Here is a 56,611-nt window from a genome sequence, read left to right as displayed (position 1 = left end):
CCTACTTCTGCTCGACCACCTACAACCCGACCGGGGAGCACGGGGTGCATCCCCTCGACCCCGAGCTGGGCATCGAGTGGCCGGTCGAGACGCCGCAGCTGTCCGCCCGGGACGCGGCGGCCCCGTCGTTCGCGCAGGCCCGCGCGGCCGGTCTGCTGCCGGACTACGCGTCCTGCCAGTCCTTCGTGGCCGGGTTGGGGCCGACCGGAATGTCGTACTCGGACGGGATCTGACCGGCCGGACCGCACCAGCTGTGCTGTGACAGTGACGAACCGACCCTCCGGGCGGCTAGTGTCACACCATGGAGCGGCGAATCTTCGGCCTCGAGACCGAGTACGGCGTCACCTGTACCTACCGCGGGCAGCGCAGGCTGTCCCCTGACGAAGTAGCCCGGTACCTCTTCCGCCGGGTGGTGTCCTGGGGCCGGTCGAGCAACGTGTTCCTGCGCAACGGTGCCCGGCTCTACCTGGACGTCGGGTCGCACCCGGAGTACGCCACTCCGGAGTGCGACTCGGTCACCGACCTGGTCGCCCACGACCGGGCCGGGGAGCGGATCCTGGAGGGCCTGCTCGTCGACGCGGAGAAGCGGCTGCACGACGAGGGCATCGCGGGTGAGATCTACCTGTTCAAGAACAACACCGACTCGGCCGGCAACTCGTACGGCTGCCACGAGAACTACCTGGTGTCCCGGCACGGTGAGTTCGGCCGGCTCGCCGACGTGCTCATCCCGTTCCTGGTCACCAGGCAGTTGATCTGCGGGGCGGGCAAGGTGTTGCAGACCCCGCGCGGGGCGGTCTACTGCCTGTCTCAGCGGGCCGAGCACATCTGGGAGGGCGTCTCCTCGGCGACCACCCGCAGCCGGCCGATCATCAACACCCGCGACGAGCCGCACGCCGACGCCGAGCGGTACCGCCGGCTGCACGTCATCGTCGGCGACTCCAACATGAACGAGGTCACCACCCTGCTCAAGGTGGGCTCGGCCGACATCGTGCTGCGCATGATCGAGGCCGGGGTGGTGATGCGTGACCTGTCGCTGGAGAACCCGATCCGGGCGATCCGCGAGGTGTCGCACGACATCACCGGCCGGCGTAAGGTGCGGCTCACCTCCGGCAAGGAGGTCAGCGCGCTGGAGATCCAGCAGGAGTACCTGGCCCGCGCCACCGAGTTCGTCGAGCGCCGGGGCGGCGACCAGACCGCCAAGCGGGTGGTCGAGCTGTGGGGTCGGGTGCTGAACGCGGTGGAGAGCGGCAACCTCGACCCGGTGGCCCGGGAGGTCGACTGGGTGAGCAAGCTCCGGCTGATCGAGCGGTACCAGCGCAAGCACGACCTGCCGCTGTCGCACCCCCGGGTCGCGCAGATGGACCTGGCCTACCACGACCTGCGCCGCGGTCGCGGCCTGTACGGGCTGCTCGAACGGCGCGGTCAGGTGGACCGGGTGGCGACCGACCCGGAGATCTTCGAGGCCAAGGAGACCCCGCCGCAGACCACCCGGGCCCGGCTGCGCGGCGAGTTCATCCGGCACGCCCAGGAGAAGCGGCGCGACTTCACCGTCGACTGGGTGCACCTGAAGCTCAACGACCAGGCGCAGCGCACGGTGCTCTGCAAGGACCCGTTCCGGGCGTACGACGAGCGGGTGGAGCGGTTGATCGCCAGCATGTGACCCGGTGGGCCGGCGGCGGCACCGTCCCGCCGGCCCACCGGTACGCTGGCGGGGCGATGAACACTTCCGAACCCGCCGACGGTGAGCGCGGCGACACCGAGCGGCTCACCTGGATCGAGCGCCGCCGGGCGAAGATCCGGGACGAGATCGCCCGCAACCGCCGGGGCGAGTACACGGTGCCGACCTGGGTGCTGGCGGCGGCGCTGGTCGCCATCGTGGGCGGCTGGCTCGCGTTGATCTTCCTGGTCGGCTGAGCCGCGGCCCACGCCGTGCGGTCCCCACCGGGCCGCCCCGGAGCGCTGACCGCCCGGGTCAGCCGGCCAGGCCGGCGGCGTGCCGGCCGGCCGCCGCCGCCGCGAGGAAGTAGGCGTGGTCGGCGTCCAGACCACGGCCCATCGTGGACAGTCGCACCGGCAGGGCGCGCAGCGCGGCGTCCAGCCCGTCGGTGTCGACCCGGACCACGGTGTGCCGGTCGGCCAGCGGGGTCAGCGCGGCGTCCACCCGGGCCGAAAGCTCCGGCGGCAGGCCGTCCGGCACCACCAGCTCCGCCGGGGCCAGCGCCACCCGGCCGTACGCGGTGAGGCTGTGGTGCGACACCCCCCGGTGCCGGGGGCGGGCGTCGGCGTCGGAGATCCGCAGCGACCCGACCGGCCGGCCGCCCAGCACCGCCACCGCGTTGACCGCCTCACCGACGGCGACGCCGGAGAACCCCCACCGGGTGCCGGTACCCAGGTTGCCCGGCCCCTGCGCGACGATCGCCACGTCGGCGCGGAGCACGTGCCGGGCGGCCAGCAGACCGGTGTGCAGGGTGGCCGCCTCCAGGTCCCCGCCGAAGGCCTGCCCGACGCTGACCGTGCCGACCAACGCGTCCCTTAGCCCGTCGAGGGTGCGGGAGAACCAGGCGGGCAGCGCGCCGCCGTCGGTGAGCAGGTAGGCCACCCGGGCCCGGGTGGAGTCGGCGTGGATGCCGGCGAGGATGGCCGGCAGGGCGGAGTGCAGGTCGGCGGTGACCACCGGCAACCCGTCCAGGTCGTCGACGGCGGCAAGCAGCGCGTGGTGCGGCGACGCCTCCTCGTCGACCCCGAGCATGATCGGCTGGAGCGGGGTGTAGCGGGCCTTGACCAGGTGCCCGGCGTCGCGGGTGTCGCCGGCCTGCGGCGGGTCGGCGGGCAGCCGGTCGGGCAGGGCGACCACCAGGGCGTACCCGCCGGTGCCGAGGCCCATCAGCAGCGCGCCGGCGTTGAGCAGCACCCGGTCGCCGGGGACGGGGTCGCCGACCAGCTCCGGGTAGGCCAGCGCGCGCATGGGGGCCCCGTCGGGCAGGGCGACGTCGATCTCCACCGCGCCGGCCCACCGTCGCCGTACCGTCGTGACCGTCCCGGACCGCCATCGCACCATGCCCGGCACGCTATCGCCGGCCGCCCGGCCGGCCGCGTGCGGGGCCGCCTGCGGTCAGCGCCGGCCGTCGGCCTCCTGATCGGACGGCCCGTCGGTCGCTCGCGCGTCGGCGGCCGGGCCGGGCTCCTGCTGGGTACGTCGGGCGTGGCGCCCGGCGCCGGGCAGTGACCGGGTGGGGTCGAGGAAGACGTACCCGATCTCCGGGTAGCGGTCGGTGAGCCGCCGTTCAGCCTCGTCGGCGTCGGCCTCGATGTCGGCCCCGGTCGCCCCGTCCCGGAAGTCGACCTTGGCGGCCACCAGGATGTCGTCCGGGCCGAGCTGCATGGTCAGCAGCGTGTCGACCCGGTCCACCGTCGGTAGGCCGGCCAGCTCGCGTTCGATCTCGCGGTGCAGCCGTTCGGGGACCGCCCGGCCGACCAGCAGCGAGATGTTGCTCCTGGCCAGAATGGCGGCGACGACGAGCAGCAGCAGGCCGATCAGGATCGAGGCGACGCCGTCGAACAGCTCGTCGCCGGTCCACTGCGACAGGCCCAGCCCGACCCCCGCGATGAGCAGGCCGATCAGGGCGGCGCTGTCCTCCAGGAACACCGCCTTGACGGTGGTGTCGGCGGTCAGCCGCAGGAACCGGCGCGGGGTGGTCCCCCAGCGGCGGGACTCGCCGCGCACCTGGCGTACCGCGCGGGCCAGCGACACCGACTCGATGACGAACGAGACCGCCAGCACCACGTACGAGATCAGGTAGTCGCCGCTGTGCTCGTGCACCAGGATGGTGGTCACACCGTGGGTGATTGCGAAGCCGGCACCGGCCACGAAGGTGAACAGCGCGGCCAGGAACGCCCAGACGTAGCTCTCCTTGCCGTACCCGAACGGGTGCCGGACGTCGGCGGGCCGGGCACCCCGGCGCAACGCCAGGTAGAGCAGCACCTCGGTGGTGGTGTCGGCGACCGAGTGGGCCGCCTCGGAGAGCATCGCCGCCGAGCCGGACACGATCCCGGCGACCAGCTTCGCCACCGCGATGGCGAGGTTCGCCGCCCCGGCCACCACCACCGTGCCGACGCTCTCGCTGTTGCCTTCGGCCTCCGCCATGCGGTCACCGTAAGTCCGCCGGGCCGCCCGCGCTGGGCGGTGGGGTGTCCGTCACGCCACACCCCGTGTGGATGCACGGGTATCCCGCCCGGGCTGCTAGCGTTCACCCCGTGTCGCGGAGTCGTACCGAACGCCTGGTCAACCTGGTGATCTGTCTGCTGTCCACCCGGCGGTTCCTGACCGCCGCGCAGATCGCCGCGACCGTGCCCGGCTACGAGCACGATCCGGAGGACGCCCGGGAACACGAGGCCTTCCAGCGCAAGTTCGAGCGGGACAAGGCGGAGCTGCGCGAGCTGGGCGTGCCGCTGGAGACCGGCACGGCCAGCGTCTTCGACACCGAGCCCGGTTACCGGATCGCCCACCGGGAGTACGCCCTGCCCGACATCCCGCTCGAACCGGACGAGGCCGCCGCGGTGGGTATCGCCGCCCGGTTGTGGCAGCACGCCGGGCTGGCCGCCGCCGCCTCGTCCGGGCTGGCCAAGCTGCGGGCGGCCGGGGTGGACGTCGACCCGCAGGCCACCCTGGGGCTGGAGCCGATGGTCACCGTCGACCCGTCCTTCGCGCCGCTGACCGCCGCCGCCCGGGACCGTCGGGAGGTCACCTTCGACTACCGGGTGCCGGACGGGGACGCCCCGACCCGCCGCCGGTTGCAGCCGTGGGGCGTGGTCTGCTGGCGGGGCCGCTGGTACGTCGTCGGTCACGACCGGGACCGGGCGGCGACCCGCTGCTTCCGGCTCTCCCGGGTGGTGGGCGCGGTCCGGCTCACCGGTGCGCCGGGGGCCTACGAACCGCCCCACGGGATCGACCTGATCAGCCACGTGGCCCGCTGGTCCGGGCCGGTCGAGCGGACCGGCCGGGCCACCGTGCTGGCCGCCGCCGGTCGGGCCGCCGGCCTGCGCCGGTGGGCCGTGCAGAGCGTGCCCGGCCCGGACGGCGACCGGCTGGTGCTGCCCTACGCCGATCCGGAGTCCCTGGCCGGTCAGCTCGTCGGCTACGGCCCCGACGTGCGGGTCCTGGAGCCACCCGAGGTGCGCGACGCGGTGATCCAACGGCTCAAGGAGATCGCCGCCCGGCACGACGAGCTGGCCGTGACCGGGGGTGCCCGGTGACCCGCCCCGCCGCCCGGGGCGGCTCCCGCACCTCCGCCGACCGGCTGGCCCGGCTGCTCAACCTGGTGCCCTACCTGTTGGCCCGGCCGGGTATCGAGGTGGCCGAGGCCGCCGGTGACCTGGGCGTGACCGAACGGCAGCTCCGCGAGGACCTGGAGCTGCTCTGGGTCTGCGGGCTGCCCGGCTACGGCCCGGGTGACCTGATCGACATGGCCTTCGACGGCGACCGGGTGACGATCACCTACGACGCCGGCATCGACCGGCCCTTGCGGCTCACCCCGGACGAGGCGCTCGCTCTGGTGGTGGCGTTGCGGATGCTCGCCGAGACACCGGGGGTGGCCAACCGGGAGGCCATCGAACGCGCCCTTGCCAAGATCGAGAACGCGGCCGGTGACCTGGTGGGCGCCCCGGTGGAGGTCCGGCTGCCCGGCGAGAGCCCGCGGGTGCAGGAGCTGCGGGCCGCGGTGGAGCGCCGTCGGGCGCTGCGGATCACCTACTACACCGTGGCCCGGGACGAGAGCACCGAGCGCACCATCGACCCGCTGCGGATGCTGATGGTCGACGGCCGGGCGTACGTCGAGGCGTGGTGCCGCCGGGCCGAGGCGGTCCGGTTGTTCCGGGCCGACCGGATCGACGCGGTGGTCGAGCTGGACGAGCCGGCCGTGGTGCCGCCGCAGGCCCGACCGCACGACCTGCGGCAGGGGGTGTTCCGCCCGGCGCCGGACCTGCCGCTGATCACCCTGCGGATCGGCCGGGGGGAGCGCTGGATCACCGAGTACTACCCGTGTGAGCGGATCGAGGTCGACGGCGACCGGTGGGTGGTGTCGCTGCGGGTGACCGACCTGGGCTGGGCCCGCCGCTTCGTGCTCGGGCTCGGGCCGGACGTCACCGTGGTCGCCCCAGCCGAGCTGGCCGTCCAGGTCCGCGCCCAGGCCGCCGCCGCGCTGGAGGCGTACGCCACCCCGGTGCTCCCGGCGGGCGCGGGGACCGCCCGGTAGGCTGACCGCCGTGGTGAAGTGGATCGTTCTCGCGGTGCTGCTGTTCGCGCTGGTCGTGTTGGCCCTGGCGGTCCGTCCGGTGCTGGTGCGGCTGCCCCGGTTGCGCCGCGCGGCGGTGGCGTTGCAGCGCCGCCAGGCCGACGCGGAGGCGCTGCGGCTCAGCGCCGAGGCGTTGCAGGAACGGGCCGAGGCGCTGCAGCGGCAGACCGACACGACCCAGCAGCGCCTGGAACTCATCAGGGCCAAGCGCGGGCAGTGATCGACACCGGTCGGTGCGCGGTGCGTCCGCAGCGCGTCCGGCGTCCGGTTTCCGCAGCTCCGCACCCGTCCAGGTGGTTGACGGGACAGTCAGCGGTGGTCGAGACTTCACCGGCCGGGCCGCATCAGCGGTGGCCCGGCGGGTGGCGGCAGCCCGTCGCGCACGTACGATGGGCTGCGACACACCCTTCGACACAGAGCGACTGGAGCTTCCCATGGGTGCCCTCAAGCCGTGGCACATCGCCGTACTCGTGGTCGTGCTGATCCTGCTCTTCGGCGCGAAGCGGCTTCCCGACGCGGCCCGTTCGCTCGGCCGTTCGCTGCGGATCATCAAGGCGGAGACCAAGAGCCTGGCCGACGACGACCGCGACCTGGCCGAGAAGGCCGACGCGCAGGCCGGCTACCAGCCGCTGCCGCCCCAGCAGCAGCCTGTGCAGCAGCAGCCGTACGCGCCGCAGCCCCAGCAGCAGTACGCCGCCCCGCAGCCGCAGCAGCAGTACGCCCCGCAGCAGGCTCCGCAGCAGCCGGTCGCCCCGCCGGTCGACCCGGTGCAGCGCGTCCGCGACAACTGACCGAAGGGCCCGATCACCGTGGCCTTCGCGCTCCGCAAACGCGGCCCCAGCACCTTCGAACGGGCCGCCGACGGCTCTATGACCCTCATGGAGCACATCCGCGAACTGCGCAACCGTCTGTTCCGCGCCTCGCTGGCGATCGTGGTGGGTTTCGGGGTGGGCATCTGGCTCGCGGGCCCGGTGCTGCACCTCCTCCAGCAGCCCTACTGCGACCTGCCCAAGGCCCGGCTGGCCAACGGGACGTGCAACTTCGTCCAGCTCGGTCCGGCGGACCTGTTCCTGCTCCAGCTCAAGGTGGGGCTCTGGGTCGGCCTGATCGTGGCCGCCCCGGTCTGGCTCTACCAGCTCTGGGCGTTCATCGCCCCGGGCCTGCACCGGCACGAGCGGCGGTACGCGTACGTCTTCACCGGGCTGGCGGCGCCGTTGTTCGCCGCGGGCGCGGTGCTGGCCTACTTCGTCACCTCCAAGGGCCTGGAGTTCCTGCTCAACGTCTCCGGTGGTGGTGACATCACCACCACCCTGGACATCACCCGCTACATCTCGTTCATCACCAACCTGATCCTGCTGTTCGGGGTGGCGTTCGAGTTCCCGCTGCTGGTGCTGATGCTCAACTTCGTCGGGCTGGCCAGTGCCCGGAAGCTGCTGGGCTGGTGGCGGGTGGCGATCTTCGTGTTCTTCGCCTTCTCCGCCGTGGTGACGCCCACCCCGGATCCGTTCGGGATGACCGCGTTGGCGCTCTGCCTCTCCGCGCTCTACTTCGCCGCGGTCGGGGTGGCGTTCCTCAACGACCGGCGCAAGGGTCGGGGCAGGAAGGCCTACGCGGGGTTGAGCGACGACGAGGTGTCGCCGCTGGAGCTGGACGACGACCCGGTGGTGGCCACCCCGGAGCTGGAGCTGTCCGGTCCGGTGGGCGGCGTCGAGCCGGTGGCCCCGCCCCGGCCGGTCGACCGCCGCTACGACGACATGACCTGACCGTCCCGGTTCCGCGTCACCCGACGCCGCTCCCGCCTGCCGGGAGCGGCGTCGGCCGTTGTGCCCCGCTCGGGTGGGTACGGGTCGGTCGTTGACCGCGCGGGCGCGCCGGAGGCCACCGGTTCCCACCTCTTCGCTCTCTATTGGTGTGTTGCAAGCTACAAGATGTCTGCTCTCTCTCGGGAAGTATTGCCATCCCGACCCGCGTTGCCCGGTACGACAGCAGTACCGAGCCGAAGGAGTGTGAGATGTCCGTCGTCGTCACCGGGGCCACCGGCCACCTGGGCCGCCTGATCGTGGAGTCGCTGCTGCGTCGGGACGTGCCCGCCGCGCAGATCGTGGCCCTCGGGCGGGACGTGGGCCGGCTCACCGATCTCGCCGACCGGGGCGTCCGGGTGCGGGCGGCCGACTACCACGATCCGGACTCGCTGCGGGACGCCTTCACCGACGCCGAGAAGCTGATGTTCGTCTCCGGCAGCGAGGTCGGCCAGCGGGTTCCCCAGCACCGCAACGTCGTCGCCGCCGCCCGGCAGGCCGGTGTCGGTCTGGTCGCCTACACCAGCATCACCCGGGCCGACACCTCGGACATGGTGCTGGCCGGCGAGCACCGGGTCACCGAGGAGGACCTGCGCGACTCCGGTCTGCCCCTCGTGCTGCTGCGCAACAGCTGGTACCTGGAGAACTACACCGGTCAACTGGCCACCTACCTGGCCCACGGGGTCGCCGGGTCGGCCGGCGACGGTCGGGTCAGCGCCGCCACCCGGGCGGACTACGCCGAGGCCGCCGCCGAGGTGCTCACCACCGAGGGGCACGCCGGCCGGGTCTACGAGCTGGGCGGTGCGGCGTTCACCCTGACCGAGTTGGCCGCCGAGGTGTCCCGCCAGAGTGGACGGGAGGTCCGCTACACCGACCTGCCGGAGCCGGCGTACACCGAGCTGCTGGTCTCGGCCGGGGTGCCCGAGGCGTACGCCGCCGTCCTCGCCGACGCCGACCGTGGCCTGGCCCGGGGTGAGCTGTACGCGCCCGTCGAGGACCTGGAGAAGCTGCTCGGCCGCCGCCCGACCAGCCTCGCCGAGGCGATCCGCGCCGCCCTCTGACGATCCTCGCCGGCCCGTCGCGCGACGGGCCGGAGCGCGGGCGCGTCGCCGCCGGCCCGGCCCACGACGGGTGGGCCGGCCGGTCGGCTCAGCGGGGCGGGGGTGCCCCGGTGAAGGACGTGGCGTGGTCGACGGCCCACTGGCGGAAGGTCCGCGCCGGTCGGCCGAGGAGGTCGGCGACCGTCGAGGTGACGTACGCGGGGCGGCCCGTCGCGGCGTTCCAGGCGGCCAGGAGCATGTCCACGGCCGGCCGGGCGTCTTCCGGGGCCTGCCGCCGGAACTCGTCGGGCGGCAGCTCCTCGAACGTCAGCCGGCGGCCGAGCGCGTCACCGAGGAGGCGTACCTGTTCGGCCTGGGTGAGCGACTCCGGGCCGGTCAGCACGTGGTCGCCGGCGGCGTCTCCGTCCGCGCGCAGGGTCCGCGCGATGACCGCGGCCACGTCCCGGTCGTCGACCGGTGCGGTCTCGGCGGTGCCGTAGGGCCACCGGACCACGCCGTCGCCCCGGACCGCGGCGGACCACCAGTGCAGGGCGTTCGACGCGAACATCCCGGGCCGGACGATGGTGGAGTCGAGGCCGGCGGCCGCGATGAGCCGTTCGATCTCGGCGTGCCGGGCCGCCATCGGGTTCGGCTGCTGGAAGAACGGGTGCGGGGTGCGGTGCGGTGCGGACAGGTAGACGACCCGCCGGGGCTCGGCGGCCAGCCGGTCGACGACGGCCGCCGCGGTCCGCAGCGGGGCGGTCCAGACCAGAAGGACCGTGTCGACGGCGCGTAACGCGGGGTCGAGTGAGCCCGGCTCGGTGAGGTCGCCGGTGACGGTCTCGACGGTGCCGGGCAGGTCCGTCGCCGCGCCGGGGCGGCGGACCAGGGCCCGGACCGGCACGCCCGCGTCGGTCAGGAGGTCGACCACGGCGCGGCCGATCCGCCCGGTCGCCCCGGTGACGAGCACCGGAGGGCCTCCCGTGGCGGTCATGGCAGCCTCGCCGGCGTCGAGGGGGTACGGCGGGTGTCGGTCTGTCCCATGGGTGCCATCATTTCGTTACCGAGTTAAAAAAGCAACCTGGTAACTAATGTTACCGTCAGGCGGTGAGTGAACCGGTCGGACTGCGGGCCCGCAAGAAGCTCCGCACCCGGGACGCGATCGCCGACGTGGCGATCACGCTGTTCCTGGCGCGCGGATTCGACCAGGTGCCGGTCTCCGACGTCGCCGCCGCGGCCGAGGTGTCGAAACCGACCCTGTTCCGCTACTTCGCCACCAAGGAGGACCTGCTCCTGCACCGCTTCGCCGACCACCTCGGCGAGCCGGCCCGGGTGGTCCGTGACCGGCCCCCCGGGATGCCGCCGGTCGAGGCGCTGCACCGGCACTTCCGGGCCGGTCTCGACCGCTGCGAGCCGGTCACCGGCCTCAACGACCACCCCGAGGTGGTGGCGTTCCACCGGCTGGTGTTCACCACCCCCAGCCTGGCGGGACGGCTGCTGCGGTATCTGGAGGACGACGAGGACGCCCTGGCCGCCGTCCTCGACCCGGGGGTCCGGGGCCGGCTGCTGGCGGCCCAGGTGATCGCGGTGCAACGGGTGCTGGCCCGGACCAACTGGCAGCGGATCGCCGCCGGGCGCAGCGCAGGCCAGGTGCTGCCCGAGGCGGTCGCCGACGCCGACGACGCCTTCGCCCGGCTCCGCCGCTGCACCGACGACCACTGACCCGGCGCACCCGTGCGGACCCCACCACGGCCGGCGTCGCCGGGCGGGTGAACCGGGCGGTTCCCCGCCGCCGCGGGTATGGTGCGGGAGACGTGTCAGGCGGGACGGGCCGGTGGGTTTGCGCAGCGACGACCACCGCCACCATGCAGGACCGCCGCCGACCACCGCCAGGTTGGAGGGCCGCCGCCGACCACCGCCACGGTGGAGGACCGCCGTCGTCCCGCGGTCCCGCCGCCACCGGAACGCCCGCCGGAAAGGAGCCGCGCGATGAGATCCCTGCCGCTCACCCCGCACGACGCCCTGGCCGAACTCGGTCGGCTCCGACTCGACGAGACCGGCGTGGACGAGGTGCTCCGGATGGTCGCCGACCTGGCCCGAAGCAGCCTGCGCGGCGCGTCGGAGGTGTCGGTCACCCTGCTACGCGGCAGCAGCCCGCAGAGCGTCGCGGTCACCGGCGACGTCGCGCTGCTGCTCGACGAGTGGCAGTACCGGCAGGGGCACGGGCCGTGCCTGGACGCCTCGATCACCGGTGACACCCTCACCGTGGTCGACACCGGCACCGAGAAACGCTGGCCGGCCTGGGCGTCCCGGGCCGTCGACGCGGGCGTCGGCAGCGTGGTCGCCATCGGCCTGCCGATCCAGGAGGCGGTGGTCGGCGCCCTCAACCTCTACGGCACCGCCCGCCACGCGTTCGACGCCGAGACGGTGGAGTTGGCCCAGACCTTCGCCGCGTACGCCGCGGTGGCGCTGGCCAACGCCCACCTGTACGCCAGCGCCACCACGCTGGCCGCGCAGATGCGTACGGCGATGGAGAGCCGGGCGGTGATCGAGCAGGCCAAGGGGATCATCATGGGTCAACGCCGGTGCACCGCCGACGAGGCGTTCGGCATCCTCGCCACCATCTCGCAGGACACCAACCGCAGACTGCGCGACGTCGCCGCCGCCCTGGTCGGTCGGGCCACCGCGGGCACCCGCTGAACCCCCGTGTCTCAGCGGTCGGCGGCGGTGGGCTGACCGGGCACCGGTCGGACGACCTGCTGGACCAGGGCGTCCGCCACGTCCCGCAGCTTGCGGTTGGAATTCTGCGACACCCGGGCCAGCATGCCGAACGCCTCGTCGGCCGTGCACCGGCGTTGACCCATGATGATCCCCTTGGCCTGCTCGATCACCGCCCGGTTGCGCATCGCCTCCTGCATCTGTGCGGCCAGCGTGGCGGTGCTGTCGTACAGGTGGGCGTTGGCCAGCGCCACCGCGGCGTGACCGGCGATCGTCCGGGCCGGCTCGGCCACCCGGCCGAACGCGTCCGGTCGGGTGCCGTAGAGGTTGAGGGCGCCGACCACCGCCTCCTGGATCGGCAGGCCGATGGACATGCAGGAGCGCACCCCGGCGGCGTACGCCAGGGCCGACCACTCCGGCCAGCGCCGCTCCCCGGTCGTGTCCGCGACGATCAGCACGGCACCGGTGGCGGCCGCGTCCAGGCACGGGCCACGCCCCTGCTCGTACTGCCAGGTGTCGAGCTTGAGGGCCAGCTCATCGGTGTGGGCGGCGGTCTTCGCCTCGGTGCCGTGCACCAGGGTCACGGTGACCTCGGCGGCGTCCGGGATGCTGTCCCGGGCCACCTCGGTGATCCGGGTCAGCACGGCGTCGAGGCCCATCTCGTCGTGGCGGATGGACCCCAACCGGAGGACAGCCCCGGTGATGTCGAGTGGTGACTGCGGCATGCGTCTGGACGTCCTTGCGAACCGGCGCGAACCCACCGGTGCAGCCGGCGGCGCGTGACGATCGGTCCGTTTCGGTGGGCCGTCGTTGCGGCTCCACCGGGGACGGACCGGGGACCGCGCCACTGCTTGACGCTCGCTCACGACGCCGCCTGGGGCGTCGGACGCGGAGTACCACTGTACCGGTCGGCCGGCGGCGACATGCGACGGACACCGCCGCGGCGGTCGTTTCCGAGGTGGTGTCCGGGCCGGGCGCCGGGGGATGATGACAGCCGACGACGACAGGGGGAGCGGACGGATGACGGTGGAGATTCCGCGTGGGGGCCGGGTGTTGTTCATCGGCGACAGCATCACCGACGCCGGACGGGACCGGGCCGACGGCGCCGACCTGGGCGTGGGCTGGGCGATGATGGCCGCCGCCTGGTTCACCGCGCGGCACCCCGGCCACCGGGTGGCGTTCCGCAACCGGGGTGTCGGCGGTGACCGGGTACGGGACCTGCGCGCCCGGTGGACCGACGACTGCCTGGCGCTGGCCCCGCAGGTGGTGTCGGTGCTGATCGGGATCAACGACACCTGGCGGCGGTACAGCAGCGACGAGGTCACCACGGCCGAGGAGTTCGGCACCGACTACCGGCACGTGCTGGCCGCCACCCGGGACGCGCTGCCCGACGTCCGGCTGATCCTGGTGGAGCCGTTCCTCATCCCGCTCGACGACCCGCAGCGGCGCTGGCGTGAAGACCTGGACCCGAAGGTCGAGGTGGTCCGCAAGCTGGCCGCCGAGTTCGACGCGACGCTGGTCGCGGTGGACGCGGTGTTCGGCTCCGCCGACGCCGACGACCGGGTGTGGACCGACGACGGGGTGCACCTGACCCCGCCCGGCCACGCCCTGCTGGCCCAGCGGTGGTTGGCCGCGGTCACCCCGGCCACCTGATCCCGCACCCCGTCGGCGGCCCGGGCCGAATGCCCGGGTCCGGGCGTTGCCACGGCCCGGGGTGATCCTCTACGGTCGGTCCAGCGGTTGGCGGTGCGGTCCTTTCCAACCATCACCGCCGAGCGGCCCCGTGACGGGCCGGGGCCGGTGGGGCCCCGGAACGCCCCGCCGGTGGCCCGTCGGTGGTCCCGCGTGTCCTCCTGCCCTCCCCGGTCCGCGCCCTCGCCGCGTTCGGAGTCGGTACGGTGGGAAACACGCCGAGCCGCCCGGGAGATCCCGTGTTCCTCACGCCCCACGAGCAGGACCGCCTGCTCGTCCACGTCGCCGCGGACGTCGCCCGTCGACGACGCGAGCGCGGACTGCGCCTCAACTACCCCGAAGCCGTCGCCATGATCACGGCGTTCCTCCTGGAGGGCGCCCGGGACGGCCGCTCGGTCACCGATCTGATGGCCGCCGGCCGTACCGTGCTCAGCCGCGACGACGTGCTCGACGGGATCCCCGAGATGCTGGGGGAGGTGCAGGTGGAGGCCACGTTCCCGGACGGCACCAAGCTGGTGACGGTGCACCACCCGATCCCGTGATCCCCGGGGAGATCCTGCCCGGCGACGGCCCGGTCGAGATCAACGCGGGCCGCCCGGTGACCACCCTGCTGGTGGTCAACACCGCCGACCGGCCGATCCAGGTCGGCTCGCACTACCACTTCGCCGAGACCAACCCGGGCCTGAGCTTCGACCGGTCCGCCGCGTACGGCCAGCGGCTCGCCGTACCGGCGGGGACCTCGGTGCGGTTCGAGCCGGGGATCAGCCGCACCGTCGACCTGGTGCCGCTGGGCGGCGCGCGGATCGTGCCGGGGCTGCGCGGCGAGGTCGCCGGCCCGCTCGACCGGGAGCCCGATCCCTCCGCCGGAGAGCCCGACCCGGCAGCCGGCAGGCCCGGCCCGGGCGTCGGGGAGGTCGGCCGGTGAGCGCGGTGGACCGGCGACGCTACGCCGACCTGTACGGCCCGACGACCGGCGACCGGATCCGGTTGGCCGACACCGACCTGCTGATCGAGGTGGAGGTCGACCACTGCGTCGGCGGGGACGAGGCGGTGTTCGGCGGCGGCAAGGTGATCCGCGAGTCGATGGGCCAGTCCCGGGCCACCCGGGCCGAGGGCGCGCTCGACACGGTGATCACCGGTGCGGTGGTGCTGGACCACTGGGGGGTGGCCAAGGCCGACGTCGGGCTGCGCGACGGGCGGATCGTGGCACTGGGCCGGGCCGGCAACCCGGACACCATGCCCGGCGTCCACCCGGACCTGGTGATCGGCCCGTCCACCGAGGTGATCGCCGGCAACGGGCGGATCCTCACCGCCGGGGCGGTGGACACCCACGTGCACTTCATCTGCCCGCAGATCGTCACCGAGGCGCTCACCTCGGGCATCACCACCCTGGTCGGTGGGGGCACCGGCCCGGCCGAGGGCACCCGCGCCACCACGGTCACCCCGAACGCCTGGCACCTGGCCCGGATGCACGAGGCGCTGGACACCCTCCCGGTGAACGTGCTGCTGCTGGGCAAGGGCAACACGGTCTCCACCGAGGCGCTGTGGGAGCAGCTGCGGGCCGGGGCGGGTGGCTTCAAGCTGCACGAGGACTGGGGGACCACCCCGGCGGCGATCGACGCGTGCCTGCGGGTCGCCGACGCGTCCGGGGTGCAGGTGTCCCTGCACACCGACACCCTCAACGAGGCCGGGTTCGTGGCCGACACGCTGCGCGCCATCGCCGGCCGGGCGATCCACTCGTACCACACCGAGGGGGCGGGGGGCGGGCACGCGCCGGACATCATCACGGTGGCGGGGGAGCCGAACGTGCTGCCGTCGTCGACGAACCCGACCCGGCCGTACACCCGCAACACCCTCGCCGAGCACCTCGACATGCTGATGGTCTGCCACCACCTGAACCCGTCGGTGCCGGAGGACCTGGCCTTCGCGGAGAGCCGGATCCGGCCGTCCACGATGGCCGCCGAGGACCTGCTGCACGACCTCGGGGCGATCTCCATCATCGGCTCGGACTCGCAGGCGATGGGCCGGGTCGGCGAGGTGATCACCCGGACCTGGCAGAGCGCGCACGTGATGAAGCGTCGGGTGGGTGCGCTGCCCGGCGACGGGCTGGCCGACAACCACCGGGCACGCCGGTACGTGGCGAAGTACACCATCTGCGCGGCGATGGCCAACGGGCTGGAACGGGAGATCGGCTCGGTGGAGCCGGGCAAGCTCGCCGACCTGGTGCTCTGGGATCCGGCGTTCTTCGGCGTCCGGCCACACCTGGTGATCAAGGGCGGGATGATCGCGTACGCGCAGATGGGTGATGCGAACGCGTCGATCCCCACCCCGCAGCCGATGCTGCCGAGGCCGATGTTCGGCGCGTACGGCGTGGTGCCGGCCGCGACCAGCGTGGCCTTCGTCGCGCCGGCCGCGCTGGAGGCGGGCCTGCGGCTGGACGTGCGCCGTCCGCTGGTCCCGGTGGCCGACGTGCGCTCGCGGGGCAAGGCCGACCTGCCCGAGAACGGCGCGCTGCCGCGCATCGAGGTCGACCCGGACACCTTCACCGTCCGGATCGACGGGGTGGTGGTCGACCCGGAGCCGGTCGCCGAGCTGCCCATGGCGCAGCGGTACCACCTGTTCTGATGACCCCGTCGAGCATGGTGCTGTTGCTGGCCGACGGCAGGTTCCCCGCCGGGGCGCACGCCCACTCCGGTGGCCTGGAGGCGGCGGTGGCGGCCGGCCTGGTCGCCGATCCGGCCACCCTGGCCGGGTTCCTGCGCGGCCGGTTGGCCACCGGTGGGCTGGTCGCCGCCGCGTTCGCGGTGGCGGCGCACCGGGTCGCCGCTGCCGCCGACCGGCGGGCGACGCTGGCCCGGCTGGACGCCGAGCTGGACGCCCGGACCGCCGCATCGGCGCTGCGGGCGGTCTCCCGCCGGCAGGGCCGGGCACTGCTACGGGCCGGGCGGGAGATCTGGCCCGGCGGCGGGTTCGACACCCTGCCCACCAACCCGTCCGGGCCGCACCAGCCGCTGGTGCTCGGTCTGGTCGCCGCCGCCGCCGGCCTGGACCCGGTGGCGGTGGCGACCGTCGCCGCGTACGGGTCGGTGACCGGCCCGGCCAGTGCGGCGGTGCGGTTGCTCGGCCTCGACCCGTACCGGGTGCACGCGGTGCTGGCGGGGCTGGCCGGCGACTGCGACGCCACGGCGGCCCGCGCGGTCGCCACCGCCGACGATCCGCCCGAGCGGCTGCCGGCCCCGGCCGCCCCGCTCACCGACATCCACGCCGAAGTCCACACCACCTGGGAGGTGCGTCTCTTTGCGTCCTGAAACCGTATCGACGATCCCGCACGAGCAGATCGCGCATGACGAGTCCGTTCCGCACACCCACCCCGAGCCGGGGGTCGACCCGCACGCGCCGCTGCCGTCCGGCGTCCGCCCGCTGCGGGTGGGCATCGGCGGGCCGGTCGGGTCGGGCAAGACCGCCCTGGTCGCGGCGCTGTGCCGGGCCTTCGCCGACGAGCTGCGCCTCGGTGTGGTGACCAACGACATCTACACCACCGAGGACGCCGACTTCCTGCGCCGGGCCGGGGTGCTCGACCCGGCACGGATCCGGGCCGTGGAGACCGGCTGCTGCCCGCACACCGCGATCCGCGACGACATCGGCGCCAACCTGGACGCCATCGACGAGCTGGTCGACGGCGTCGGACCGCTGGACCTGGTGCTGGTGGAGAGCGGCGGGGACAATCTGACCGCCACCTTCAGTCGGGGCCTGGTCGACCGGCAGATCTTCGTGGTCGACGTCGCCGGGGGCGACAAGGTGCCCCGCAAGGGCGGCCCCGGGGTCACCGCCGCCGACCTGCTGGTCATCAACAAGACCGACCTGGCCCCGATGGTACGGGCGGACCTGTCGGTGATGGACCGGGACGCCCGTGCCCGGCGGGGGGACCTGCCGACGGTGTTCCTGTCCATCGTGGCCGATCCGCTGGCCGGCGCGGTGGCCGACTGGGTCCGCCACGAGCTGGCCCACCACCGTGGCCGGCTGGTCGTCGGCTGATGCGGGCGGTCGCCCGGTTGGTGGCGGTGGCCGACGGCCGGGGCGGCACGGTGCTGCGCGAGCTGCGGGGCGAGTCACCGCTGCTGCTGCGGCAGGCCGCCGCCACCGACGACATCCCGACGGTGTACGTCGTCGGTGGCGCGGCCGGTCCGCTGGCCGGTGACGACCTGCGGCTGACCGTCGAGGTGGGGCCGGGGGCGGCGCTGCGGGTGCGTACCGTCGCCGCCTCGGTGGCCCTGCCGGGCCGGGCCGGGGCGGTCTCCCGGATGCAGGTGGACGCGGTGGTGCACGCCGCCGGCACCCTGCTCTGGCTGCCGGAGCAGCTGGTGGCGGCGGCCGGCTGCGACCATGTCGCCGAGTCCCGGGTGGAGCTGGCCGGGGACGCCCGGCTGAGCTGGCGCGAGGAACTGGTGTGCGGCCGGTACGCCGAGCCCGCCGGGAACGTCGTGGTGACCACCTCGGTCGACTACGCCGGCCGGCCGCTGCTGCGGCAGTCCCTGGCGGTCGGTCCGGCGGCACCCGGCTGGGCCGGGCCGGCGGTGCTGGGTGGGGCGACCGCGACCGGCTCGCTGCTGCTGGTCGACCCCGCCTCCCCGCCCGGGCCGGTCGTTGCGGACGCCACCGGCGGCGTAACCCGGGGCCGGGTCCTGCCCACCGGTCCCGGTGCGGCCGCCGCCTGGCTGCCGCTGGCCGGTGGCCCGGCGGCGCTGCTCACCGCCACCGCCGCCGATGCGCAGACCCTCCGCGACCTGCTCACCACGCCCGCCGAGGCTACGGCCGGGGCGACCGCCACCGCTCGCCGCTGACGCCGCTGCGAGCCGGTGCCGAGCTGGCCGCTTTGGACCGGTGTGGAGCCCGGGCGGTCCGAGCCGGCCGCTTCGAGTCGGTGTGGAGCCCGGTCGGTTCGAGCCGGTGCGGAGTCGGCCGCTTCGGACCGGTGCGTAGCCGGGCGGTCCGAGCTGGTGCGGGAGCCGGTCAGCCGGTGCGGACGGGGTGCCGGCGCGGGCCGAGCCGGGCGGCGAGGTCGACGAGCTGACCGGTCAGCGCCGCGTCGTCGAGGACGCCGGCCAGTTCGGTGCGGACGAGGGCGTCGATGCGACCCTGTTCGCGGTGGCCCCGGGGGGTGAGGTAGGCCCGGATGCGCCGCCGGTCGAACGGATCGATCCGGCGGTGGACCAGGTTCTGGTCGACGAGCTGGTCGACGATCTTCGTCAGGGTGCCCGGTGGCAACGACTCCTCGGTGGAGACCTCGCTCATCGGGTGGCCCTGCCCGTCGGCGAGACGGCACAGCACCCGCCAGGCCTCGACGGTGAGCCCCTCGGTGGCGAGGACCGCGCCGATCCGGCGGCCGAGCAGCCGTTCGGCGCGGGTGAGCGCACGCATCAGGTCGACGGGCGTGGTGGGATCGTCGGCCATGTCTCTCCCCGTTCGGTGGGTTGCCATGTTACCGAAGCGTCCCGGTTTTCGGTCTGCTCTGGTGGCCCGCCAGGGTTGCCGGCAATCATGTCAGCATGTCCGTGCCGGTGCCCGGTCCCCGCGGCGTGCCGGAACCGTCCCCCCACCCGGGCGGGACAGCGCCCTTCCCCGACCCGGGCGGTGGCGCGCCCTTCCCCGACCCCGGTGGGACCGCGCCCTTTCCCCGTCCGGATGGGACCGCGGGCGGGGTGCCCTGGCTGACCGTCGACCGGTCGGTGGTCAGCGTCGCGCTGGTGTTCCCCATGCGGGGGCCGGCGGGCATGTTCGGCCCCACCTGTGAGCTGTGCGCCCAGCTGGCGGTCGAGGAGGTCAACCGGTCCGGCGGGGTGCTCGGCCGGGAGCTGCGGCTGGTGCCGGTCGACGGCGGGGCGGCACCGGCGGAGGTGGCCGCCGAGGTGGAGGCGCTGGTGTCCACCGGGGCGGTGCAGGGGGTGACCGGCTGGCACATCTCCTCGGTCCGGCAGGCGGTGGCCCCGCGGATCGCGCACCGGGTGCCGTACGTCTACACCGCCCTGTACGAGGGTGGGGAACGTACCGAAGGGGTCTTCCTGACCAGCGAGACCCCCGATGCCCAGCTCTGGCCGGCGATGCGGCTGCTCGCCCGGGAGCAGGGGGTCCGCCGCTGGTTCGTGGTGGGCAACGACTACGTCTGGCCGCGCCGTACCGCGCGGGCGGCCCAGCGGTACGCCCGCGACAGCGGGGCGCGGGTGTGCGGGCGGGCGTTCCTGCCGTTGGGCACCGAGAACTTCGGGCCGGTGCTGCGGGAGATCGAACGCGCCGAGGTCGACGGGGTGCTGATGCTGCTGGTGGGTGCCGACGCGGTCCGGTTCAACCGGGCCTTCGGCCGATCCGGGCTGGACCAGCGGTGTCTGCGGTTGAGCACCCTGATGGACGAGAACATGCTGTTGGCCAGCGGGATCGGCGGCACCCGTCGACTGTTCAGCACGGCCGGGTTCTTCGCCGGCCTGGTCACCCGGGAGAACCTGGACTTCCACGGCGCGTTCGCCCGCCGCTTCGGGGTGGACGCGCCACCGCTGGGCAGCCTGGGGGAGTCCTGTTACGAGGGGGTCATGCTGCTCGCCGCCCTGATCGCGCGGGCGCGCACCCTCGACGTGCGGGCGATCGGCGCGGCCGCGGACGCGGTCACCTACCACGGTCCGCGGGGTGAGCTGCGCCTGCGCCACCGGCACGTCCGCCAACGCATCTACCTCGCCGAAGCCCACGGCCTCGACTTCACCGTCCTCTCCGAACTCTGACCCCCACCCGCGCCACCCCACCCCACCCCGCCCTCCGCCCTCCGCCCCGCCTCTGCCCGCGGTGATCAAGAGGTTTACGTCACCGGACAGCCGGCGGGTGACGTAAACCTCTTGATCACCGGGGAGATCGGGGCGGTGGGAGATCGGGGCGGTAGGGGAGGGCGGGGAGAGGGAGGGCTGGGTGAGGGAGGGCTGGGTGTGGGAGGGGGAAGGGGAGGGGCGCAGGAGGGTGGTTGACAGGGGGGTGGGTGGGGGTTCTAGGATGCTTCCTGCGTGAAGTAACCGCTATTCCGCCCATTGTCGAGGGTGGGTTCCGGCGGTGCGGCATAGGCCTGTCCCAAGGGGTCGACGGGTGTGCGTCACGCATTTATGTCGGGTCATCGTCCGTTGTGGCGGTGGTCCTTTTTTATGCGCCGTGATCGATGCGGGAAACAGTCAATTAAGGGCTGGGAAACATGGCGGCAACCAACGGGGCAGAGTCTTTCCCTGCCCAGAAGTCCACTGCGGACCGCCAGGGATGACGTCCCACCCGTCATCCGGGGGCCCGCTGACGAGTATCGCCACCGCACCGCATCAACCATTGACAGCAATACCTGCCGGCCAGTGCGGGTCGGCACGGAAATCATTCGGCGAACATCGCTCCGCAGGGAGAATGAATGTCACAGTTCCGGGGCCGCCGCATCCTGGCGGGCGCCATGACCCTGATCGCCGCCGCCGCACTCGCCGGTTGCGGCAGCAAGACCTCCGACGGGAAGTCGACCGCGGGTGTGAGTGCCGACGTGTCCGGCGACACCGTCAAGGTCGGGCTGCTCAACTCGCTCTCCGGCACCATGGCCATCAGCGAGGTCACCGTTCGGGACTCCATCATGCTGGCCGTCGAGGAGATCAACGCCGCCGGTGGCGTGCTGGGCAAGAAGATCGTGCCGGTCGGTGAGGACGGTGCCTCCGACTGGCCCACCTTCGCCGAGAAGGCCGAGAAGCTGATCTCCCAGGACCGGGTCGCCGCCGTCTTCGGCTGCTGGACGTCGGCCAGCCGCAAGGCGGTCAAGCCGGTCTTCGAGAAGAACAAGGCGCTGCTCTTCTACCCGGTGCAGTACGAGGGGCTGGAGCAGTCGCCCTACATCTTCTACACCGGGGCCACCACCAACCAGCAGATCGTGCCGGGCCTGGACTACCTCAAGGCGCAGGGCAAGAAGTCGGTCTACCTGGTCGGCAGCGACTACGTCTTCCCGCGTACCGCTAACAAGATCATCAAGGCGTACGCGGCGGCGAACGGGATGACCGTGCTCGGCGAGGACTACGCGCCGCTCGGCTCCACCGAGTTCGGCACCATCGTCAACAAGGTTCGCTCGGCGAAGGCCGACGCGGTGTTCAACACCCTCAACGGCGACAGCAACGTGGCGTTCTTCAAGGAGTACACCTCGGCCGGGCTCACCGCCGCGGGCATGCCCGTGGTGTCGGTGTCGATCGCCGAGGAAGAGGTCAAGGGGATCGGCACCCAGTACCTCAAGGACCAGTTGACCGCCTGGAACTACTACCAGACCACCCCCGGCGCGGCGAACCAGAAGTTCGTCGCCGCCTACAAGGCCAAGTACGGCGCGGACAAGCCGACCAGTGACCCGATGGAGGCCGCCTACGTCGCGGTGTACCTGTGGAAGGCGATGGTCGACAAGGCCGGCACCTTCGAGGTGGAGAAGGTCCGGGCCGCCTCCGGCGGTATCACCTACGACGCCCCCGAGGGCCTGGTCACCGTGGACGGCCCCACCCAGCACATCGCCAAGACCGCCCGGATCGGCAAGGTCGGCGGCGACGGGCTGATCACCGAGGTGTGGAACTCCGGCAAGCCGATCACGCCGGACCCGTACCTGAAGAGCTACCCCTGGGCGAGCGGCCTGAGCTGACCGATCCCGGCCCGGACGGGAGGCACCCCCGTCCGGGCCGACCCACCACTGCGGAGCGCGAACGTGACAGTCCTCTTCGGCCAGCTCTTCACCGGCATCAGCATCGGCGCGGTGCTGCTGCTCATCGCCCTCGGCCTGGCGTTGACCTTCGGTCAGATGAACGTGATCAACATGGCGCACGGCGAGTTCATCATGGCCGGCGCCTACACCACCTACGTCCTCCAGCAGACCGTGACCGCCGCCGGCTGGTCGCTGCTGGTGGCGCTGCCGGTCGCCTTCGCGGTGGCCGGCACCATGGGCGTGCTGCTGGAGGTGCTGCTGATCCGCCGCCTCTACGCCCGCCCGCTGGACACCCTGCTGGTCACCTGGGGTGTCTCGCTGATGCTCCAGCAGCTGGCCCGGGACGTCTTCGGCAGCCCCAACGTGCAGACCCGGGCCCCGGCGCTGCTCACCGGCAACATCTCCCTGCCCGGCGGGCTCACCGTCGCCAACAACCGGTTGTTCATCCTGGCCCTCGCGCTGGCCGCCGTGCTGGCGCTGACCCTGGCGTTGCGGCTCACCCCGCTCGGGCGGCGGATCCGCGCGGTGGTGCAGAACCGCGACCTCGCCGCCGTCTCCGGCATCCCCACCGCCCGGGTCGACCGGACCACCTTCTTCATCGGCTCCGGGCTGGCCGGCGTGGCCGGGGTCGCGCTGACCCTGCTCGGGCCGATCGGCCCGACGATGGGCACCAACCTCATCATCGACGCCTTCCTGGTCGTCGTGGTCGGCGGCATCGGCCAGCTCAAGGGCAGCGTGATCGTCGCCTTCGCGCTGGGCGTGCTCCAGGCCACCGGCGAGTACCTCACCACCCTCAGCGTCGCCAAGGTGATCGTCTTCGTGGCGATCGTGGCGTTCCTCCAGTGGCGGCCCCAGGGGCTGTTCACCCTGCGGACCAGGAGCCTCGCATGACCGCCGCGCCGCTGGTCGGCACCGATCCCGCCGCCGTGGCCGGCACCCCACCGGGCGGCCGGCGGGGCCGCCGGTTCGACGGCCCGGCCCGGACCGCCGCCGGGTTCGCCCTCGGCGCGGCGCTGCTGTTCGCCGTCGCCCCGCTGACCCTGTCGGACTTCCGGCTGTCGCTGCTGGCCAAGTACCTGTGCGTCGCGATGGTCGCGGTCGGCATCGGCATCGCCTGGGGCCGCGGCGGCATGCTCACCCTCGGCCAGGGGGTCTTCTTCGGCCTGGGCGGCTACGCGATGGCCATGCACCTCAAGCTCGCCGACGCCGGCCCCGGCCAGCTGCCCGACTTCATGCAGCTCTACGGTCAGCTCGACGAGCTGCCGCTGTGGTGGCGGCCGTTCGCCAGCCCGTGGATCGCGCTGCCGGCGACCGTACTGCTGCCGATGGCTGTCGCGTTCGGCCTCGGCTCGCTGGTCTTCCGCCGCCGGGTCCGCGGCGCCTACTTCGCCATCCTCAGCCAGGCGCTCGCCGCCGCGATGGTGATCCTGCTGGTCGGCCAGCAGGGCACCACCGGCGGCACCAACGGCCTCACCGACATCCAGGGCTTCTTCGGGTACGACCTGGACGACCCGGTCAACCAGCGGATGGTCTACTTCATCATCGCCGCCAGCCTGCTCGCGCTGCTGGCCCTGGCCCGGCAACTCATCCGCAGCCGGTACGGCGAGCTGCTGGTGGCGGTCCGCGACGGCGAGGAACGGGTCCGCTTCCTCGGCTACGACCCGGCCGGCGTCAAGCTCGTCGGCTACGTGATCGCCGCCGGCATGGCCGGGCTGGCCGGGGCGCTCTTCGTCCCGGCGGTGGGGATCATCTCGCCCGCCCTGATCGGGATCGTCCCGTCCATCGAGTTCGTCATCGGTGTCGCGGTGGGTGGCCGGGCCACCCTGCTCGGCCCGGTGCTCGGCGCGGTGGCGGTGGCCTGGGCGCGTACCGCCCTGTCGGAACGCTTCCCGGGCACCTGGACGTACCTGCAGGGCCTGCTGTTCGTGCTGGTGGTGGCGTTCCTGCCGGGCGGCCTGGCGTCGCTGTGGGCGCTGGCCCGGCAGCGTCGGTCGGACCCGGCCGGGGCGCGGTGGTGGCGGCGGAGCCGGCCGGCGGACCCGGCCGAGAACCGGACGGAGGTGTCGGCGGCATGACCGGTGCGCAGCTCGACGGCCTGTGCGTACGTGACCTGCGGGTCACCTTCGACGGGTTCACCGCCGTCGACGGGATCGACCTCGACGTGCCGCCCGGCGACATCCGGTTCCTGATCGGCCCGAACGGGGCCGGGAAGACCACAGTGGTCGACGCCGTGACCGGGCTGGTCCGGGCCACCGGCTCGGTCCGCTTCGGCGACCGGGAACTGCTCGGCCGGGACGTGCACCGCATCGCCCGGCTCGGCATCGGCCGCACCTTCCAGACCGCCTCGGTCTTCGAGGAGCTGACCGTGGTGCAGAACCTCGACATCGCCGCCGGGGCGACCCGGAGCTGGTGGACGCTCGCCCGGCGACGGGGCCGGATCCCCGACGAGGTGGCCGCCGCGCTGGAGACGATCGGGCTCACCGACCGGGGTGACCAGCCGGCCGGCGCGCTGGCGCACGGGCAGAAGCAGTGGCTGGAGATCGGCATGCTGCTGGTCTCCGACGCCCGGCTGCTGCTGCTCGACGAGCCGGTCGCCGGGATGAGCCACGAGGAACGCGACGCCACCGGCGCCCTGCTGGAGACGGTCAGCCGGGACCGCACCGTGGTGGTCATCGAACACGACATGGACTTCCTGCGCCGCTTCGCCCGCAGCGTCACCGTGCTGCACGCCGGCAAGGTGCTCAGCGAGGGCACCGTGGCCCAGGTCCAGGCGGACCCCCGGGTGCAGGAGGTCTACCTCGGCGTCGACACCGTACCGGAGGCATGATGTTGGAGTTGCGCGGCGTGCGCGCCGGCTACGGGCGCAGCGAGGTGCTGCACGGGGTGGACGTGGCCGTCCCGGTCGACGGGGTGGCCGCCGTGCTCGGGCACAACGGCGCGGGCAAGAGCACCCTGCTGCGGGTCGCGGTCGGGCTGCTGCGCCCCCGCGCCGGCACGGTCACCCTCGACGGTGAGGACGTCACCCGGCTCGCGCCGCACCAGCGGGTCGCCCGGGGGCTGGCGTACGTCCCGCAGGGGCAGCAGTGTTTCCCGCACCTGACGGCGGCGGAGAACCTGCGGCTGGTGGCCGACGGACGGCGCGACGGGGCGGCAGCCACCGCTGAGGCGCTGGACCTGTTCCCGGCGCTGCGGCCCCTGCTGCGCCGTCGCGCCGGGCTGCTCTCCGGCGGCCAGCGGCAGCAGTTGGCCATCGCCCGTGCGCTGGTCACCCGGCCCCGGCTGCTGCTGCTCGACGAACCCACCGAGGGCATCCAACCCTCGGTGGTCGCCGAGATCCAGGACCGGATCGTCGAGCTGGCCACCGGGGCCGGCATCCGGGTGCTGCTGGTGGAGCAGCACCTCGGTTTCGCGTTGCGGGTGGCGACCCGGCACTACGTGCTGGAGTCCGGTCGGGTTACCGCCACCGGTGCCGGGGGCCGGGCCGCCGAGCAGTCGGTCCGCCGGGCGCTCGCGGTGTGACCGTTCCGCGATCCGATGGCGTACGGTGATCAGCCAGGTTCATCGAGTAACATAAATGTCGATCGATGACGTGGAGTGTGGTCCAGCCGCCCTGGAACAGGGGAGTGACTGTGCGGAACCTGCCGGCCCGGATCCTGGGCATCCTGACCGCGATCTCCCTCGCCGCCGTCGGCGGCCCGGCGCCGGCCGCTGACCGGCCGGCCGGGCCGCCGGGGAGCCCCGCCCGGGTAGCGGACCCGTCCGGCGGGCTGACCGGGGACATCGTCTTCTCCGTCCCGAGCGGCACCTTCCGGGACGAGCTCGCGGTCGCGCTGGGGACGCCGGTGGCCGGTGCCGAGATCCGCTACACGACGGACGGCACGCTGCCCCGGGCGGACTCCCCGCGGTACGACGGAACCCCGCTGCTCCTCACCGACACCACCCAGCTGCGGGCGTGGGCGTTCGTCGACGGGGCGGCGACCGGTGACCCGGGCACCGCCCTCTACGTCGAACGTGCCGTGGACGTCAGCCTCGACCTGCCGATCCTGCTGGTCGACGGGTACGGCCAGGGGGCACCCGGGCGGGAGTTCGTCGACGCCGCCGCGCTGCTCTTCGCGCCGGTCGGGGGAGAGGCCTCGCTCTCCGCGCCACCCACCCTCGCCACCCGGATCGGTTACCACCTGCGCGGCACGTCGAGTTCCCTGTTCGACAAGGCGCCCTACCGGGTCGAGTTCCGGGACAACGAGGACGACGACGTCGACCTGCCGGTGCTGGGGATGCCCGCCGAATCCGACTGGGTGCTGCGCGGGCCGTACACCGACAAGGCGTTGATCCGGGAGGCGTTGACCTTCGACCTGGCCCGCGAGATGGGTTTCCCGGCCCCCCGGTACGCCTTCGTCGAGTTCTACCACAACGTCGCCGACCGGCCGGTGGGCGCCGAGGACTACCAGGGCGTCTACCTGATCGTCGAGACCATCAAGAACGCGAAGAACCGGCTCGACCTCAAGAAACTCGATCCCGACGACGTCACCCTGCCGGCGGTCTCCGGCGGCTACATCGTCAAGTTCGAGTGGTTGACGGCCGAGGAGCCCACCCTGCCGTGCACGGGCCGCTCCGCGACCTGCTGGCACTACCTGGAGGTGGTGGACCCGTCGCCGCTGGCCCCGGAGCAGCAGGCCTGGCTCACCGGCCACCTCCAGCAGTTCAACGACATGCTCCAGTCCCGCGACTTCGCCGACCCGACGACAGGCTATCCCGCCTGGATCGACGTGGGCTCGTTCGTCGACTCGTTCATCCTCAACGAGCTGACCCGCAACTTCGACGCCTACGCCCGCAGCTCGTACTTCTACAAGGACCGGGGCGGCAGGATCAACGCCGGGCCGCTGTGGGATCTCGACCTCACCTACGGCGTCGGCGGCGGGGACAACCTGGACACCGCCGGTTGGCAGTACGAGCAGCAGCGGTGGCCGAGGCCCAACAACTGGATGAACCGGCTGGTGACCGATCCCGCCTTCATGGCGGCGGTGCGGGCCCGCTGGGCCGAGCTGCGCCAGGGGCCGCTCTCCCCGGCCCAGCTCGACACCCGCGTCGCCCGGCTCACCGCGCCCCTGGCCGGCGCGGCCGACCGGAACTTCCAGCGGTGGCCCAACCTGACCACCGAGAAGATCGGCCCCATCGTCACCCCGACCGCGGACACCTGGCAGGGGCAGGTCGACTACCTGCGGGACTGGCTGGACCGGCGGATGGCGTGGCTGGACGCCGCCCTCTAGGCCAGCCGCACCTCGTCACCGTCGACGGTCACCGCCCGGGGCGTCAGCGGCCGACCGGCCGGGCCGCTCTGCACGGCGCCGTCGGCGATGCCGAAGACGCTGTTGTGGCAGCCGCAGACGATGGTGCCGTCCTTGACCGAGGTGACCGTGCACCCCTGGTGGGTGCAGGTCGCCGAGAAGGCCTTGATGGTGCCGGCGGCCGGTTGGGTCACCACCACCCCCTCGGCCTTGAAGATCTTGCCCCCGCCGACCGGGATGTCCGCCACCGCCGCCAGCGCCGCGGGCGCGGGCGGCTGCTCGCCGCCACCGGCGGGGGAACCGCTCGCCCCGGCGGACGGCCCGGCCCCGCCCGGGGACGCCCCGTCCGAGGTGGCCCCACCCGGGGAGGCGGCAGCCGGCGCACTGCCCTGCCCGGCGGCCGTCGGCGCGGTCGACTCGCCGTACGTCTGACAGCCGCTGAGCAGGGCGGCGACGCCCACCCCGCCGGCTCCGGCCAGCACGGTCCGTCGGGACGGACAACCCGCCCCACGCTCGTCGCACATCGGCCCGTCGTTCCTCTCCCGTGTTCCGTTACCGTCCGGTGTCGCGTGCCCGTCGGTCACGTGCCCACCCCGAAGGTGGTGAAGTACCACAGCGACGAACTCACCCAGATGCCCATCAGGACGGTGAAGAGCACCCCGCCGACCACCGGCAGCACCCAGCCGGCCAGCCCCCGCTTGGGCAGCGACAGCATCTTCGTGGTGAACACCCCGAAGAACAGGCAGCCGAGCAGGGAGTGCGTCAGGGTGCGCAGGTCGTAGTCGGCGAAGCCCAGCGCGTACAGGCAGTGCACCGCCACCGGCACGGTCAGCAGGAAGGCGATCCGCCCGCTCCACCGGTGCAGCCCACCCGCCCAGGAGGGCGAGAAGCCGCCGAGCCGGCCCCACATCGACAGCGCGGTGAGCAACTGCACCACGGCGAAGAAGGCCGCGCCGCTGCCCAGCCACACCTTGACCGCCTGCGGGCTGGAGAAGCCGGCCACGTTGACCGCGATCCCGGTGGGCTGGTGCACCCGCGCGTACGCCCCGATGGCGACCGCGACCGCGGCCCCGACCAGCAGCGGCACCACCACCGAGGCGGGCGGCGCACCGGTCGGGGCGGGTGGGGCCACGGCGGGCTGGGGGGCGAACATGTCCCGGTCGGACATGTCGCGGTCGGACCGGTCCCGGTCGAACATGTCCTGGTCGGGCAGGACCCGGACCGACGGACCGTCGTCCGGACCGCGTCCCACGTCGGTTTCGAACCTGCGGCGGGCCGTCGTCATTCACCGGCCCCCGGGTCGGCTGTCACCGGCGCGGCGGTGAGGGTCCGGCCGTCGAGGATGGTGGTGCCGAACGCCGGGTCCAGCGGCGGTGCCGACACCGGCCTGCCGTCGCGGGTGACCACCCCGATCTGGCTGCCGTCGGGCAGCATGATCCAACCGCCGTCGACACCGGAGCGACGCTGCTGCGAGGTGGCCCGGTACAGCACCGGGTCGGGCTTGCTGGTCTGCTTGGCGGTGAACTTCCAGCGGCGCTGGCCCACCACCATCTCGCCGGAGGCGACACCGTCGCCGAAGGAGCCGGTGAGCACCTCGCCCTTCTTGCCGGTCAGCTTCATCCGGCCGTCCGCGGCGGTGCCGTTGAGCCACACCTCCAGCTTCTTGCCGTCGCAGACGTACGCCACCGCCTTGCCGTCGGTGACGGTGATCGCGATGGTGGCACCGCCGTCGAGCCGTCCGGTCCAGTTGGAGTCGGCCCCGGCCGCCGGTGGGGCGGCCGGTGGGGATGTCGGCGACGGGGCGGGCTGGCCCCGCTGTTCGGCGGGCTCGGCGGGCTCGGCCGGGGCGGCGTCCGGTGGTGGCTCCGCCGGCACGGCGGGCGACTCGACGGCGGCCTGGGGCGGGGCCGCCGCGTTCGTGGCCGTCCGGGGGTCGACCGTACGCGGCGCCGCCTGGGCGCTCATCGCGAACAGGACGGCGGCCATGCCCGTCCCGGTCAGCAGGGTGAGCAACGGGGTCATGCGCTTCATGAGCAACTCCCTTCACCCCGGATGTACGAAGTCGGGGCGCAGGTCGTTCAATCCGCGCCGAGATCGCCGTGCCGGGAGCGTTCGGCGGTCGGCCCGTCACCGTCGGTGACCATGCGGTCGGGCCGATAGGGTGTCGGCATGGCCGCCCTGTTCCCGTACCGTCGCGGGACCGGGTGACCGGTGCCCTCCGCGTCCCCTCCCGCGCCACGGCGGTCCCCCGATTCCGGGGCCGCCCGCCCGTCCGGTCTGGCCGCGTGGTGTGCCCGGGTCACCCGGTCGCGTCCCTTCGAGGCGGCGATCGTGGTGCTCATCATGGCCAACGCCGCGGTGCTCGGGGTGGAGACCTACCCCGACCTCGGGGTGGCCCGGCCGGTGCTGCACTGGTTGGAGCTGAGTTTCCGGGTCGCCTTCGTCGCCGAGATCGCCGTCCGGGTGCTGGCGTACGGCCGTCGGCCGCAGGACTTCCTCCGGCACGGGTGGAACGTCTTCGACCTGGTGGTGATCGCGGCGATCTTCCTTCCCGGGTTGCACGGGGACTCGGCGCTGCTGCGGGTCGTCCGGGTCGCCCGGGTGCTGCGGCTGGTGCGGTTCTCGCCCGGCCTGCGCACCATCGTGGCCGCGTTGTGGCGCAGCCTGCCCGGCGTCGGCGGGTTCCTCGCGTTGGCCATGGTGACGCTGTACGTCTACGGGATGGCCGGTTGGTTGATCTTCGGCCGGGCCTATCCGGAGCAGTACGGCGACATCGGCCGGTCCCTGCTGACCCTGTTCGTGCTGTTGTCCCTGGAGACCCTGCCGGATCTGGTGGAGCAGGGCCTGGCGCTGTCGCCGTGGACGCTCGTCTACTACGTCAGCTACGTGCTCATCACGGTCAACCTGCTGCTGAACATCCTGATCGCGGTCATCGTCAACTCGATGGAGGAGGCCCGCCGGCTGGAGATGACCGAGCGGCTGGCGCCCGGGTACGACGCCGACGGCGACGGGGTGCCCGACGAGGTGGACCGGATCGCGCTCACCCAGCGGCTGGACGACCTGCGGGCGGTCATCGCCGAGCTGGAACGGGAGCTGCGCATCGACCGCGACGATCCGCCGAGCCGGCACCGGTCCGCCGAACGCACCGACGCCCGTTGAGGCGTGCGACCGCTGGGTGCGGCAGCCCCGCACCGCCCGCCGCCGAGGCGCCGCCGACATCGCCGCCGACGTCCAGCGTTCCGGACGGCGGCACGGCGGGGGTGGGCGATCACGCCCTGATCATGATAGGGATGAAGGGGCGCGCGGCCGTTACCGGCCGGACGCCCCTCCGGTGATGGGCGAGGGAGGTCGGCATGCGGTTCGAACGGACGGTTCTTCCCGGGGTCGGACTCTGCCAGCGCTTCGCCACCGCGAACGGCCAGTGGGCCAGCGTGATCTCCCATCCGGGCGGCCGACGTGACGTGGTGATCTACCACCCGGAGGACGGCGACACCGCCCTCGCCACGCTGGTGCTCGACCAGTCCGAGGCGCAGGCCTTCGCCGCCGTGCTCAACCAGGCGGTCACCGTCGACCACCTCGCCGAGCTGGAACGCCAGCTCCCCGGCGTCACCGTGGTGCGAATACCCGTCGCCGTCGACAGCGTCGGCGACGGGAAGCGCTGGCGGGACACCGCGCTGTCCGGCCGGCCGCTGTCGCTGCTGGCGGTGGTCCGCGCCGGCCGCGTCATCCCGACCCCGGGCGACGACGTCGTCCTGCTCGCCGGGGACGAGGTGGTCGTCGCGGGTACGGAGGCGGCCACCACCTCCGCCGCGGACGTGCTCGCCGGTCACTGACCGGACACCACGACAGACCGAACGACCAACCAAGGGTGACGCCACCGCCGCGGTGGCCGCGCGACCCGGGGACGCCCGTCCCCGCGCCGCCGGTCCCGCGCAGCCCCGAGCGGGCGGGCGACGCCCGACACCGAACTTCGAGGAGGGTATGTGCTGGTCCTGGTGGCGGTCCACGCCCTGGCAGCCGTGGTCGCCCCCGGGCTGGTACGCCGCTTCGGTAGCCGGGCGCTCTACGCCGTCGCGCTGGCCCCGGCCGCCACGCTGGTCTGGGCGCTGACCCGTACCGGTGGGGTCCGCTCGGGTGAGCCGGTGGTGGAGACCTGGCCGTGGGTGCCCCGGATCGGCCTGGAAGTCGCCCTGCGGATGGGCACCCTGTCCTGGCTGATGGTGGTGCTCGTCGGCGGGGTCGGCGCGCTGGTGCTGGCGTACAGCGCCCGGTACTTCCGCTCCGACGACCCCGGGCTGGGCCGCCTCGCCGCCGTCTTCGTCGCGTTCGCCGGCTCGATGCTCGGCCTGGTCGTCTCCGACGACCTGCTGCTGCTCTACGTGTTCTGGGAACTCACCACCGTCTTCTCGTACCTGCTGATCGGGTACGACCCGGCCAAGCGGGCCAGCCGGCGGGCCGCCATGCAGGCGCTGCTGGTCACCACCCTGGGCGGGCTGGCCATGCTGGCCGGGTTCGTGATGCTCGGCCAGCACGCCGGCAGCTACCGCTGGTCGGTCGTCGCCACCGACCTGCCCGGCGGCGGTTACCTGGTCACCGCGCTGATGCTGATCCTGCTCGGCGCGCTCAGCAAGTCCGCGATCGTGCCGTTCAGCTTCTGGCTGCCCGGTGCGATGGCCGCACCCACCCCGGTCAGCGCCTACCTGCACGCCGCCGCGATGGTCAAGGCCGGGGTGTTCCTGGTCGCCCTGCTCGGCCCCGCCGTCGCCGACGTCACCGCCTGGCGGGTGGTGCTGCTCTGCACCGGCCTGGCCACCCTCCTGCTCGGCGGCTGGGTGGCGCTGCGCCAGACCGACCTGAAGCTGCTGCTCGCCTACGGCACGGTCAGCCAGCTCGGGCTGCTGATGGTGATCCTCGGCGCCGGCACCCGGGACGCCGCGCTGGCCGGCGCGGCGATGGTGCTGGCGCACGCCCTGTTCAAGGCCACCCTCTTCCTTGTCGTCGGGATCGTCGACCACACCACCGGCACCCGGGACCTGCGCGAACTCAGCGGCCTCGGCCGCCGCGCGCCGGTGCTGGCCGGCGTCGCCGTGCTGGCCGCCGCGTCGATGGCCGGGCTGCCGCCGACGGCCGGCTTCGTCGCCAAGGAGGCCGCCCTCGACGCCTTCCAACACGGGGGCGCGGCGGACCTGCTGGTGCTGGTCGGGGTGGTGGCCGGCTCGGCGCTGACCGTGGCGTACACGCTGCGGTTCCTGTGGGGGGCGTTCGCCGGCAAGCCCGGCGTCGCGCCGACCGAGGCGCATCCGGCGGGCCGGTCGTTCCTCGCCGCCCCGGCGCTGCTCGCCGTCGCCGGGCTGGTGGTCGGTGTCGCCGCCCCGGCCCTCGACGGGCTGCTCGCCCCGTACGCCGACGGGTTCGCCTCCGCCGGGCCCGGCTACCACCTGGCGCTGTGGCATGGCCTGACCCCGGCGCTGGGGCTGTCCGCCCTGGCGGTGGCGGCCGGCGGCGGCCTGTTCCTGCTGCTGCACCGGGGCCGGGTGCGGGCCACCCGGTGGACGCCGCTGGACGGCGCGGCCGGCTACGAACGGCTGGTCGCCGGGGTGGACCGGCTGGCGGTGGAGCTGACCGGCGCGACCCAGCGGGGCTCGCTGCCGTTCTATCTCGGGATCATCCTGCTGGTGCTGGTGCTGCTGCCCGGCGGGGCGTTGCTCACCGGGGGGCCGTGGCCCCGGCAGTTCCGCGCCTGGGACACCCCGTTGCAGGCCGTCGTCGCCGCCCTGGTGATCGTCGCCGCCGTGATGGCCGCCCGCGCGCTGCGCCGGCTCACCGCGATGATCCTGGTCGGCGTCGCCGGCTACGGCACCGCCCTGATGTTCGTCCTGCACGGCGCACCGGACCTGGCGTTGACCCAGTTCCTGGTGGAGACCGTCACCATCGTCATGTTCGTGCTGGTGCTGCGCCGGCTGCCGGTGAAGTTCTCGGCCCGGCCGATCCGCCGCAGCCGGCGTGGCCGGATCGCCCTCGGGGTCGCCGTCGGCGCGGTGGTGTCCGGGATGGCCTGGGTCGCGTCGAGCGGCCGGCTGGCCACCCCGATCTCCGAGCGGTTCCCCGACGAGGCGGTCTCCTACGGCGGCGGCAAGAACGTGGTCAACGTGACCCTGGTCGACATCCGGGCCTGGGACACCATGGGCGAGATCGCCGTGCTGGTGGTGGCCGCCACCGGGGTGGCCAGCCTGATCTTCCGCCGCTCCCGGGACCTGGACCGGCGCAGTGCCTTCCCCGGCCCCCGACCGGCGACGACCGGCGGACCCCGCTGGCTGACCGCCGGCTTCGAGGCGCACCGGCACTCGGTGATCCTCCAGGTGGTCACCCGGCTGCTCTTCCACGCCATCGTGCTCTTCTCGGTCTACCTGCTCTTCTCCGGCCACAACGCCCCCGGTGGCGGGTTCGCCGCCGGCCTGGTCGCCGGCCTGGCCCTGGCCGTGCGCTACCTGGCCGGTGGCCGCCGGGAACTCAACGCCGCCGCGCCGGTCGACGCCGGGGCGGTGCTCGGCGCGGGGCTCTTCCTCGCCGTCGGCACCGGCGTGCTGGCGATGCCGCTGGGCGGGGAGTTCCTCCAGAGCGCGGTGGTCGACCTGCACCTGCCCCTGCTCGGCAAGGTCCACTTCGTCTCGTCGGTCTTCTTCGACGTCGGCGTCTACCTGATCGTGGTGGGCCTGGTGCTGGACATCCTGCGCAGTCTGGGCGCCGAGATGGACCGCCAGCAGGAGGACGCCCGCGACGACGTACGCGACAAGGAGCTGGTGTGACCCCCAACCTCACCTACATCGTGGTGGTCGGCGTGCTCTTCGCCGCCGGGGTGACCCTGCTGCTGGAACGCAGCCTCACCCGGGTGCTGATGGGCGTCATCCTGCTCGGCAACGGGGCCAACCTGCTGCTGCTCACCGGTGGCCGGGCCGGTGGCCCACCGATCGTCGGCACCACCGACGCCGGGGAGATGAGCGATCCGCTGCCCCAGGCGATGGTGCTCACCGCCATCGTCATCACCCTCGGCATGACCGCGTTCCTGCTGGCGCTGTCGTACCGCAGCTGGCACCTCAACGGTCACGACGAGGTGCAGGACGACGTGGAGGACCGCCGGATCATGGACCTCGCCGACCGGGACGAGGGGCCGGGCACCGACGACGCCGACCAGTCCGACTCCGACGACCAGCCCGACGACGGCCGGCCCGATCCGGACGGCCGGCGGCCCTCGGCGGCCCCGGTGGCGGCAGCGGCCGGCGAGCGGGGGAGGGACGCGTGAACTACCTCGTCCCGCTGCCGGTGGTGATGCCGCTGCTCGGCGCGGCCCTGACCCTGCTGCTGGCCAGCCGGCCCCGCGCGCAGCGGTGGGTCAGCCTCACCGTGCTCACCGCGACCGTGGCGGTGGCGGCCACCCTGCTGGTCCGCTCCTCGATCGACGGGCCGCTCGTCGTGGAGGTCGGCGGCTGGGTCGCCCCGCTGGGCATCGTGCTCGTCGCCGACCAGCTCGCCGCGCTGATGCTGGTGGTGTCCGCCGCCGTCACCCTCTGCGTGCTGGTGTACTCCATCGGGCAGGGCATGGCCGACGGGCACGAGGACACCCCGCTGTCGGTCTACCACCCCACCTACCTGGTGCTGACCGCCGGGGTGTGCAACGCCTTCCTCTCCGGCGACCTGTTCAACCTCTACGTCGGCTTCGAGATCCTGCTGGTCGCCAGCTACGTGCTGCTCACCCTGGGCAGCACCGAGACCCGGATCCGGGCCGGCACCACGTACGTCGTGGTCAGCCTGCTGTCGTCGCTGATCTTCCTGGTGGCGATCGGGCTGGTCTACTCGGCCACCGGCACCCTCAACCTGGCCCAGCTCGTCGACCGGCTCGACGCCCTCCCCGACGACCTGCGGCTGGTGCTGCAGGGGATGCTGCTGCTCGCCTTCGGCATCAAGGCGGCGGTCTTCCCGCTGTCGGCGTGGCTGCCCGACAGCTACCCGACCGCGCCCGCGCCGGTCACCGCCGTCTTCGCCGGCCTGCTCACCAAGGTCGGCGTGTACGCCATCATCCGCACCGAGACGCTGCTCTTCCCCGGTGGCCGGACCGCCGACCTGCTGCTGGTGGTGGCGGCGTTGACGATGCTGGTCGGCATCCTCGGCGCGGTCGCCCAGTCCGACATCAAACGACTGCTGTCGTTCACCCTGATCAGCCACATCGGCTACATGCTGTTCGGGGTGGGGCTCAGCTCGTCGCTCGGGCTGGCCGCCGCGATCTTCTACGTGGTGCACCACATCACCATCCAGACCACCCTGTTCCTCGCCGCCGGGCTGGTCGAACGCCGGGGCGGCAGCACCGCCCTGGACCGCCTCGGCGGGTTGGCCCGACTGTCGCCGCTGCTCGCCGTGCTGTTCTTCGTGCCCGCGCTGAACCTGGCCGGGATTCCCCCGTTCTCCGGCTTCCTCGGCAAGCTCGGCCTGGTCCAGGCGGGCGTGGACGACGGCGGCGCGCTGGCCTGGGTGCTGGTCGCCGGGGGACTGCTGACCAGCCTGCTCACCCTCTACGCCATCGCCCGGGTGTGGAACCTGGCGTTCTGGCGTCGTCCGCACCCGGAGATGCCCGAACCGCAGGACAGCGTGCACACCGTGCGTACGGACGGGGTGGAGCAGCCCTACCGGGGGCCGGACCGTGACGCCCACCCGGGCGCGATGCTGCCCCGCCTGATGATCGCGCCGACGGTCGCCCTGGTGGTGCTGGGGCTGGGGCTGACCGTGGTGGCCGGACCGTTGTTCGACCTCAGCTCCGACGCCGCGGACGACCTGCTGCGGCGCACCCCGTACGTCGAGGCCGTCTACCCCGGGGGTACCCCGTGAGCCACGATCCGCCGCCGCCACGGTCCACGGACCCGCCGCCCGGCGCGCCGCCGCCGCAGCGGTTCCCGGACCCGTCCGGTGCGCCGCCGTCGCAGCGGTCCACGGACCCGCCGCCCGGTGCGCCGCCGTCGCCGCGCGCCGGGGACCCGCCGGAGCATCCGGAGGACCTGCCGCTGACCCCGGCGGCCCGCCGCCGCAACCGGGCCGTCGCGATGATCGTGCTGGTCACCGTCTGGGTGCTGCTCTGGGGGACGCTGAGCTGGGCCAACGTGCTCGGCGGGCTGGTCGTGGGGCTGGTGGTGCTGACCGTCTTCCCGCTGCCCCCGGTGACCTTCGCCGGGCGGCTGCACCCGCTGCCGCTGCTGCGGTTCGCCCTGCGCTTCCTGCGCGACCTGGTGGTGGCCAGTGTGCAGATCGCGGCGCTGGCGCTGCGGTTCGGGCACCCCCCGCTGGGCGCGATCATCGCGGTGCCGCTGCGGGTCCGCTCCGACCTCAACCTGACGCTGACCGCCGAGGCGCTGTCGCTGGTGCCGGGCAGCCTCATCGTCGAGGTCGACCGGGACGCCGGCATCCTCTACGTCCACGTCCTCGGGGTGCGCGACCGCGCCGAGGTCGAACGCTTCCGCCACGGCGTACTGGAGTTGGAGGCCCGGCTGATCGCGGCGATCGGCTCGACCGAGGAACAGCGGCTGATCCGGGAGCACACACCGTCCACCCTGGAAGGGAGTTCGAGATGACCGCTGTCGCCGTGATCGTCACCGTGCTGCTGGCGGTGGCGGGGGCGCTCACCCTCACCCGGATCGTCCGGGGGCCGTCGGTGCTCGACCGGGCGGTCGCCACCGACGTGCTGCTGGCGATCGTGGTGGCCGCCGTCGCCACGGAGGCCGCCTACAGCCGGGACGCGACCGCCCTGCCCATCCTCGTGGTGCTGGCCATCCTCGGCTTCGTCGGGTCGGTCAGCGTCGCCCGGTTCGCCAGCCGGCGGAACGACCAGTGAGCGTCGACGCGGTGCTGGACGTGGTGGCCGCGGTCTGCCTGCTGGGTGGCGCGCTGCTCAGCCTGGCCGCCGGGGTCGCCCTGGTCCGCTTCCCCGACCTGCTGTCCCGGATGCACGCGGCGGCCAAGCCCCAGGTGCTCGGCCTGCTGCTGGTGCTGCTCGGCTGCGCGCTGCGGCTGCGGACCGGGGTGGACGTCACCACGCTGGTGCTGGTCGGCGCGTTCCAGTTGGCCACCGCGCCGGTCGCGGCGCACATGATCGGCCGGGCCGGCTACCCGCACGACCGGATCCGCACCGACCTGCTGATCACCGACGAACTCGCCGCCCACCTCGACCGCCTGCACGCCGACCGCGCCTGACCACCGCGCCTGACCGGCGGGTGGACCGCCGCGCCTGGCCGGCGGGGTGACCGCCGCGCCCGACCGGCTGGTGGGCCGGTGTCGTCGGCGCGGCGGCGGCTCCGCAGGTCAGGGGGCCTCGACGACCTCGCGGCCGAGCGGCCAGAACGCCGCCGGGACCAGCTTGAAGTTGGCGATGCCGAACGGGATGCCGATGATCGTGACGCAGAGCGCGATCCCGGCCAGCAGGTGGGACAGCGCGAGCCACCAGCCGGCCAGCAGCACCCACAGCACGTTCGCCAGCCCGGACGGCACCCCGGCCCCGGGCTTGGCGACCAGGGTACGGCCGAACGGCCACAGCGAGTACCCGGCCAGCCGCAGCGACGCGACCCCGAACGGAATGGTGATCACGAGGACGAAGCAGATCACCGCGGCGACGAAGTAGCCGAGCGCCAGCACGATTCCGCCACCGAAGATGAGCCACAGGACGTTCAGGACGAAGCGAATCATTCTCCCATGATGACCGATGCCCGCCACTGTGCCCGGGGGGCCGGCGAGGGCGGTGGTGCGCCACCGGATGACGCCGGCGGCGCGGCACGCCGAAGGTTTCTTTCAGTCATACCAAGATTCATGATTTTATGTACCGGTGATCACTCCCACTCCTCTCATGCATCTCGTCGGCGGTGTCTGGGCCTTCAAGACCCTCGCCGTCGGGGTCGAGTTCGGCCTCTTCACCCGGTTGGCCGGCGGGCGCACCGTCACCCTGGCCGAGGCCGCCGCCGAGTTCGGGCTCGACGAACGCCCGGCCGACCTGCTGCTGGCCGCCAGCGCGTCGCTCGGCCTGCTGGAGAAGGTCGGCGACGGCTACCGCAACTCCGCCCTGGCCGAAGAGTTCCTGGTCGAGGGGCAGCCGTACTACTTCGGCGCCCAGGTGCGCTACTCCGACCTGCGTACCTACCTGCCCTGGCACCGGGTGGGCGAGGCGTTGCGGGGCAACCGGCCGCTCACCTGGGATCCGCAGCAACAGGACTCGCTGTTCGACACCACCGACCCGCAGCTGGTCGCCGAGTTCTGGGACGCCATGTTCGCCACCTCGCGGTTCACCGCCCGCGCGCTGGCCGACGCGTACGACTTCGGCGCGCACCGCCGGCTGCTCGACGTGGGCGGTGGCGCGGGGGCGTTCCCGATCGAGTTCTGCCTGCGCCTGCCGGAGCTGCGGGCGACCATCCTGGACCTGCCGCACGTCTGCGTCCGGGCCGGGGAGCGGATCGCCGAGGCGGGGCTGACCGACCGGATCGACGCGGTCGCCGGTGACTTCCTCGCCGACCCGGCCCTGCCGGACGGGCACGACGTCATCCTGCTCAGCATGATCCTGCACGACTGGGACGAGCCGACCAACCGGGGGCTGCTCGCCCGGTGCCACGCCGCGCTGCCGCCCGGCGGCGTGATCGTCATCAGTGAACTGCTGCTCAACGACGAGCGCACCGGTCCGGCGGAGGCCGCCCTGATGGGGATGAACATGCTCGTCGAGACCGAGGGCGGCAAGAACTACTCCGGTGCCGAGTACGCCGCCTGGCTGGCCGACGCCGGTTTCGTCGACATCCGCACGGTGCCGTTCGAGGCCCCCGGCGCCAACGGCGCGGTGCTGGCCCGCCGGCCCTGACCGACCCACGCCGGCCCTGACCCGGCCCGCCCCCGCCGGCCCACCCGGCGCGGGCGGGCCGGCGGCGGGTCAGCCCGGTTTGTACGCGGTGACCAGCTCCCAGCCGCCGGGCAGCACCGCCACCCGGGTGAAGCCGACCTCGGCGAGCAGCCCGGTGTAGAACTCCACCTCCCGCAGCCGGCTCACGCAGCTGTCCACCCCGATCAGGAAGTAGCTCCAGAAGAACTGCACGGCCAGCCGGTCCGGGGTGCGGAACTCCTCACCGATCAGCAGCAGCCCACCCGGCTCCAACGCCGCGTACGCCTGCTCCACCAGGTGCCGGGCGACCTCGTTGGGCCAGTCGTGCAGCACCCGGACGAACGCCATCGCGTCGTAGCCCGACGGCAGCGGCCCGGCGAGGAAGTCGCCGCCGACGAAACCCAGCCGGTCCGGATGCCCCCGGTCGACCCGGGTGGCCGCCACCAGCGGGGCCACCGGCGGCAGGTTGAACACGTCGGCCCGTAGGCCCGGCGCGGTGTCGAGGATGTGCGCGGCGAGCGTGCCGTCCCCGCCGCCGACGTCCAGCAGGCGTCGCCGGTCCGGCCAGAGCAGGCCGGCGTGCCGGCGCAACGTCTCGATCACCGGGCCGAGCCCGGCGGCCATGCTGCGCTCGAAGTCGGCGGTCTGCGCGGCGGTCTTCGGCGGCCAGGCGAAGTCGTCGTCGGTCATCCCGACCTCGCCGCGCAGGCTCTCGGTGAGCCGGCCGTGCAGCAGCCGCCACGGGTAGCGGTCCCGGTCGCGTTCGATCGCGTCCGGGCCGACCACGGCGAGCACGGCGTCCCGCAGCCCCGGCACGGCCCGGTAGCCGGTCGTGGCGATGTCGTCGCCGGACTCGTGGCGGGTGACGCAGCCGAGGCTCTCCAGGCAGTCGAGGAACTTGTAGAGCCGCAGCGGGCGTACCCCGAACCGGTCGGCCAGCGCGTCCAGGCGTACCGGGCCGGCCTCCAGCGCGTCGAGCAGGCCGAGGGTCAGCGCGGTCTCCAGCACGTCGACGGCCTTGGGGCCGTTGACGAGCAGGCTCATCAGCGCCCGCGGCGACAGGGTGACGGTCACCGGCCCAGCTCCTCGACCAGCGCGTCCATGAACGCGTCCACCTCGTCCGGGGTGTTGTAGACGTGCGGCCCGACCCGCAGCCAGCCGCGCCAACTGCAGATCATGTTCCGCGCGGCCAGCCGCCGCTTGACCGCCTCGCCGTCGGGGACGTCCAGACACACCACCCCGCCCCGGCGCTGCGGGTCGGTGGGGCTGACCACCGTGATGCCGGCCGCCGCCGCCCGGTCCAGGACCCGCTGGGTCAGCGCCAGCGAGTGCGCCCGGATCGCCCCGGCCCCGACGCCCGCGAGCAGGTCCAGGCCGACCTGGGAGATCAGCGAGGTCAACGGGTACGGCGTGCCGCCGGCGAAACGTTGCGCCCCCGCCGCCCAGCCGGTCGACACCCGGAAGGTCAACGCCCGGTCGCCGGCCTGCCACCCGGTCGCCGCCGGTGCCAGCCGCTCCACCAGGTCGGGACGGACGTAGAGGAACGCGGTGCCGGCCCCGCACAGCCACTTGTGCGCCCCACCGAGGACGACGTCGACGCCGAGCGCGGTCACGTCCAGCGGGACCACCCCGACGGTCTGGAACGCGTCCACCACGACCAGCGCGCCGACGTCGTGGGCGCGGGCGACCAGCCGGGGCAGGTCGACGGTGGCCCCGGAGGAGAAGCTGGCGTGCGGCACGCAGACCAGCAGCGTCCGTTCGTCGACCCGGGCCAGCAGGGTGTCCTCGTCGACCGCGGGTCCACCCGTGCCGACCACGTCGAGTCGCGCGCCGTAGCGGCGGAACGCGGTGCCGATGAACGGCACCGTCGGGTACTCCAGGTCGGTGGTGACGATCCGGTCGCGCGGCGGACGGTAGTCGAAGCAGGAGAGCACCCGGGCCAGCAGGGTGCTCAGGTTGGCGTCGGTGACCACGCTGCCCGGGGGCGCGCCGAGCAGCGCGGCCACCGAGTCGGCGTACCGGTCGAGGCCGACGTGCCAGTCCTGCCACACGTCGTCGCGCCAGCCGCGCAGGGTCCGCCAGTAGTCGGCGAGCACCCGCTCGACGCCGCGGGGTGCCGCGCCGGTCGAGTTGTTGTTCAGGTAGACGCACGTCTCCAGCAGCGGGAACTCGGCGCGCAGGGTGGCGTGTGCGACGGCGTCCAGGCAGCGCGCCGGGAGGGTGTCGGATTCGCTCACTCGGGGTGTCCTCCCATCGGGTCGGTCGGGGTGGGCCGGGGATCGGTGGACACGGCGGTGAACACCGGCACCGAGCGCACGGCCGCCAGGTAGGGGGTGCCCTCGGTGTAGCCGGTGCCGGACCGGGAGCCGAGCATCCGGACCGCCAGCCGGTGGTGGGTGCGCCGCCAGGTCAGCACGGCCTCGGCGAAGGCCGCCATCTGCTGCCGGACCAGGGCGTGGTCGGCGTCGCGGAGCCGGCCGTCGCGGACCGCCGCCCGGTAGGCCTGGTCGATCGACGGATGGCCGGCGCGCACCAGGTCACGCACCTCCGGCACGGACCGGTACGCGGTGGAGTCGAGCCGGGCCGGCTCGGGGGTACGGCACAGCGACTCCATCAGCTTGTAGGAGCGGGACTGGATCGCGCTGGCCCCCTCGGTGTACTCGCGGAACGTCCGGAACGCCGCCGGTTGCATGGTGGCCAGCAGCGAGAAGAGCGCACCGGCCCCGCCGATCAGGTCCCGGGCGTACGCCAGCCGGGCGGCGGCCGCGCGGGACCGGCCGGTGGCCAGCTCGGTGATGGTGGCCCGCAGCTCCTCGGCGACCCCGACGAAGAGACACTCGTACGCCTGGAGCACCCGGATGAACAGGTACTCGTCGTGGGAGACGTAGACCGGCAGCATGCTCAGCCGCAGGGCCAGCTCCCGGGCGGGATCCCGGTCGGCGACGGCGAGCCGGTGCAGCGCCACCGCCGCGGTGACCGGGTCCGGGTCGGTGACCGTCGCGGCCAGGCCGAGCCGGGTGAGGGCGGCGAACACGGCCCGGACCGCGAGCCGGCACCGCTTGGTCACCAGGGTCGGCCCCGGCCGCTGCTCGGGGAGCAGGTCGGTGACGCCGGCCGAGGCGGCCAGCTCGAAGGCGACGGCATCGGCGACGAGGTCGACCAGGAGCCGGTCGCGCTCGCGCCGGCCGCCGTCCCCCGCACCCGGCCCAGCGAGGCCGTGCTGGCGGTCCGCCCCGGCCGGTGCGTGCTGGCTGTCCGGCGTGGCCGGTGCGTGCTGTCCGGCGGGCACCTGGTCCCGGGGGCGGGCGGGGGCGGTGGTGGACAGGGGGAGCAGTGGCAGGGCCAGGTAGCTGCGGTAGTCGTACCGGGCGTCCCACTTGTCGAGCGCCACGTCGAGGAAGGCGGACAACGGGTGGGCGGCGGGCGTCCGGGTGGTCACCTGGACGCGGATCCGGGCCAGCCGGGCCAGCAGTTCTTTGTCGACGAAGTGTTTGCCGACCCGGTTAAATTCGGCGACCACCACGTGGTAGGGGAATTGTTCGGGGTCGGCCGTACCGGACGACCAGCTCGTCAGCTCACGCACGGACCGCACCTCGGATGGGAATGTGTCAGGGACAGCGCCGACGATTCTTCGAGTGGCGCGGCTCGTCATGCCTCTGCGGTGTGGGAACGGGCCGTCGCCGGGCGGTCGGCCGTCGGCGGGCCCGGTCGTAGCTCGGGGTAGAACCGGTGCTCGAGGAGCTTGGCGAGCACCGTCGCCGGGCTGCCCGGGGAGCCGTCCGCGGCGTGCCCGCCGACCTGCAGCGCGACCTGGTAGTGGCGGGCACGCCACCGGGAGACCTGCTCGTCCCAGGCGGCCATCGCGTCGGCCAGCCGGCGGGTCGGGTCGGTCGGCGGCAGCCCGTCGAGCGGGCCGCCCCGGCTGCCGAGGTGCTCGGCGAACGCCCTGCCGAGGTGCCGGCTCGCCAGCGTGACCCGTCGCCAACCGGGTGACTCGGCTCCGGAACCGTTGCCCAGCGCCGGTTGCATCGTCTGGAAGTCGACCGGCGAGAGGTGGCGGAACATCGCCAGCTGGTCGGTGACCAGACGCACCGCGAGCGTCGCGCGGGCCAGCAGTGCCGCCGCCGCTGCCGGGTCCGCCGCCGTGACCCGGGCGACGGCGGCGGTCACCTCGGCCTCGGCCAGCTTGAGCCACAACTCGGCGGACTGGTGCACCACCTGGAAGAGCAGCTCGTCGCGGTGCAGCATCTCCTCCGGGCGGCGTTGCAGATCGAGCAACTCGTCGGTACGCATGTAGCGGGCGTAGTCCGTGGTGCCGTCGCCCGGCAGCACAGGTGACTGGTCACGTTTCACGGGTGTCCCTCCGGTGAGCGCCGGCGCGGCGCGGGTGTCGGCGCTCAAGGGTGACAATTATCCAACGACGAATGGCAATGTGTCACCCCCTGTTTTGAGGGTATGAGTTGGTCGGTTTCGGGGGTGGACACCCCTTGTTATCCCGTGATGTGAGCGCTAACACACCAAATTGTTTCCGTCAATGTCTGGCGCGTCACGGCCGCTCGACGGCGACGGGTGGCCGGGTGTGCCGCCGCCCGGCGGTGCGGTGTCGGTCCCGCCGCCCCGGTCGCCCGCCGGTCGGTGCGTGGAGTGTTCGGTTGCCTACCGTGCGCAGGCGTGGTTAGGTCGTCCTCACTGGTCGGTCGACGGCGCGCGGTGGTCGACGGCGGTCGCCCGACCGACCCCGGAAGGAGTGCCATGACGGCGGTGCCGACCTCTGCCCGGCGTCCGGTCGAGGACTTCGGTGAGGTCTCCATCCGGCCGGTGGAGCCCGACCGGGACGTCGAGGTGATCCACGACTGGGTGACCCGGGAGCGGTCCCGGTTCTGGGGCATGCGTGACGCCAGCCGGGAGCGGGTCCACGAGATCTACACGTACCTCGACTCGCTGACCACCCACCACGCCTACCTGGTCCATCGCGACGGTCGGCCGGTGGCGCTGTTCCAGACCTACGAGCCGGCCGCCGACCCGGTCGGGCGGTGTTACGACGTGCGCCCCGGCGACTTCGGCATCCACCTGCTCATCGGCCCCCCGGACGGCGGTGTGGAGCCCGGCTTCACCGGGGTGCTCCTCGACGCCTTCCTCGCGTTCGTGCTGGCCGATCCGACCCGGCTGCGGATCGTGGCCGAGCCGGACGCCCGCAACGCGCGGGCCGTCGACCGGCTGGTCCGGGCCGGCTTCGTGCCCGGCCCCCTGATCGACCTGCCGGACAAGCGCGCCCGGCTGCTGTTCCTCGACCGGGGCGCGGTGCGTCCCGCCGGTCGACGGCCGGACGGTGCCACCGGCTGAGCGCGGGATGGTCCCCCGATCGGGGGTGTGGGGGGCCGGGTGGCCATTCATCTCGTTGCTTAGGTTAGCCTCACCTTCGTGCTTAGTGATCGAGTTCGCCCGGCGGGGGAGCCCCACCACGCCACCGGCACCGCGACCCTGCCCGTCGCCCCCTGGCGGCTGTTCGACGTGCAGGTGCGCGCGACCCGTCGGCTCAGCCCGTCCTTCCTGCGGGTCACCTTCACCGGTCCGGACCTCGACCGGTTCGCCGACAACGGCTACGACCAGCGGATGAAGCTGGTGCTGCCGCTGCCCGGCCGACCCGGGGTGCACCTTCCCGGCGGCGCCGACTGGTACGCCCACTGGCGGGCGCTGCCCGAGGACGAGCGCTGCCCCATCCGCACGTACACCGTCCGCGCGGTCCGGCCCCACCTGGCCGAGGTCGACGTCGACCTGGTGCTGCACGGCGACAGCGGGGCGGCCGGCCGGTGGGCGCTGCGCGCCCGCCCCGGCGACGAGGCCGGCCTGCTCGGCCCCGACGCCGGCTACCACGGCGACCACGGCGGCATCGAGTTCCGGCCGCCGGCCGCCGGCCACCTGCTGCTCGCCGGCGACGAGACCGCCGTGCCGGCGATCTGCGCCATCCTGGAACGCCTGCCCCTCGACACCCGGGGACAGGTGCTGTTGGAGGTGCCGGAGCGGGCCGACGCGCTGCCGACCGTCACCCCGCCCGGCGTGACGGTCGACTGGCTGGCCCGCGACGGCGGCGGGCACGGCAGCCGGCTGCTCCCCGCCGTCGCCACGGCGGCGCGACGCCTGCTCTGCCCCACCGACGCGGTCCCCACCGGGCCGATCGCCGACATCGACGTCGACCGGACCCCGCTCTGGGAGGTGCCGACCCCGACCGCACCGGTACCGGTGTACGCCTGGCTGGCCGGCGAGGCCGGTGTCATCCGCGCGCTCCGCCGGCACCTGGTCGCCGAACGGGGCATGGACCGTCGCGCGGTCGCCTTCATGGGGTACTGGCGGCACGGCGGCCCGGACCCGGCCTGAGGCGTGAGCTGCTGTTGTGACCCGCGTTACCTCTCGGCGGAGCGGGAATCAGCGTGGCGGATCCGGATTTGAAGCCAGGTGTGACTGTCGCCCTGACTCCCGCCCGGCCGCGCCCTGACCGGGCGGTGTTTCCCCGATGACCGATGTCGCCCACGAGCCGCTGGCGAAGGTGGCGCCGACCCCCGGTGAGCTGATGACCGGCCGGCAGCGGGTACGCCTCGTCCTGGTCCTCGGCTCGCTGCTCGCCGTCGGCCCGTTGACCATCGACATGTACCTGCCGGCGCTGCCCACCATCGCCGCGGACCTCGCCACCACCTCGGCGGCGGTCCAGTTGACCCTCACCGGCACGCTCGCCGGGCTGGCCCTCGGCCAACTGCTGATCGGACCGCTCTCCGACGCCGTCGGACGGCGTGGCCCGCTGATCGCCGGCCTCGCCCTGCACATCGTGGCGTCGGCGCTCTGCGTCGTCGCCCCCAACATCGTGGTCCTCGGCGGCCTGCGGGTGGTGCAGGGCCTCGGGGTCGCCGCCGCCACCGTGGTCGCCATGGCGGTGCTCCGTGACCTGTTCAGCGGCACCGCCTTCGCCACCCTGCTGTCCCGGCTGCTGCTGGTGATGGGCGCCGCGCCGATCCTCGCCCCGACGCTCGGCGGCGGGGTGCTGCGCTGGACGGACTGGCGGGGCGTCTTCGTGACGCTGACCGTCCTCGGCGTGCTGCTCGTCGTGCTGGCCGTGGTCGGCCTGCCGGAGACCCTGCCGGCCCGGCGTCGCCAGCGCGGCGGCGTGTGGACCACGGTGGGCCTGTACGGCTCGCTGCTGCGCGACCGGGTCTTCGTGGGGCTCGTCCTGGTCGCCGGCCTGGCCATGGCGGCGCTGTTCGCGTACGTGGCCGGCTCCTCGTTCGTCCTCCAGGAGCGGTACGGGCTCGACGAGCAGCAGTTCGGGCTGGCGTTCGGCGCGGGCGCGGTGGGGCTGATCGGGGCGGCCCAGTACAACGTACGGCTGCTGCGTCGCCACTCGCCGCAGCGGATTCTCGTCACCTCGCTGACCATCGGCACCCTGGCCGGGCTCGCGCTGCTGGCCTTCGCGGCGACCGGCTTCGGCGGGCTGCCCGCCCTGCTGGTGGCGCTCTGGGCGGTGCTGGGCTCGGCCGGCCTGGCGATGCCGAACGCCCCGGCGCTGGCGCTGTCCCGGCACGGTGAGGCGGCCGGTACCGCCTCGGCCCTGCTCGGTGCCGTGCAGTTCGGTGTGGGTGCGGTGGCCGCGCCGATGGTGGGCGTGCTGGGCAACGGCGCGGTGGCGATGGCGCTGGTGGTGACCGGTGGCATGGTGGCGGCGCTGGCGGTGCTGTTCCTCGTGGTGCGGCCGTCCCGGCTCGCCGGCCTGGAACCACCGCCCTCGGCGGTCGTGGTGGTGCACTGACCGGCGTCGTCGACAGCGGCGTGCCGGGGCGGTCGTGGGCACCGGAGTGCCGGAGGCTCGTGGCCAGCGGTGTCGCGGCCGGTCTCCGGCACCCCTGGACGGGGACAGGGCGGGTCCGGATGGACCCGCCCTGTCGGCAGTGACTACCAGAGGATTTGAACCCCTAGACCACATCGGTGGTCCGCAACCGCGCTAAGTGGCAGTCACCGAAAGCGTAGCCCCGCGCACCGGGCCGCCGCAGTCGGCGATGCGACAGCCCGACCGCAGTCGGCGAGGCGACAGCTCAACTGACGTTGCCGGAGCTGCGGGCACCCCCGCTCACCTGGATGGCGCCGTTCGACGAGACGTTGTCGGTGACCGACCACAGCCGCTTCGCCGGCGCCCCGTTCCAGGACGGGTTGCACAGGATCGCCGGCTCGCAGTTCTGCACCAGGTTGTCGCGGATGGCCATGATCGGGCCACCCGCGGCGAAGGCCCAGATGCCGACGCCCGTCCCGGCGGTCACCGAGATCCGGTTGTCCGAGACGAACACGTGCCGGATGCTGCCGATCTTGATGCCCCGGATCGTGCCCGGTTGACGCCACCACGCCTTGTACAGGTGGATGTCGTTGCCGGTGACCCGGATGGTGCGCCCCTGGATCGGCGGTCCCTTGTGGTAGGAGACCCCGATGTGGACGCCCTCGGCGACCTGGTCGAAGCGGCAGTCGGAGACCTCCACGTCGCCCACCGCCGTCCCTCCGCCGATCACCACCGCGCAGGCCCCGACGGAGACCTCCGCCGCGGCGGTCAGCTCCTGCCGGTACCCGCTGGCGTACTTCTCGCCGAAGGCGGGCTCCAGCAGGATCCGGTCGGCGACACTGCGCAGGTGCCGGGCCGCCGCCGACGGGGTCTGCACCGGGCGCGACGGCGGCGACGCGGCCACCGCCGCCTCCCAGGCGCCCTGGCTCAACGCCGAGTCGAAACGCAGGCTCGCCCCGGGCACCGGCAGCGCCACCTCCCGGCGGTCGCGGGCGATGTCGTCGGCCTCCCGCACGTCGATCCCCTCACCGACCAGGTAGTCGCGCAGCGTCTGGCGACCCTCGTCGGTGTCGAAGATCCGCCCGGCGTTCTGCCCGAGCCGTCCCTTGAGCGAGGCCAGTTGCCGCTTGTACGAGGGCAGCTGCGCCGGGTCCTCGGTGGCCAGGTCCGCCAGCCGCAGCACGTACGCCTCGGCGGCGTCGGCGGTGCGCTGGTCTTCCACGGTGGGCGGACGCAGGGTGGTCAGGGTCTTCCACTCGCTCTGCGGGACCATCGAGTTCATCCGCACGCCCCACCGGCCGACCCGGATCACGGTGTTCCACTCGCCCGTCTCCAGCCGGTCGTCGCGGTCCAGGGCGAGCCGCCCCACCAGCTGGGTGGCGAGCTGGCTGCGGAACTTCTCGTCCTTGACCAGCTCGGCCAGGGTCAGCGACGCCGGTCGGGGCGGGCAGGAGAACCGGCACCTGGTGATCACCGCGTGGTCCGGGTTCACCAGCAGCACACCCTGCTGGCCGTGGCCGATGAGGAAGTCCGAGTCGAGCACCCGGACCTTCCCGGGCGGCGTGCCCTGGTCGTTGCGGACGGTCAGACAGGTGCTCTGCGGCGACGCGCCGGCCACCCCGGTGAGCTGGCAGTGTTCGATCGTCACCTCGGCGCAGTTGACGGCCGAGACGGGGCCGAGCCGTCCCTCGGCGGCGGCCGGTCCGGGGGTCTCCACCGCCAGGTGCGACACCGAGACGGTGCCGCAGTTGACGAACATCAGCGCGAACTCCTGGCCCTGCACCCGGACCCGGCTGGCCGGCCCACTGCCCAGCAGCCGGATGTTGGCCCGGCCGGTGAAGGTGACCGGCACGGTGCTGGTGTAGAGGCCGGGGGCGAAGCAGACCAGCACGTCCCCGGCGGGCAGGGTGTTGAGCGCCTGCACCCAGTCGATGCCGGGCCGCAGGGTGATCGTCGCCCAGCCGCCGGTGGCGGACGCGGCGAGCTGGTTGATGGCGGCCTGCACGGTGGTCGCCCCGGCCAGCGACGGCCGCCCGGTCGGGTCGTACGACACCCGGTCGGCGCGGGACAGCGCGGCGGTGAAGGTCACCGGCAGGTGGACCGGCTGCCCGGCCTCGTCGAGGAGCTGGGCGGTGACCTCCTGGGTGGCGGCGGCGGAGTCGAGCTGCCAGCCGCAGCGGGCCCGGCCGTCGGTGCCGGTCTCCACGGTGACGGTGGTGGCGGTGACCGCCCCGGCGGTGACCCGGCCCGCGCCGCCGGTGACGGTGAACCGGACCCGGGCCTTGGCGACCGGCTGGCCGCCGACGGCCACCCCGGTGACCAGGTCGTGGCCGAGCGGCACCAGGGCCGCCGGGTTGGCCGGCACCGGCACCGCCTCCTGGCCGTCCCCGCCGAGCAGGCTCAGGGTGGCCTGGCCGGTCAGCGGGGCGAACACCGGCCGGCAGTCGCGCAGCACGCTCCACTGGCTGCCGTCGAAGCTCACGACACCGATCCGGCCGTGCGCCCGGCGCGGCCCGTGCGGGGTCTGCGCCACCGGCGTGCTGCCGACCCGGGGCCACTGGACGTCGTGCAGCGCCGACCGGGCGGGGAACGACCACCAGTCGCCGGTGCGGAAGCTGCCCACCGCCGAGAACCGGATCTTGATGCCGAGTTCCAGGTCCAGCTCCACCCCACCGGCCGGCACGGTGCCCCGGCCGTCCCAGCGGCGGACCCGCGCCCGGGACGGGAAGTCGGCCCGGTCCAGGCTGCCGGTGGCGGTGCCCGGCCGGATCACGATCCGGTCCCCCTCCACCCGGTCGACCTGCACCAACGTGCCGGGCAGACCGTTGAGTTCCCGGCCGTCGTCGGTCAGCTCCACCCAGGAGCCGTTGGTGAAGCCGGCGCTGCCGTCGCGGCCGGGCACCTTCACGGTCAGCACGTCGACGTCGATGCTCTCCCAGGTGGCCACCGTGGCGGCGTTGTCCCGGGACCAGACGAAACCGGCCGCCCCGGGAGCCCCGCCGGTCAGGATCTCCACCCGGTAGAACTGGTTGTCCAACCCGGTGTACGGCGACCCGGTAGGGATCACGCAGTCACCGCCGGCGCTGCCCGTCGGGTCGGCGCGCACCGCGAGGGTGCCGGTGGAGGCGGCGGTCAGCTCCGTCCAGCCGGGTGGGGTGTCCGCGCAGCCGACCGGGGTGTTCGGCGGCCCGGCCTGCAACAACCGCACCTGCCACGCGGTCCGCAGCCGGGTGGTGGTGTCCGGGCCGCCGAGGGCGACCTCCCGCAGCGTCGGGTCCTCGATCGCGGTCACGTGCTGCGACCACACCTGGAGCCAGGCGGCGTAGACCCCCGGCGGCACCGGGGCGCCGGCGGCCAGCCAGGTGCCGTCGAGCTTACGGACGAACGGCCCGGTCGCCGGCAGGTCCGGCTGGCCGAACACGGAGACCGCGGTGTCGTTCTCGCAGAGCACCCCGTCGAGGTAGTACCGGCCCGCCGACAGCGTGAGGCCCGTCCCACCGGTCAACCCGAACGCCCCGCCGACCACCGGCGCACCGGCCGGGCCGACCACGTCGGTCAGCGCCGTGGCCCGCAGGTGCGCCTGGATGTCCTGCTGTTCGTTCCAGTCCGCGTCCAGGTCGACCCGGCCCTGCTGCTTGCGGACGCTCGTCGCGTGCCGCCGCTGGTCGAACGTGACGCGGCTGATGTCGCCCTTCATGGTGTGGTTCCTCCGGTCGGCAGGACGGGCAGGGCAGCGGCCACCCGCCCCAGCGGCAGGTACTCCGCCAGCGCGAGGGTGAGGTTGTTGAGACGTTGCGGGGTCAGGGCGCGGCGGAACGCGCCCAGCTCGGCGCCGGACTCCGCACCGGTGCGCAGCTCGACGGCGGCGGTGGCGGCGAGCCGGCCGTAGGTGGCGTCGCCGTAGCGGGTGCTCGCCCACGCCGGTCCGACCCGGGTGGCCACGTCCGGGTCACCGGGGTGGGCCTGCTGGGCGAGGTCCGGTTGGCAGCGGTAACGGCGCGGCGTGACCGACCCCGGGCACAGGTAGCTGAACCGGACGTACCCCTGCTGCCGGCGGGCCACCGTCACCGGCTGGTCGAACAGGCAGTCGGTGGCGGTCAGCACCCGCGCCGCGGTGGTGCCGAGCACCGTCACCCCGCCCAGCTCCGCCGCGGCCTCCCCGGCGGCGACCGGGCCGTGCACCAGCGTGTCCGTCACGGTCAGCGGGCCGTCGGTGGTGCTCAACGCGCCGGTCACGCAGCGGTGCACCACCACCCGGGTCCGGTCGTTGCCGGCGGTGACGGTGAGTCCGGTCGCCGCCGGGCCGACGGTGCAGTGCCGCAGCTCGACCAGGCCCAGGCCGGGCCCGCCGTCACCGGGCGCGGCGACGGTCACCGACCCGACCACCAGCAGCCCGTCGACCACCAGCTCACCCGGGCGGTCCCCGACGCCGACACCGGTGACCGTCACCCCGCCGAGCAGGCAGGGGCGCACCCCGACCGGATCGAGGTCGCCCTGCCGGCGGGGCCGGTCCGGCGGCCGGGGCCACTGCGCGGCCAGCACGCTCAACCGGCTGCCCTGCCCCACCCGCACCGCCAGGTTCTCCCGGTAACGGTGGCTGTCCAGCACCACGATCCGGCCGGTGCTGCCCGGGTGCGCGGCCTGGAAGTCGTGCCAGGCGGTCAACGCCTCACCGAGCGAGGCGACCACCTCCCCGGCGCGCGGCGGCTCGGTCACGCTCACCGCGAGCTGCCAGTCCACCGGGCCGTCCGCGGTGCCCAGGTCACCCCGGCGCGGGTACGGGCCGGCACCGACGTCGGCGCTGAACGCGTACCACCAGGAGAGCGCGAGGCGGTGCACCGGCCGGCCGGCGGCGACGGTGACCCGGCCGCGCACCGGGTCGACCCGCACCACGCTGCCGGTCGGCAGCTCCCACCCGGCCAGGTCGCAGATCCGCAGCAGGTCCAGCGGGACCGGCCGCAGCTCGTCGGCCGGGGTCGGCTGGATCCACACCACGAGCGACGGGTCGTCGTCGCGGAACCAGCGCCGCTGCTCGGGCGGGGGAGGCGCGGCGGAGGCGAGCGCCACCAGCTCGTCGCGCAACGGCCGGCGGCGCAGCGGGCCGGGCACGTTGGCCTCGTCGGCCCGGTGGTCGATGTCCGGCTCGGTCACCGTCGGGCCGGTCAGCTGCCGGCCCACCCCCACCGGGTCGATCCACCACCGGCCGTCCGGCGGCACGACCGCCGGGGCTGCGGTGGCCCGGTCCAGCCGGTACGACGGCAGCGGCCACACGTACAGGCCGATGTTCCCGATGGTGGGGCGGCCCTGCCCGGTGTCCATGGCCCGGACGTCCACCGTCCGGCAGACCGTCTCGAACGGCCCGCCGACCAGCTCCAGCGGCGCGGCGGCCCGGATCGACGCGGTGGCCGGCGCGGACCGGACGTGGTTGACGTGCTGGGTGACCACCAGCCGTTCGAAGAACTCGACGACCGCGGCGCTCCAGCCGGTGTTGGCGCGGGTCAGCTCCTCCAGCGCGGCGGCGGTGCCCTTGCGCCGCCGGAACCGGATGGTGTCGGCGACCCGGGCCCGGTCGGACAGCCCGGTGCCGTCCGCCAGCGGATGCAGCCGGCCCGCCCCCACCAGCTCACCCAGGTAGGGCACCACCCACTCGGCGCAGGTCTCCACGAACCAGTCGTCGGTGAGCTGGTCGATGTCCGCGTCGAGCGCGACGGCCTGCTCGGCCAGCACCTCCACCAGCGCGTGCAGCACCCCGCCGGCCGCCTCGTCCTGGCTGCGCAGGGCGGCCGGCAGCAGGTTCCAGATCTCCTCGGCCCTCACGATGCCTCCAGCAGGGTGACGTCACCGGCGTCCACGGTGAGCAGGTCGGCGGGGAGCAGCAGGTCACCGACCCGGCGGCCGGGGGCGGCGGGGATCACGTCGAGGCGCTCCGGTGGCTGCTCGGCGTCGTGCAGCAGCTCCAGCACCACCGCCGCGACACCGGGCACCCCGTGCAGCAACGCCTGCACCTCGCTGGCGCGCACCGGCCGGGCGTAGTCGCGGGCGTCGAAGCTCAGCCCGGTGACCACCGCGGCGCGGGCGGCGGCCGCGACCAGCGTGAAGCGGTGCCCGGGGGCCAGCAGCAGCCGGGCGGTCACCGCCACCCGCCGCCGGTGGTGGCCGAGGATCCGCACCGGCACCGCCGCCTGGCGGGCGGCGTCCAGGGCCCGCAGCAGGTCGGCGTGGACCGGCGCGCTCTGCGGGATCTCCGCCCCGTCCGGCCCGGCGACGGTGAGCAGGACGACCTGCCGGGCGTCGTCCCAGACCAGGTCCGCGCGGGCCTTGCCGATCCCGGCGAACGCGCGGGCGAAGTCGGCGTAGTCGTCCAGTGAGACGACCCGGCCCAGGGTCCGGACGGCCAGCGGCGCGTTGCGGCGGGCCCGGTCCACCCCCTCCGGGTCGTCGGCCCCGGCGGCGGGCACCGGGTTGTCCACCTCCATCAGGCCCAGCGGCCGGGACAGCGGGATCGTCAGCCGGCCGGGCGCCAGGTCCGCCAGCCGCCCGATGCCGCTGCGGTAGGTGGCCACCACGTTGTCCTGCCCGGAGGGCAGCCGCGCCCCGGTCAGGCCGTCGCCGAAGGTGACCGTGACGGTGCCGTCGTCGGCCCGGCGCACGGTGTAGACCCGGGCGGTGGGGGCCTGCCCGAGCAGCGCCGGCACCTCCTGCCAGCGCACCCCGTCGACCCAGACCGCCAGGGTGGTCCGGGAGCCGCTGGCGGTCGCGGCGGGGACGTGGGTCAGCGGCACGTGCCGCAGGGTGAACCGCTGGAACGCCCGCCGCGCGTCACCGCCGCCGAGCACCTCCGCCCGGCTCTCCCCGTGGGTCGCCGACGTGACGTTGCCCAGCACCCGGACGCTGTCGCGCCGGTACCGCCGCGCCACGTTCGCCGTCAGGTCCACAGTGGTCGCGTCCCGGACCCGCAGCACGGTCACCACCTCGCCGACCGGCTCGCCGGCCGGGTCGACACCGGTGAGCACCAGCGGCCGGCCCGGCTCCAGGCCCGGCGTCGGCCGGGCCAGCTCCAGGGTCGCCGTCGCGGCCAGCGGGGTGGTCAGCGGCGGGTCGGCCGGCGGCAGCAGCCGGCTGTCGCCGAGCACCGTGGTGGTGCGCCGGGAGAAGGTGTTCGAGTCACCGCCGGCCACGGTGACCCGGGTGGTGCGGGCGGCGATGCCGAAGTCGGCCACCGGCAGCTCCGCCACCGCGTCGACCCGGCGCAGCTGCGGCACCCCGGCGGTCTCCAGCACCAGCCACGACCCGGCCACGACCGACGGGTACGACTGGTCCAGGTGCAGTGCCCGCTCGTCCTTGCCCAGCGGGGCGTCCACCCAGGTGTCCTTCCGGGTGGCGTACGCCCCCGGCAGCACCTGGTTGGTGCCCGGGTTCAGCTCGCCGACCCGTAGCGCCACCGGGAGCGCCGACCACGGCTGCGCCTGGTGCCCGAACAGCGCCGCCCGCTGCGCCAACAGGTGCACCTGCACCTCGCGCCCCGGCTGGTGCAGCTCCGCGCCGAGCGACCGGGCGGTCACCGCCGCGTCCAACCCGACCACCGTGTACGCCGGCACCACCGCACCGCCGTCCAGCGCGGTGGCCGCCGCCGGCAGCACCGCGCCGGCCGCGCGCACCCGGCGGACGTCGAACCAGTCGGGGCCGAGCACCAGCAGCACGCTGCCCGCGACGAGCACGGTGTCGGTGCCGGCCAGGTGCAGGGTGGCGTCGCCGGGGCGGGGCGCGCGGGGCGCGGTGACCCGCAGCCCCACCGCGTTCAGCTCCGGGCGGGCCAGCAGCGGCGTCACCGTCTCGAAGACCTGCGGCAGCTCGCCGGGGCCGGGCACGCTCTGCGCCTGGCTGCCCGCCGGGATCGGCACCCCGTCCGGGGCGCCCGGGGTGGCGGTGACGGTGAACGACAGCCACGTCGTCGCGGCCACCCCGGGGCGCAGCTCGTAGCCGATCGCGCGGGCCAGCATCAGCACCGAACCGCGTTCGGTGGCGGTGCCGAGGAACCCCTCGTTGGCGATCCGTTCCTGGTAGAAGGCGAGCACGTCCAGGGTGGTCGCCCAGGCGTGCAGCAGCGCCACGGCCGGGTCGTCGACCTCCCGGGTGGTCAGCCCGGCCAGCTCCGGCCGGCCCCCCAGCCGGGCCACCAGGTCGGCGGCGAAGTCGGCCTGCCGGCCCAGCCGGTACGCGATGCCGTTGCGGCCGGGTGGGTTCGGCCCCCGGCCCACTCGTGCCGTCACAGTCCACCTACCAGGTCGAGGTGCAGGATGCCGTGCTCCGGCACGCTGGGGTCGTTGTCGAGGCGGATCACCTCGGTGTCGCCGGCCCGTAGCACCCGGTCGGCCAGCTCCCCACCGGCCGCCACCCCCACCGGGTGCAGCTCGGTGACCCGTACGTCGGTGACCCCGGGGACACCGACCGCGGCGGCCAGCAGCTGGCTGACGTAGAGCGGGGTGCCGAAGCTGAACCGGTCGGGGTGGAAGAAGCCGCGCACCCCACCCGGCAGGTCGCGGGCGGAGAAGAGGTCCAGCAGGGCCCGGCGGACATCGGAACGGAACGCGCCGGGGGTGACGCACACCCACAGCCGCAGCTCCACCGGCAGGTCCACCGGGTCGCGCAGTTGCAGGTCGTACCCGGCGACGCGGAACCGGTCGAGCCGTCCGGCCAGCCGGCGGGCCAGCTCCGGCTCGTCGGTGAGCCGCTGCCCGCCGGTCAGGTCGAGGGTGAGGAAGACCGTCCACCAGGAACCCGTCCAGCGGACCCGGGCGGTGGCGTTGGCCACCTCGGGCAGCCGCCGCGCCGCCGCCACCCAGTCGGCGGTGGTGACCGCCCGTTCCTGGACGGCGAAGGCGACCGGGGCGTGCTGCCGGGCGTGCTCGATGTCCTCCGGGTCGGTGCCGCCGACGGCGGGCAGCGGGTTGGTCGCGCCGAGCAGCCCGACCCGGTCGGTGACCAGGGTGGTCAGCGCGTCGTGGCCGAGGTTGCCGGCCGCGCCGCCGCCGCGCCACCAGGCGACCTGGAAGACCGTGCCGGCCGGCGGCCGCCGCCCCGACACGTCGTCGCCGAACCGCAGCGCCACCCGGCCGTCGCGTTCGCGTTCCGGGACGAAACCCTGGTCGAAGCGGTCGGCGTTGAGCAGGTCCCGGCGGGGCCGCCAGCTGCCCTCGGTGGTCTCCAACCGGATCAGCGGCACCGCGGCACGGGGATCCTGGTCGAGGGCCTGGCTGGCCGGGGTGTCGGTCCGGAACGGCACCGCCGAGGCCACCGGATCGGCGGTCAGCACCGGCCGCCACCGGTGTTCGGCGGCGGCCGGGAGCTGCCCG

At 73.9% G+C, this 56,611-nt stretch carries 54 protein-coding genes (2 of these 54 cut by a window edge); 37 read left to right on the top strand and 17 right to left on the bottom strand.

Going from position 1 to position 56,611, the window contains the following annotated elements; translation table 11 throughout:
- The 3 genes from rfbC to O7625_RS23610 form a co-directional block, all read left to right on the top strand.
- Positions 1 to 233, top strand: partial view of a dTDP-4-dehydrorhamnose 3,5-epimerase gene (gene rfbC, locus O7625_RS23620; RefSeq protein WP_282341631.1) — the end only. It extends 391 nt beyond the left edge of the window; the window shows 233 of its 624 coding nt (coding positions 392-624); its start codon lies off the left edge, out of view; the stop codon is at positions 231 to 233.
- A 68-nt stretch (positions 234 to 301) separates the two neighbouring features.
- Positions 302 to 1,660: a Pup--protein ligase gene (pafA, locus tag O7625_RS23615; RefSeq protein WP_067305618.1), complete on the top strand. Its 1,359-nt coding sequence runs from the start codon at positions 302 to 304 to the stop codon at positions 1,658 to 1,660.
- Between the two features lie 56 nt (positions 1,661 to 1,716).
- Positions 1,717 to 1,914, top strand: coding sequence for a hypothetical protein (locus O7625_RS23610; protein WP_282341628.1), 198 nt, complete (start codon positions 1,717 to 1,719; stop codon positions 1,912 to 1,914).
- Positions 1,915 to 1,972: 58 nt separating this feature from the next.
- Here O7625_RS23610 and O7625_RS23605 read toward each other — a convergent pair whose 3' ends face one another.
- Both O7625_RS23605 and O7625_RS23600 read right to left on the bottom strand, forming a co-directional pair.
- Positions 1,973 to 3,058, bottom strand: coding sequence for a DUF3866 family protein (locus O7625_RS23605; protein ID WP_282341626.1), 1,086 nt, complete (start codon positions 3,056 to 3,058; stop codon positions 1,973 to 1,975).
- A 54-nt stretch (positions 3,059 to 3,112) separates the two neighbouring features.
- Positions 3,113 to 4,144, bottom strand: a complete 1,032-nt coding sequence (locus O7625_RS23600; RefSeq protein WP_282341625.1) for a cation diffusion facilitator family transporter — start codon at positions 4,142 to 4,144, stop codon at positions 3,113 to 3,115.
- 110 nt (positions 4,145 to 4,254) lie between these two features.
- On the opposite strand from O7625_RS23600, the gene O7625_RS23595 reads away from it, so the two are divergent.
- The 6 genes from O7625_RS23595 (at position 4,255) to O7625_RS23570 (ending at position 9,150) form a co-directional block, all read left to right on the top strand.
- Positions 4,255 to 5,253 (top strand): WYL domain-containing protein, encoded by a 999-nt coding sequence (locus O7625_RS23595; protein ID WP_067305610.1) that lies wholly within the window; start codon positions 4,255 to 4,257, stop codon positions 5,251 to 5,253.
- Positions 5,250 to 6,251, top strand: coding sequence for a YafY family protein (locus tag O7625_RS23590; RefSeq protein ID WP_067305608.1), 1,002 nt, complete (start codon positions 5,250 to 5,252; stop codon positions 6,249 to 6,251). The genes O7625_RS23595 and O7625_RS23590 overlap by 4 nt, the downstream gene beginning before the upstream one ends.
- Before the next feature lie 10 nt (positions 6,252 to 6,261).
- A complete protein-coding gene (locus tag O7625_RS23585) occupies positions 6,262 to 6,510 on the top strand; it encodes a hypothetical protein (protein ID WP_067305605.1) in 249 nt (82 codons plus the stop codon).
- Between the two features lie 214 nt (positions 6,511 to 6,724).
- Complete coding sequence (gene tatA, locus O7625_RS23580; protein WP_067305602.1) at positions 6,725 to 7,081, top strand: Sec-independent protein translocase subunit TatA; 357 nt, start codon at positions 6,725 to 6,727, stop codon at positions 7,079 to 7,081.
- An 18-nt stretch (positions 7,082 to 7,099) separates the two neighbouring features.
- The gene (tatC, locus tag O7625_RS23575) at positions 7,100 to 8,053 is read left to right on the top strand and encodes a twin-arginine translocase subunit TatC (protein ID WP_282341619.1); all 954 of its coding nucleotides are present in this window, start codon (positions 7,100 to 7,102) and stop codon (positions 8,051 to 8,053) included.
- A 248-nt stretch (positions 8,054 to 8,301) separates the two neighbouring features.
- Entirely contained in the window at positions 8,302 to 9,150 is an 849-nt protein-coding gene (locus O7625_RS23570; protein WP_282341618.1) for an SDR family oxidoreductase, read from the top strand.
- Positions 9,151 to 9,238: 88 nt separating this feature from the next.
- On the opposite strand, the gene O7625_RS23565 is transcribed toward O7625_RS23570, so the two are convergent.
- The gene (locus O7625_RS23565; protein ID WP_282341617.1) at positions 9,239 to 10,123 is read right to left on the bottom strand and encodes an NAD(P)H-binding protein; all 885 of its coding nucleotides are present in this window, start codon (positions 10,121 to 10,123) and stop codon (positions 9,239 to 9,241) included.
- A 113-nt stretch (positions 10,124 to 10,236) separates the two neighbouring features.
- Here O7625_RS23565 and O7625_RS23560 point away from each other — a divergent pair, with 113 nt between their 5' ends.
- Together O7625_RS23560 and O7625_RS23555 are read left to right on the top strand one after the other, a co-directional pair.
- Positions 10,237 to 10,851, top strand: a complete 615-nt coding sequence (locus O7625_RS23560) for a TetR family transcriptional regulator (RefSeq protein WP_282341615.1) — start codon at positions 10,237 to 10,239, stop codon at positions 10,849 to 10,851.
- A 267-nt stretch (positions 10,852 to 11,118) separates the two neighbouring features.
- A complete protein-coding gene (locus O7625_RS23555) occupies positions 11,119 to 11,829 on the top strand; it encodes a GAF and ANTAR domain-containing protein (protein ID WP_282341613.1) in 711 nt (236 codons plus the stop codon).
- Positions 11,830 to 11,840: 11 nt separating this feature from the next.
- On the opposite strand, the gene O7625_RS23550 is transcribed toward O7625_RS23555, so the two are convergent.
- Complete coding sequence (locus O7625_RS23550; protein ID WP_282341611.1) at positions 11,841 to 12,572, bottom strand: GAF and ANTAR domain-containing protein; 732 nt, start codon at positions 12,570 to 12,572, stop codon at positions 11,841 to 11,843.
- Between the two features lie 295 nt (positions 12,573 to 12,867).
- On the opposite strand from O7625_RS23550, the gene O7625_RS23545 reads away from it, so the two are divergent.
- The 7 genes from O7625_RS23545 (at position 12,868) to O7625_RS23515 (ending at position 18,380) form a co-directional block, all read left to right on the top strand.
- Entirely contained in the window at positions 12,868 to 13,500 is a 633-nt protein-coding gene (locus O7625_RS23545; RefSeq protein ID WP_282341609.1) for an SGNH/GDSL hydrolase family protein, read from the top strand.
- Positions 13,501 to 13,778: 278 nt separating this feature from the next.
- Positions 13,779 to 14,081 (top strand): urease subunit gamma, encoded by a 303-nt coding sequence (locus tag O7625_RS23540; RefSeq protein ID WP_067303817.1) that lies wholly within the window; start codon positions 13,779 to 13,781, stop codon positions 14,079 to 14,081.
- A complete protein-coding gene (locus tag O7625_RS23535; protein ID WP_067303820.1) occupies positions 14,078 to 14,464 on the top strand; it encodes an urease subunit beta in 387 nt (128 codons plus the stop codon). The genes O7625_RS23540 and O7625_RS23535 overlap by 4 nt, the downstream gene beginning before the upstream one ends.
- On the top strand, positions 14,461 to 16,164 hold the full coding sequence (locus O7625_RS23530; protein ID WP_282341605.1) for an urease subunit alpha: 1,704 nt from the start codon (positions 14,461 to 14,463) through the stop codon (positions 16,162 to 16,164). The genes O7625_RS23535 and O7625_RS23530 overlap by 4 nt, the downstream gene beginning before the upstream one ends.
- Positions 16,164 to 16,847, top strand: a complete 684-nt coding sequence (locus tag O7625_RS23525) for an urease accessory UreF family protein (RefSeq protein ID WP_282341602.1) — start codon at positions 16,164 to 16,166, stop codon at positions 16,845 to 16,847. Before O7625_RS23530 ends, O7625_RS23525 begins: the two co-directional genes overlap by 1 nt.
- The gene (gene ureG, locus O7625_RS23520; protein ID WP_067303831.1) at positions 16,837 to 17,574 is read left to right on the top strand and encodes an urease accessory protein UreG; all 738 of its coding nucleotides are present in this window, start codon (positions 16,837 to 16,839) and stop codon (positions 17,572 to 17,574) included. The genes O7625_RS23525 and ureG overlap by 11 nt, the downstream gene beginning before the upstream one ends.
- On the top strand, positions 17,574 to 18,380 hold the full coding sequence (locus O7625_RS23515) for an urease accessory protein UreD (protein ID WP_282341600.1): 807 nt from the start codon (positions 17,574 to 17,576) through the stop codon (positions 18,378 to 18,380). The genes ureG and O7625_RS23515 overlap by 1 nt, the downstream gene beginning before the upstream one ends.
- A 169-nt stretch (positions 18,381 to 18,549) precedes the next feature.
- Here O7625_RS23515 and O7625_RS23510 read toward each other — a convergent pair whose 3' ends face one another.
- Complete coding sequence (locus O7625_RS23510) at positions 18,550 to 18,990, bottom strand: MarR family transcriptional regulator (RefSeq protein WP_067303837.1); 441 nt, start codon at positions 18,988 to 18,990, stop codon at positions 18,550 to 18,552.
- A gap of 248 nt (positions 18,991 to 19,238) precedes the next feature.
- On the opposite strand from O7625_RS23510, the gene O7625_RS23505 reads away from it, so the two are divergent.
- The 7 genes from O7625_RS23505 (at position 19,239) to O7625_RS23475 (ending at position 27,534) form a co-directional block, all read left to right on the top strand.
- Positions 19,239 to 20,306 (top strand): substrate-binding domain-containing protein, encoded by a 1,068-nt coding sequence (locus O7625_RS23505; RefSeq protein WP_282341597.1) that lies wholly within the window; start codon positions 19,239 to 19,241, stop codon positions 20,304 to 20,306.
- A 656-nt stretch (positions 20,307 to 20,962) separates the two neighbouring features.
- Entirely contained in the window at positions 20,963 to 22,207 is a 1,245-nt protein-coding gene (gene urtA, locus O7625_RS23500; RefSeq protein ID WP_282341596.1) for an urea ABC transporter substrate-binding protein, read from the top strand.
- Between the two features lie 63 nt (positions 22,208 to 22,270).
- Positions 22,271 to 23,158 carry an urea ABC transporter permease subunit UrtB gene (gene urtB, locus O7625_RS23495; RefSeq protein WP_208566109.1) on the top strand — a complete coding sequence of 296 codons (888 nt, stop codon included), beginning with the start codon at positions 22,271 to 22,273 and terminating at the stop codon, positions 23,156 to 23,158.
- Positions 23,155 to 24,342, top strand: a complete 1,188-nt coding sequence (gene urtC, locus O7625_RS23490) for an urea ABC transporter permease subunit UrtC (RefSeq protein ID WP_282341591.1) — start codon at positions 23,155 to 23,157, stop codon at positions 24,340 to 24,342. The genes urtB and urtC overlap by 4 nt, the downstream gene beginning before the upstream one ends.
- A complete protein-coding gene (gene urtD, locus O7625_RS23485; RefSeq protein WP_282341590.1) occupies positions 24,339 to 25,094 on the top strand; it encodes an urea ABC transporter ATP-binding protein UrtD in 756 nt (251 codons plus the stop codon). The genes urtC and urtD overlap by 4 nt, the downstream gene beginning before the upstream one ends.
- Positions 25,091 to 25,786: an urea ABC transporter ATP-binding subunit UrtE gene (gene urtE / locus O7625_RS23480; RefSeq protein WP_282341589.1), complete on the top strand. Its 696-nt coding sequence runs from the start codon at positions 25,091 to 25,093 to the stop codon at positions 25,784 to 25,786. The genes urtD and urtE overlap by 4 nt, the downstream gene beginning before the upstream one ends.
- 110 nt (positions 25,787 to 25,896) lie before the next feature.
- Entirely contained in the window at positions 25,897 to 27,534 is a 1,638-nt protein-coding gene (locus O7625_RS23475; protein WP_282341587.1) for a CotH kinase family protein, read from the top strand.
- Here the strand turns inward: O7625_RS23475 and O7625_RS23470 are convergent.
- The 3 genes from O7625_RS23470 to O7625_RS23460 form a co-directional block, all read right to left on the bottom strand.
- On the bottom strand, positions 27,531 to 28,076 hold the full coding sequence (locus O7625_RS23470; RefSeq protein ID WP_282341585.1) for a Rieske (2Fe-2S) protein: 546 nt from the start codon (positions 28,074 to 28,076) through the stop codon (positions 27,531 to 27,533). The two genes, O7625_RS23475 and O7625_RS23470, sit on opposite strands and share 4 nt — an antisense overlap.
- Positions 28,077 to 28,132: 56 nt before the next feature.
- Positions 28,133 to 28,705: a DUF6529 family protein gene (locus tag O7625_RS23465; RefSeq protein WP_282347067.1), complete on the bottom strand. Its 573-nt coding sequence runs from the start codon at positions 28,703 to 28,705 to the stop codon at positions 28,133 to 28,135.
- 128 nt (positions 28,706 to 28,833) lie between these two features.
- A complete protein-coding gene (locus O7625_RS23460) occupies positions 28,834 to 29,583 on the bottom strand; it encodes a hypothetical protein (protein WP_282341584.1) in 750 nt (249 codons plus the stop codon).
- 180 nt (positions 29,584 to 29,763) lie between these two features.
- On the opposite strand from O7625_RS23460, the gene O7625_RS23455 reads away from it, so the two are divergent.
- From O7625_RS23455 to mnhG, 8 genes are all read left to right on the top strand, one after another.
- On the top strand, positions 29,764 to 30,711 hold the full coding sequence (locus O7625_RS23455) for an ion transporter (RefSeq protein WP_282341582.1): 948 nt from the start codon (positions 29,764 to 29,766) through the stop codon (positions 30,709 to 30,711).
- 194 nt (positions 30,712 to 30,905) lie between these two features.
- On the top strand, positions 30,906 to 31,385 hold the full coding sequence (locus tag O7625_RS23450; protein ID WP_282341580.1) for a potassium transporter TrkA: 480 nt from the start codon (positions 30,906 to 30,908) through the stop codon (positions 31,383 to 31,385).
- 150 nt (positions 31,386 to 31,535) lie between these two features.
- Positions 31,536 to 34,358 (top strand): Na+/H+ antiporter subunit A, encoded by a 2,823-nt coding sequence (locus O7625_RS23445; protein WP_282341578.1) that lies wholly within the window; start codon positions 31,536 to 31,538, stop codon positions 34,356 to 34,358.
- Positions 34,355 to 34,852, top strand: a complete 498-nt coding sequence (locus O7625_RS23440) for a Na(+)/H(+) antiporter subunit C (RefSeq protein ID WP_282341576.1) — start codon at positions 34,355 to 34,357, stop codon at positions 34,850 to 34,852. The genes O7625_RS23445 and O7625_RS23440 overlap by 4 nt, the downstream gene beginning before the upstream one ends.
- Positions 34,849 to 36,429: a Na+/H+ antiporter subunit D gene (locus O7625_RS23435; protein WP_282341574.1), complete on the top strand. Its 1,581-nt coding sequence runs from the start codon at positions 34,849 to 34,851 to the stop codon at positions 36,427 to 36,429. Before O7625_RS23440 ends, O7625_RS23435 begins: the two co-directional genes overlap by 4 nt.
- The gene (locus O7625_RS23430) at positions 36,426 to 37,166 is read left to right on the top strand and encodes a Na+/H+ antiporter subunit E (RefSeq protein ID WP_282341572.1); all 741 of its coding nucleotides are present in this window, start codon (positions 36,426 to 36,428) and stop codon (positions 37,164 to 37,166) included. Before O7625_RS23435 ends, O7625_RS23430 begins: the two co-directional genes overlap by 4 nt.
- Positions 37,163 to 37,426 (top strand): monovalent cation/H+ antiporter complex subunit F, encoded by a 264-nt coding sequence (locus tag O7625_RS23425; RefSeq protein ID WP_282341570.1) that lies wholly within the window; start codon positions 37,163 to 37,165, stop codon positions 37,424 to 37,426. Before O7625_RS23430 ends, O7625_RS23425 begins: the two co-directional genes overlap by 4 nt.
- Entirely contained in the window at positions 37,423 to 37,785 is a 363-nt protein-coding gene (gene mnhG, locus O7625_RS23420) for a monovalent cation/H(+) antiporter subunit G (protein ID WP_282341569.1), read from the top strand. Before O7625_RS23425 ends, mnhG begins: the two co-directional genes overlap by 4 nt.
- 108 nt (positions 37,786 to 37,893) lie before the next feature.
- Here mnhG and O7625_RS23415 read toward each other — a convergent pair whose 3' ends face one another.
- Positions 37,894 to 38,274 carry a YccF domain-containing protein gene (locus O7625_RS23415; protein WP_282341567.1) on the bottom strand — a complete coding sequence of 127 codons (381 nt, stop codon included), beginning with the start codon at positions 38,272 to 38,274 and terminating at the stop codon, positions 37,894 to 37,896.
- A gap of 136 nt (positions 38,275 to 38,410) precedes the next feature.
- Between O7625_RS23415 and O7625_RS23410 the strand changes: the two genes are divergently transcribed.
- Positions 38,411 to 39,427 carry a methyltransferase gene (locus O7625_RS23410; protein ID WP_282341565.1) on the top strand — a complete coding sequence of 339 codons (1,017 nt, stop codon included), beginning with the start codon at positions 38,411 to 38,413 and terminating at the stop codon, positions 39,425 to 39,427.
- A 69-nt stretch (positions 39,428 to 39,496) separates the two neighbouring features.
- Here O7625_RS23410 and O7625_RS23405 read toward each other — a convergent pair whose 3' ends face one another.
- The 4 genes from O7625_RS23405 to O7625_RS23390 are packed head-to-tail and all read right to left on the bottom strand — an operon-like array spanning position 39,497 to position 43,798.
- Positions 39,497 to 40,519, bottom strand: a complete 1,023-nt coding sequence (locus O7625_RS23405) for a methyltransferase (RefSeq protein WP_282341563.1) — start codon at positions 40,517 to 40,519, stop codon at positions 39,497 to 39,499.
- Positions 40,516 to 41,682: an aminotransferase class V-fold PLP-dependent enzyme gene (locus O7625_RS23400; protein ID WP_282341560.1), complete on the bottom strand. Its 1,167-nt coding sequence runs from the start codon at positions 41,680 to 41,682 to the stop codon at positions 40,516 to 40,518. The genes O7625_RS23405 and O7625_RS23400 overlap by 4 nt, the downstream gene beginning before the upstream one ends.
- Positions 41,679 to 43,037: a tryptophan 2,3-dioxygenase family protein gene (locus tag O7625_RS23395; RefSeq protein WP_282341558.1), complete on the bottom strand. Its 1,359-nt coding sequence runs from the start codon at positions 43,035 to 43,037 to the stop codon at positions 41,679 to 41,681. Before O7625_RS23395 ends, O7625_RS23400 begins: the two co-directional genes overlap by 4 nt.
- Before the next feature lie 56 nt (positions 43,038 to 43,093).
- A complete protein-coding gene (locus O7625_RS23390) occupies positions 43,094 to 43,798 on the bottom strand; it encodes a tryptophan 2,3-dioxygenase family protein (RefSeq protein ID WP_282341556.1) in 705 nt (234 codons plus the stop codon).
- Between the two features lie 399 nt (positions 43,799 to 44,197).
- Between O7625_RS23390 and O7625_RS23385 the strand changes: the two genes are divergently transcribed.
- The 3 genes from O7625_RS23385 (at position 44,198) to O7625_RS23375 (ending at position 47,240) form a co-directional block, all read left to right on the top strand.
- Positions 44,198 to 44,788 carry a GNAT family N-acetyltransferase gene (locus tag O7625_RS23385; RefSeq protein WP_282341554.1) on the top strand — a complete coding sequence of 197 codons (591 nt, stop codon included), beginning with the start codon at positions 44,198 to 44,200 and terminating at the stop codon, positions 44,786 to 44,788.
- Positions 44,789 to 44,866: 78 nt separating this feature from the next.
- Positions 44,867 to 45,820 (top strand): siderophore-interacting protein, encoded by a 954-nt coding sequence (locus tag O7625_RS23380; protein WP_282341553.1) that lies wholly within the window; start codon positions 44,867 to 44,869, stop codon positions 45,818 to 45,820.
- 136 nt (positions 45,821 to 45,956) lie between these two features.
- A complete protein-coding gene (locus O7625_RS23375; protein WP_282341552.1) occupies positions 45,957 to 47,240 on the top strand; it encodes a multidrug effflux MFS transporter in 1,284 nt (427 codons plus the stop codon).
- 283 nt (positions 47,241 to 47,523) lie between these two features.
- On the opposite strand, the gene O7625_RS23370 is transcribed toward O7625_RS23375, so the two are convergent.
- The 4 genes in view from O7625_RS23370 to O7625_RS23355 are tightly spaced (each overlapping or abutting the next) and all read right to left on the bottom strand, a layout consistent with a single transcriptional unit that may run on beyond the window.
- The gene (locus O7625_RS23370; RefSeq protein ID WP_282341550.1) at positions 47,524 to 50,955 is read right to left on the bottom strand and encodes a DUF6519 domain-containing protein; all 3,432 of its coding nucleotides are present in this window, start codon (positions 50,953 to 50,955) and stop codon (positions 47,524 to 47,526) included.
- Positions 50,952 to 53,075 (bottom strand): phage tail protein, encoded by a 2,124-nt coding sequence (locus tag O7625_RS23365; RefSeq protein ID WP_282341549.1) that lies wholly within the window; start codon positions 53,073 to 53,075, stop codon positions 50,952 to 50,954. Before O7625_RS23365 ends, O7625_RS23370 begins: the two co-directional genes overlap by 4 nt.
- Positions 53,072 to 55,528, bottom strand: a complete 2,457-nt coding sequence (locus O7625_RS23360) for a putative baseplate assembly protein (RefSeq protein ID WP_282341547.1) — start codon at positions 55,526 to 55,528, stop codon at positions 53,072 to 53,074. The genes O7625_RS23365 and O7625_RS23360 overlap by 4 nt, the downstream gene beginning before the upstream one ends.
- Positions 55,525 to 56,611, bottom strand: partial view of a hypothetical protein gene (locus O7625_RS23355; RefSeq protein WP_282341546.1) — the 3' portion only. The gene runs 1,292 nt beyond the window's last position; only the last 1,087 of its 2,379 coding nucleotides appear in the window; its start codon lies beyond the right edge, outside the window; it ends in the stop codon at positions 55,525 to 55,527. The genes O7625_RS23360 and O7625_RS23355 overlap by 4 nt, the downstream gene beginning before the upstream one ends.

Source organism: Micromonospora sp. WMMD714 (assembly GCF_029581315.1).
In the GTDB taxonomy this organism is placed as follows: Bacteria; Actinomycetota; Actinomycetes; order Mycobacteriales; family Micromonosporaceae; genus Micromonospora; species Micromonospora rifamycinica.
The sequence above is the reverse complement of the archived record's forward strand: the minus strand, read 5'-3'. Positions and strand labels throughout refer to the sequence as shown.

Coding starts and splice junctions, on each gene's coding strand:
- pafA (WP_067305618.1), top strand. CDS start 302: ATGGAGCGGCGAATCTTCGGCCTCGAGACCGAGTACGGCGTCACCTGT.
- O7625_RS23610 (WP_282341628.1), top strand. CDS start 1,717: ATGAACACTTCCGAACCCGCCGACGGTGAGCGCGGCGACACCGAGCGG.
- O7625_RS23605 (WP_282341626.1), bottom strand. CDS start 3,058: ATGGTGCGATGGCGGTCCGGGACGGTCACGACGGTACGGCGACGGTGG.
- O7625_RS23600 (WP_282341625.1), bottom strand. CDS start 4,144: ATGGCGGAGGCCGAAGGCAACAGCGAGAGCGTCGGCACGGTGGTGGTG.
- tatA (WP_067305602.1), top strand. CDS start 6,725: ATGGGTGCCCTCAAGCCGTGGCACATCGCCGTACTCGTGGTCGTGCTG.
- O7625_RS23570 (WP_282341618.1), top strand. CDS start 8,302: ATGTCCGTCGTCGTCACCGGGGCCACCGGCCACCTGGGCCGCCTGATC.
- O7625_RS23565 (WP_282341617.1), bottom strand. CDS start 10,123: ATGACCGCCACGGGAGGCCCTCCGGTGCTCGTCACCGGGGCGACCGGG.
- O7625_RS23555 (WP_282341613.1), top strand. CDS start 11,119: ATGAGATCCCTGCCGCTCACCCCGCACGACGCCCTGGCCGAACTCGGT.
- O7625_RS23550 (WP_282341611.1), bottom strand. CDS start 12,572: ATGCCGCAGTCACCACTCGACATCACCGGGGCTGTCCTCCGGTTGGGG.
- O7625_RS23545 (WP_282341609.1), top strand. CDS start 12,868: ATGACGGTGGAGATTCCGCGTGGGGGCCGGGTGTTGTTCATCGGCGAC.
- O7625_RS23525 (WP_282341602.1), top strand. CDS start 16,164: ATGACCCCGTCGAGCATGGTGCTGTTGCTGGCCGACGGCAGGTTCCCC.
- O7625_RS23515 (WP_282341600.1), top strand. CDS start 17,574: ATGCGGGCGGTCGCCCGGTTGGTGGCGGTGGCCGACGGCCGGGGCGGC.
- O7625_RS23510 (WP_067303837.1), bottom strand. CDS start 18,990: ATGGCCGACGATCCCACCACGCCCGTCGACCTGATGCGTGCGCTCACC.
- urtA (WP_282341596.1), top strand. CDS start 20,963: ATGTCACAGTTCCGGGGCCGCCGCATCCTGGCGGGCGCCATGACCCTG.
- urtC (WP_282341591.1), top strand. CDS start 23,155: ATGACCGCCGCGCCGCTGGTCGGCACCGATCCCGCCGCCGTGGCCGGC.
- urtD (WP_282341590.1), top strand. CDS start 24,339: ATGACCGGTGCGCAGCTCGACGGCCTGTGCGTACGTGACCTGCGGGTC.
- urtE (WP_282341589.1), top strand. CDS start 25,091: ATGATGTTGGAGTTGCGCGGCGTGCGCGCCGGCTACGGGCGCAGCGAG.
- O7625_RS23470 (WP_282341585.1), bottom strand. CDS start 28,076: ATGTGCGACGAGCGTGGGGCGGGTTGTCCGTCCCGACGGACCGTGCTG.
- O7625_RS23465 (WP_282347067.1), bottom strand. CDS start 28,705: ATGTTCGCCCCCCAGCCCGCCGTGGCCCCACCCGCCCCGACCGGTGCG.
- O7625_RS23460 (WP_282341584.1), bottom strand. CDS start 29,583: ATGAAGCGCATGACCCCGTTGCTCACCCTGCTGACCGGGACGGGCATG.
- O7625_RS23450 (WP_282341580.1), top strand. CDS start 30,906: ATGCGGTTCGAACGGACGGTTCTTCCCGGGGTCGGACTCTGCCAGCGC.
- O7625_RS23425 (WP_282341570.1), top strand. CDS start 37,163: ATGACCGCTGTCGCCGTGATCGTCACCGTGCTGCTGGCGGTGGCGGGG.
- O7625_RS23415 (WP_282341567.1), bottom strand. CDS start 38,274: ATGATTCGCTTCGTCCTGAACGTCCTGTGGCTCATCTTCGGTGGCGGA.
- O7625_RS23385 (WP_282341554.1), top strand. CDS start 44,198: ATGACGGCGGTGCCGACCTCTGCCCGGCGTCCGGTCGAGGACTTCGGT.
- O7625_RS23375 (WP_282341552.1), top strand. CDS start 45,957: ATGACCGATGTCGCCCACGAGCCGCTGGCGAAGGTGGCGCCGACCCCC.
- O7625_RS23370 (WP_282341550.1), bottom strand. CDS start 50,955: ATGAAGGGCGACATCAGCCGCGTCACGTTCGACCAGCGGCGGCACGCG.